Below are 50031 nucleotides of genomic sequence, written 5' to 3'. Positions count from 1 at the left end.
CCCGTCCGCCGCTAAGATTCAAAAGCAAGCTTTTAAATCTTCGCTCGACTTGCATGTATTAGGCACGCCGCCAGCGTTCGTCCTGAGCCAGGATCAAACTCTCCAATAAAGAGTAAGATTAGCTCTTGTTTAAAACAATTTTAAAACTTACGTTGACGTATGATTTGTTTAGTTTTCAAAGAACAATTTATTTCGTTTGTCGCTCAAGGCGACTTTTTAATATTAACAGATTGTCATCTAGGCGTCAATAACTTTTTTAATTTATTTTCTCGTTATGTCAGCTCGTTTCGGACAACGAATAATAATATATCATCTTAAAAGATATCTAGCAATACCTTTTTTAAAAGAAATTTTTTCTATTTTTCATGATACAAAAAAAGCAAAGCCTTAGCTTTGCTTCTTTCTCTTATTATCTATGTCTCATTAACGGGAATAATAGGACGTCTCTAATGGAAGGTGAGTTTGTAAGTAACATGACAAGTCTATCAATACCGATTCCTAACCCACCTGTTGGAGGCATACCGTATTCTAGTGCTTCAATGAAGTCATCGTCCATCATATGTGCTTCATCGTTTCCTTGCTCACGCTCTTTTAACTGAGCTTCGAAACGCTCGCGCTGATCAATTGGGTCATTTAGCTCCGTAAATGCATTTGCGTGTTCACGAGCAACGATAAATAATTCAAAACGATCAGTAAAGCGTGGATCCTCATCATTTTTCTTAGCTAAAGGAGAAATCTCCACTGGATGCCCATATATGAATGTTGGTTGTATAAGTTTTTCTTCTACTTTTTGCTCAAAGAATTCATTAACAATATGGCCGTAAAGCATGCTGTCCTTAATTTCTACACCATGTTCTTTCGCTAGAGCTTGAGCTTCTTCCGTGCTCATCTCTTTCCAGAAGTCCACACCCGTGTATTCTTTAATCGCGTCTACCATATGAAGTCTCGTCCACTCTGGTTTTAGGTTAACTTCGTATTCTCCGTATTGTACAGTTGTTGTACCTAATACCTCTTGCGCAATATGAGCAATTAGATTTTCTGTAAGGCTCATGATATCACGATAGTCAGCGTAAGCTTCATATAATTCAATCATCGTAAATTCAGGGTTATGTCGAGTAGAAACACCTTCATTACGGAATACTCGTCCAATTTCATATACTTTTTCTAAGCCACCGACGATTAAACGTTTTAAATGAAGTTCGATTGCAATACGCATATATAATTGCATATCTAGTGCGTTATGGTGAGTAATAAATGGTCGAGCAGAAGCTCCACCTGCGATTGAGTGCATCATCGGAGTTTCAACTTCTAGGTACCCATGATTATCTAAGTAACGTCGCATTGATTGAATAATACGGCTGCGCGCGATAAATGTATTCTTACTCTCTTGGCTTGTAATTAAATCTAAATAACGCTGACGATAACGTTGTTCAACGTCTTTAAGACCGTGAAATTTTTCTGGAAGCGGACGAAGTGCTTTAGTCAGTAGTTCAAAATTTTGAACTTTTACAGAAAGCTCTCCTACTTTTGTTTTGAAAAGCGTTCCACTTATTCCAACTAAATCACCAAGGTCGGCACTATCAAAAATTTCGTACTGCTCTTCGCCAACAGCATCTGTTCTGATATAAATTTGGATTTGACCTGATAAATCTTGGATATGAGCAAATCCCGCTTTCCCTTTTCCACGCTTCGTCATAATACGCCCTGCAAGGGTAACAGGTACTTCTTTTGAATCTACTTCTTCTTTTTCAAGATTACCGTACTCATTCATTAACTCCTGCGCTTGGTGAGTACGTTCAAAACGTTTCCCAAACGGATCTAATCCTTTTTCGCGCATCGCATGCATTTTTTCTCTTCTGACTCTTAGCTGGTCATTTAATTCTTCATGACTCATTTTTATCAACTCCATTTTATTTGAATCGTTTATGTAAGTTCCTTTGCATGTGAAAATAAATGTAATTTTATCTCATTTTTAGTCATACTATATTATTTTACACAAAGTACTGAAATCAGACATCAAAAAAACAATAAATAAATACATATAGAATAAAAACTGCCAGTAGATACTGGCAGCTTTCTTTTATAACAAGGGTATTATATTGAAAGAATCATCGGAAGTCAAACCTTATCCTACTTGTGATTGGCTTTGTTCCTTTTCTTCAGCTTCAATAACAATTTCTTGCAGAAGGGTGACAAGGTCTTCTCTTGTATTAGATTCATTCACAGCATTACGGGCCTTAGCATTACCTCTGATACCTTTTAGATACCAGGCAGCATGCTTCCTCATTTCACGCACTGCGACATTTTCGCCCTTTAATGCAATCAGGCGGTCAAGATGTAAAATACACACATCAATCTTCTCACGTACTGAAGGTTCTCCCATTAGTTCACCGTTTTCTAAGAACTTAACTGTACGGTAAATCATCCATGGGTTACCTAGTGCAGCACGACCAATCATGACACCATCGCAACCTGTTTCATCAAGCATACGTTTCGCATCTTGTGGAGTTTGCACGTCACCATTTCCGATTAGAGGAATGTTAATGGATTGCTTCACTTCACGAATAATATCCCAGTTAGCCGTACCTTCGTACATTTGCACACGCGTTCTACCGTGAAGAGCTACTGCTTTTCCGCCAGCACGTTCTACTGCTTGTGCATTTTTAACAGCAAAGATATGATCTTCATCCCAGCCCATACGCATCTTAACTGTAACAGGCTTATCAACTGCATCCACAACAGCCGCTACCATTTCATAGATCTTGTCTGGGTCTAGTAACCACTTTGCCCCAGCGTCACATTTTATAATTTTCGGAACAGGGCATCCCATATTAATATCAATAATATCCGCATTGGAGTTCTTATCAACGAACTTAGCCGCTTCTACTAAAGTTTCTTTTTCTCCACCAAAGATTTGCAAGCTAAGTGGTTTTTCACGTTCATCGATATATAACATGTTCATGGTTTTTACGTTTTTTAAAACAATCCCTTTGTCACTAACCATTTCCGCACAAACCAAACCCGCACCAAATTCTTTAACCGTTAAACGGAAAGCAGAATTACAAACTCCCGCCATTGGTGCTAGGACAACACGGTTCTTAATTTCAATATCTCCAATTTTAAACATGGGTTTACCCTCCTTCTCTATGCTAGATAAAATAATTTATGTTTATATAAACCTACTCTTCAGGTGTAATGTCTTTTACACTTACATTTAGTGCTTCTGCAACACTATTTATAAATTCTTCGGATGGCATTCGGTTGCCTCTCTCTACTTCTCCTAATATAGACACTGATACACCAAGCTCCTTCGCAAAGCTTTCTTGAGTAAAACCTTTTAGTTTGCGAAAAGCGCGAATACGTCTTCCCCATTTTTCAGCTTCCATATTCGTACTCCTTCTTTATCAGGTATCTCTTCCAAGTATGACTTTAAAGGTTGCTCCATCAACGGAATTTTGATGTCTGGACTAATCTCTATTAGAGGAATGGTAACAAAAGCTCTTTCTTGAATCCGAGGATGGGGAATAATAAGTTTCTCTGTTTCAATATTTTCTTGATTATAGAGGAGAATGTCAAGGTCTATTATTCGAGGGCCCCATTTTATTTCCCGTTTTCTTCCTAATTCACTCTCTACAGATAAGCAAAAATCTAATAATTCGAACGGTTTCAGCTCAGTCTCAACAAGAACCACCATATTTAAAAATTGATCTTGATCAACAAAACCAACCGGATCTGTTTCGTAGATGGAGGATACATTTAACAAATTAATTCTTAAGTGACTTCTCAATTGGTCTATCGCATTTTTTAAATGTTCTGATCGGTTACCGATGTTTGAGCCTAGGGCGATATATGCTTGATTGTTCAAAAACTATCGACTCCTTCTGATTTCAACGGCTACAGAATCATAATGTCCTGGAATCGGAGGATCTGGCTTAATAACCTTCACCGTAATGGCTTGTGCTTTAGGATATTGGACTAAACACTCAGATGCTATGTTTTCTGCAACACTTTCCACCAGCTTATAAGGTTTTCCTTCAACAATTTCTTTACAAGTTTTGTATAGTTCCCCGTAATTTATAGACTGTTCCAAATCATCACTTTGGCCCGCCGGACGTAAATCCGCTTCGACTACAAGATCGACTAAAAAACGTTGCCCTAATTTTGTCTCTTCAGGGAACACTCCATGATAACCATAAAAAGCCATCTTATTTACATAGATTTTATCCACCGAATTCTCCCCTTCCCATTAAAGCATCCATCATTTTTGCCATTCTACTCATTTCCTTTACGTCATGAACCCTGACGATTTGACATCCTTTTTGAATTCCGTAACAAACCGTTGCCCCTGTTCCTTCTAAACGTTCTTCCACTGGTAGATCTAAGACTGTTCCAATCATTGATTTTCTTGAAGTTCCTAGTAGAACAGGGTAACCAACAGCCACTAATTTGTCCAACTCTCTCATCATTTCAAGATTTCCGGATAACCCTTTAGCAAAACCTATCCCTGGATCCAGAATAATTCTTTCGTCCTTTAACCCAGCATTTTTAACCAAGTTAATACTTTCAAACAGGTCATTTAGTACATCTCGAAAAAACACTTTATAGTCACGATTATGTCGATTGTGCATTAATATTATCGGCACATCATACTTCGCAGCAACAATCGCCATGTCAGGATCCGCTTTCGCTCCCCATACATCATTAATGATATGAGCTCCCGCTTCAAGCGCTTGTTTTGCTACTTCTGCTTTATATGTATCTATTGAGATTGGCACATGCACTCGCTTTGAAATGGCTTCTATAATAGGGACCACTCTAGTTAATTCTTCTTCAAGTGAGACAGCATCCGCTCCGGGCCTAGTTGATTCGCCCCCAACATCGATGATATCCGCGCCTTCTTCTACTAATCTGACAGCATGTTCCACTGCCTTTTCCACTTGAGCGTATTTTCCCCCATCAGAAAATGAATCAGGGGTTGTATTTAAAATCCCCATCACCAGTGTCTTTTTTCCATAGTCCAATGAGTACGGTCCACATTCAATAATCATACCATTACCTCCAAACTTAAATCTGGTGCCTACTCCATAGACTACCGGAGTAGTGTCGATATTGGTGATAAAGACGTTGAACAACTTCTCCCTTATTTCCTGGGAATTTTATCCCATTAAAGTCTATCACCGGGACAATCTCCTGGATAGAATTAGTGACAAATATTTCATCCGCATCAAAGCCTTCCGTTGAAAAAAGGCCCTCTTTGATTTCGAAACCATTTTTCTTACCAAGTTTTAATATAAACCTTCTAGTAATTCCGTTTAGAATTCCAGTATCAATAGAGGGAGTGTACAACGTATTCCCTTTCGTCCAAAAAATATTGGAGACTACGCCTTCTGCAATAAAACCTTCCCTGGTTAGAAAGATGCCTTCAACCGACTGATCGTCCCCAATTTCTCTTTTTGCCAGTATATTATTTAAGTAGTGATGTGACTTGAGCCTTTCATCACCTTCAGGGGTATTACGGTTTAATTTTAACAACTTCGCTTTCTTTTCAGACATAGAAACGACCTCAGGGAGAGGCTTTGAAAAAATAATCAGGTTCGGCTCTACGTATTCAGCTGTTTGGAGTCCAATTTCTCCATTTCCCGCTGATACGTTCAAACGAATATAAGCATTATCATAACCATTTTTCCCAAGTAGATCTCCTAGATAGGAAACGACATCATCCCTAGTTAGTTGTTTCTTTATATTTAAAATTTCCAAACCACTGTTAAGTCGTGCAAGATGGTCATCTAAAAGAAAAGGATGCCCATTGTATACGCGGAAAGTTTCAAATAAACCAAGTCCATAAAGAAACCCATGCTCAAAAGGCGAAATCATCGCATCTTCTTTTTTAATCACCTGACCGTTTAGAAAAATATACATAACTTATTGTCCCTCTGTACTAGATGTTACTTTACTTTCAACTCCATAATGAGCAATAAAATTCTTTAATAGATCCTTACCAGCTGTTGTCATGATAGATTCAGGGTGAAATTGAACTCCTTCAATCGGTAGTTCTTTATGACGGATAGCCATGATTTCTCCTTCTTCTGTCCAAGCAGAAATTTCAAAGCAGTCCGGTAACGTTTCTTTTTTCACAATTAAAGAATGGTATCTCGTTGCAGGAAACGGGTTAGGGAGATCTTTAAATATTGTTTTACCATCATGGAACATTTGAGAAGTCTTCCCGTGCATAAGTCGCTCAGCTCGAACTACATCCCCATCAAAAGCTTGAGCGATGGCCTGGTGTCCAAGACAGACCCCCAAAATAGGTACCTTACCCGCAAACGCTTGGATAGCCTCTAAGCTAATACCCGCTTCATTTGGGCTACAAGGTCCTGGAGATACCATTAAAAACTTGGGATCCAAAGATCTAATTTCATCAATTGTGGTCTTGTCATTTCTTTTCACGACTAACTCTTCCCCTAGTTCACCTAAATACTGAACTAAGTTAAAGGTAAACGAGTCGTAGTTATCAATCATAAAAATCATAGTCGATCACCTTCTGCCATTTCTTTTGCTTTCCATAATGCGATGGCCTTTTTAAGGGACTCTTTATACTCGTGCTTTGGATTAGAGTCAATGACAATTCCAGCCCCTGCTTGCACATGTGCCAATCCTTCTTTTACAAGCATCGTGCGAATAATAATATTTAATTCCAAATCACCATTAAAGCCAATCCAACCTAGCGAGCCCGTATATGGAGCTCGCTGAACTGGCTCAAGCTCTTCGATAATCTCCATTGTTCTCACCTTAGGAGCACCCGTAATGGTTCCCCCAGGAAACACCGCATCTATTAAGTCAACTGAAGTTTTCCCTTCCGCCAACTGCCCTTTTACGTTTGAAACAATATGCATCACATGTGAGTATTTTTCAATGACCATGAACTCATCAACATTCACAGTTCCATATTTACAAACTCTACCGAGATCATTTCTTTCCAAATCTACGAGCATGACGTGTTCCGCTCGCTCTTTTTCGTTCTCAATCAATTCGTTGGCTAGTTTTAAATCTTCTTCTTCGTCTTTCCCTCTAGAGCGCGTACCCGCTATCGGACGTGTACTAACTTCCTCACCGTTTTTCTTAATTAATAACTCCGGCGATCCACTGACTAACTGGAACTCAGGTGTATGGAAATAACCCATGTAAGGAGACGGATTTAAAATACGGAGTTGCTCGTAAACTTCAATAGCCTTTACAGCAATTGGTTTTGACTGCCTGACAGATAGATTTACTTGGAATACATCTCCTTGTGAAATATACTCCTGTATTGACTTCACAGCATCCATAAACTCTGACTCGCTCATTGAAACTTCTAGCTCTGAATTAGCAGTCTTAGCTTTTGTATAAGTATTTTCTTTTACTGGCTCCGTCCACTCTTTCTCCCAATGTAATGCCTTTTCTTCAATATTGTCTCCCTGTTCATAAAGGAATAACAGCCATAAGATTCCCTCTTTATGGTCAAATACAAACCACTCTTTAAAAAGTAAGAAATAAATCTCCGGTATTTCTAAATCATCCTTTGCGATTTCCGGGAGCTTTTCAATATACCGTGCATAGTCATAGCTTATATATCCAATTGCCCCACCTTGAAAATCTGGGAGCTCGTCCATTTTTTCTAGCTTATACTGACTCATATATTCGTTCAATAAATGAAGTGGGTTCCCTTCTAAGATTTTCACTTCATTTTGTGTATGAATAGTTAAATTATTATTCTTTCCCTTTATGATTGCTTCAGGATTAAAAGCAGCCATACTGTAGCGTCCACCCCTGCCACTTTCTAGTAGGACATGGTAAGTGTTATCTTCTGATATATTGCGATATTTTGCAAAGAAGTTATCAAGTGAAAAAGTAAGTTTTTTACTGTAAATATGAAGCTGTTCCAATGAAAGTCACTCCTAAACAATTTCTCTTATCATCATACATGAAGTTATGTCCGCTTTCATTTATTAAGTGAATTAATTTTATATTAAAGGATAAAAACGAATAGCACTTCCACTTATCTTCTGCAAAAAAAGAAGCTGTAGTCTATGTGACTACAACTCCTAAGATCCTTACTCCGTTTCAAATTGGTATAGCGGAGTGCTTAAGTAACGCTCTCCATTACTTGGAATAATAGCAAGAACCTTCTTGCCTTTACCTAATTCTTTAGCAACCTTTAATGCAGCTGAGATGGCAGCTCCTGAAGAGATACCTCCAAGGATTCCTTCTTCACGAGCAGCACGACGAGCAAATTCGAAAGCTTCATCATTGGTAATTTGAATCACTTCATCGTAAATTTTTGTATCTAGGATGTCTGGTACGAAGCCCGCACCAATCCCTTGTATTTTATGTGGACCTGGCTTTCCACCAGATAAAACTGGTGAATCAGCAGGCTCAACAGCATAAATTTTTACTGAAGGGAATTTCCCCTTAATCACTTCGCCTGCACCCGTGATCGTTCCACCTGTACCAATTCCTGAAACAAAAGCATCTAATTGATCCATTTGTTCAACGATTTCTTTCCCTGTTGTTCTACGGTGGATTTCAGGATTAGCAAGGTTTTTAAACTGTTGTGGCATAAAATAGCCGTGTTCTTTCGCTAATTCTTCCGCTTTACGGATAGCTCCGCCCATTCCTTCAGGCCCTGGTGTTAACACTAATTCAGCACCGTAAGCACGAAGAAGATTACGACGCTCCATACTCATCGTTTCAGGCATGACAAGAATGGTTTTGTACCCTTTAGCTGCAGCAATCATCGCAAGCCCGATTCCTGTGTTTCCACTAGTTGGTTCAATAATTGTATCGTCAGATTTTAAAGCTCCACTCTCTTCAGCAGCCTCAATCATCGCAAGAGCAATACGATCTTTAACACTACTTCCAGGGTTCATGTATTCTAATTTCAGATAAACGTCTGCGCTATTTTCATCAACTAAACGGTTTAATTTCACAATTGGCGTTTGTCCAACCAATTCTGAAATTGAATTTGCTACACGTACCATTTGATCCACCTCTTATTCCGAGTATTTTTATTGGTTTAATTAAAACTTATCAATCCGACTCTTAGATGTCAATTGTTTTGCCTATATTTTCTAGAAAATTCACACTTTTGCCTAATTTATTTTATTCACATAAAGGAAACTTATTCAATTGAATTCCCAATAGGTTTTTTTGAGAAAAAAAACACGATCGACTGACCGTGCTTTCTACTCCGCTGATTTCTTTCCATAAAACCAATCAACATCTAGTTCATCCCAAAAGGCGCTCGCAGAAACGGCAACATCCATTTGTTCAAGTGCTATTTGTCTTCGAACTTGGTTTTTAACCTCATTATAGGGGAACTCTTTCCCGTTTATTCGCTCATGAAGCATGACGATGGAATATCCATCCTCCGTTAGAATTGCATCCGACCATTTGCCTGGTTTTAACTGTTCCACTACCTTTAGATAATTTCTAGAGAAATGATCAGCTTCTTCTGTAATATATCCAAGGTCTCCACCCTGATTTGCACTGAATTCGTCAATGGATCTTTCCATCGCTAATGTCGCAAAATTAGAACCCTGGTTGAGCTCCTTTAGGGTTTGTTCAGCTTCTTCTTCTGTTTTGACTACAATATGAGAAAGATGATAAGAAGTTGGAATATGATAATAACTACTATTTTGTTCGTAGTATGCTTTCATTTCTTCTTCCGAAACGACCACATCTTTTGTAAGAAGTTCTTCTAACAACAAATTATTCTTAATTTGCTCTTTCCATTCTTCCTCATTAGCTGAGTCATCACCATAAGACCCGTACATGGTTTTTACCATTAATAACTCCTGCTCAATCTCTTTATCCGAAATATCGATATTATACTTTTCCGCCATAGATTTTATGACGATTCCATCTATGATATCTTGCAAAACATCTTGCCCGTACCGAGTCTCAATTTCATTAAGCCAATCTTCCCTTGTAATTGTATCCTTGCCTACCGTTGCAACGACTTCCTCATTACCAGTAGCTAGCTGCCCTTGATTTGTTAGAAAAAAAGCAACTGTAAGGCAATTTAACAATATCAGACCAGCTATTATCACCCATAGCTGCTTTTTCTCCAACTGTTTCTCCTCCAGTTACTATCCTTATATGGTTAAATTATAAAATGCTGTTAAAGTGTCGTCCAAATTTCCGTTAAGAGGTTGCTTCCTCCTTCATTTCCTCTAGCTCCTGTTTGGAAAAATGATATTTTTCGTTACAGAAATGACATTGAGCCTCAGCCGCTTCTTCTGTTTCAATCATATCTTGGATTTCTTCTTTCCCTAAGCTAATAATCGTATTACCGAAACGCTCTTTAGAACATGTGCATTTAAATTCTACTGGCATTTTTTCAAGTATCTTTACATTACCTTTACCAAGTAGCTCTTCTAATATCTCTTCTGGAGATAGACCTTTTTCAATTAGTTTTGAAATAGGTGGAATCTCCTTTAACCGCTGTTCGATTTTTCCAATTGTCTCATCGTCCGTCCCAGGTAAAAGTTGAATAATAAATCCACCTGCAGCAAGGATACTATTGTCAGGATTTACAAGAACACCAACCCCAACCGAAGATGGAACTTGTTCAGAAGAAGCAAAATAATAAGTAAAGTCATCCCCTAGTTCACCAGAAACAATCGGTATTTGTCCTGTAAAGTTCTCTCTCATTCCGATATCCTTAACAACAGTTAGAAATCCTGTTGTACCAACAGCTCTTCGAACATCAAGTTTCCCGTGTTCATTTAAGTCGAAATGAGTTTGAGGGTTTGTAACATATCCCCTTACTTGGCCCTTAGAGTTTGTGTCTACAAGAATTGCACCAATTGGGCCACCGCCCTCGATCTTGATGGTAATCTTTTCTTCACCTTTAAGCATGGCCCCCATCATCACACCGGCTGTCATTGCTCTACCTAATGCAGCAGATGCTGTTGGCCAAGTATAGTGGCGTCGTTGCCCCTCTCCAACAGTCTCCGTACTATTTACCGCATAGGCACGGACCTGTCCATTATAAGCCAAAGCCTTCACTAAATAATCATTCATGAAACATACTAACCCCTTTCATACCGTTAGAACTCTAGAGGGCTGTAATATCTTAATTAAATACCATATCTGGATATTCAATTTTCAGCCGTATACTATTTTTTTATATTATCCATATTTCGTTTATAAATTAGCTGTAAACCTTTTAAAGTTAAAAATGGATCTACAATATCAATAATATCTGATTCTGCTGCAATTAAGTTTGCAAGCCCACCCGTTGCCAGAATGGTTGGTACCTCCTGGCTTTGGTCTTTCATTCGTTTCACAATTCCTTCTACTTGACCAACATAGCCATATAAAATGCCAGCCTGCATCGCAGCTACTGTATTTTTGCCTACAACTCCTTCAGGTCTAGCAATTTCAATACGAGGTAACTTTGCAGCTTTTGAATAAAGCGCCTCAGTCGAGATTCCTATACCAGGCGCAATAGCTCCACCCATGTATTGCTTATGCTCATTTATATAACAATAAGTTGTAGCTGTTCCAAAATCGACAATAATGAGAGGACTTCCATATTCATGAATAGCTGCAACAGCATTTACAATTCGATCTGCTCCAACCTCTCTAGGATTTTCGTATTTGATATTTAGTCCTGTTTTTATTCCAGGCCCAACCACGAGTGGTTTAATATTAAAATACTTTTGACACATTCTTTCTAACGAAAACATAATCGGTGGCACAACAGAAGAGATAATGATTCCGTCAACTGAAGAAAATGTTAAGCCTACATGGTCAAATAGATTCTTAATCATCATCCCATATTCATCTTCAGTTTTATTACGATTGGTTTCAATTCTCCAATGATGCTTTAACTCATCTTTATCATATACACCTAGAACGATATTCGTATTTCCTACGTCAAAAACAAAAATCAACCATCTCACCACTTTATTATATTAGTTTCATCATAGCGTTTGACACACTTGCCAACATCATAACACAAGTATCTATAATTTGCGTAATAAAGAAGCTTTCTATAGGATTTCCCTTCATATGGTGTAGCTCGAAATAAGTTTAAATCATTAGGAATTATGTATAAGTAAAAAGGATGCCCTCATCGAGAGCATCCTTTTGATCAATTATTTATTTTCTTCACCGTCAGTTTTTGAATCGGTTGTTGTTGTTTCTGTTTTAGTTTCTGTTGTTGCTTCTTCTTTAGACTCAGTAGTTTCTTCATCTTTCTTTGAGCTGATGTTTACTTTCACATCGTCTTTAGATGCTTCAACATTGTCAGAAATCGCAACTGGTCGATCTGGTAGCTTCCCATTTTCTACTAAATGCTTAATTTGATCTGCATCTAACGTTTCTACTTCTAGTAACGTGTTTGCAATTAAATCAAGCTTATCACGGTTTTCTGTTAAAAGTGTTCTTGCTCTTTCATAACTTTCTTTGATAATACGTTGGATTTCCATATCGATTTCATACGCAATTTTATCTGAGTAGTTTTGCTCGTTATGAAGGTCGCGTCCTAAGAACACTTGACCACCAGATGTTGATCCGAATTGTAATGGTCCGAGCTTGTCACTCATCCCAAATTCAGTCACCATTCTACGAGCTATTCCTGTAGCACGTTGGAAGTCATTATGTGCTCCCGTACTAACTTCACCGAATACAATCTCCTCAGCAACACGACCACCTAGAAGGCCAACAATTTTATCTAAAAGCTCTGGCTTTGTCATAAAATAACGGTCTTCCTTCGGTAGCATAACTGCGTATCCACCAGCTTGACCACGTGGCACGATGGTTACCTTGTGAACCATTTCTGCTTCATCTAGAACAACCCCAATAACCGTGTGACCTGCTTCGTGGAAAGCAACGATATTTCTTTCCTTTTTAGAAATGACGCGACTCTTTTTAGCTGGACCAGCAATAACGCGGTCAGTCGCTTCATCAATATCAGTCATATCAATTTTCTTTTTATTACGACGAGCTGCTACTAGAGCGGCTTCGTTCAGAAGGTTTTCTAGGTCAGCACCAGAGAACCCTGGCGTACGTGCTGCGATCGCCTTAAGGTTGATTGAATCATCTAATGGCTTGTTGCGTGCATGTACTTTAAGAACTGCTTCACGTCCTGTTACATCTGGACGATCAACCGTAATTTGTCGGTCAAAACGACCTGGACGTAATAATGCTGGATCAAGAATATCTGGGCGGTTTGTTGCAGCAACGATGATAATTCCTTCATTCGCACCGAAACCATCCATTTCAACTAGTAATTGGTTAAGAGTTTGTTCACGCTCATCGTGACCCCCACCTAAACCAGCACCACGCTGACGTCCTACTGCATCAATCTCATCTATAAAGATAATACATGGAGCGTTCTTTTTTGCATTTTCGAATAGGTCACGTACACGAGACGCCCCTACCCCAACAAACATTTCTACGAAATCAGAACCACTGATCGAGAAGAACGGTACTCCTGCTTCACCTGCAGCAGCCCTAGCAAGTAATGTTTTACCAGTACCTGGAGGTCCCACAAGTAGAACCCCTTTAGGGATTCTCGCACCTAGTTCAGCAAATTTACGTGGATCTTTTAAGAATTCTACTACCTCTACAAGTTCCTGCTTTTCTTCATCAGCACCAGCTACATCTTTAAAACGAACCTTTTTCTTATCATCGTTATAAAGCTTAGCTTTACTTTTACCAAAATTCATGACTCGGCTTCCGCCGCCTTGAGCTTGGTTTAAAAGGAAGAAGAACAAGATAAAGATAATGACAAATGGAATGATTGACGTAAAGAACGTTACCCATCCGCTTGTTTCTTTAGCCGGCATTACATTTACTTCTGAAACTCCTGCGGCTTCATCCACCTTCGATAATAATTGTTCACTGTTCCACACATATGTTAGGAAGAACTTATCCTCAGCATAACCTTTTAGCTGTCCACGAACCTCATAGACACCTCTCTCAGGCTGAATGGAAAGTGACGTTACTTCGCCATTTTCTAAGTGGGTAATAAACTCATCGTAAGTTATATTTTCTGTTGGTTCATTGTTGCCATTAAAGAAACTGACAACACCAATAATGACTAGAAAAATTAGTAAATAAAAGATCGTATTTCGAAAAATCCTATTCATCCCTAACCTCCTCCCACGGTCAACAAACTACATTAAATAGTATCATAGAAAAATGTACCAGTACAAGAAATAGCCTTGCTAATTTTCACGTATGGCAATTTGTCACCATTATCATTCTTAAATCAATTTGATTCTACACAAATCATTCCTGTTTAAAAAACTTGGAAATAACTTATTATTATCATTAACTTAATCGTTATTACTGTATACCTCTGGTTTAAGAACACCTATATATGGAAGGTTACGATACTTTTCAGCATAATCTAACCCATATCCTACTACAAACGCATCTGGTACAACAAATCCAACATAATCTGCTTCTATATCAGCCTTACGACCTGTTGGCTTATCTAAAAGAGTAACAATTTTAATGGATTTTGCTTTTCGATAGCGAAATAGCTCAACTAAATAGCTTAACGTTAGTCCACTATCAATGATATCTTCAATAATTAATATGTCTCTTCCCTCTACAGAAGTATCTAGATCCTTTAGGATTTTTACTTCTCCTGAAGAAACGGTAGAGTTTCCATAGCTAGAAACATCCATAAAATCCATTTCTAAATATGTATCGATTCGTTTTAAAAGGTCTCCCATAAATGGCATTGCACCTTTTAGAACCCCAATTGCCAAAGGAAAACGATCTTGATAATCCTCCGTTAATCGAGCAGATAACTCCCTTATCTTTCCTTGAATTTCTTCTTCCGTAATCAGTACCTTTTCAATATCATTTTTCATGTTTCTTTGTGCCCCCTAGAAGATCAATGCTTTTTATAACTTATACATATGTAGCGACGGTCATCATTTTCTTCCGTAGGATAAAGATTTGATTTCTTTATTCCCGGTACCCAAATGATGTTATCAAAAGAATCCGTAATAATGGGCCAGCTATCCCTTTCATATTTGGGGATTTTGGCGTCAATAAAAATATCTTTTATCTTTTTGGTTCCATTCATTCCTTTAATGGTCATTCTGTCGCCATTTTTCCTAGTTCGTATCTTGATCGGCAAATGAACGTTATCGGATGGTAAAAGCAAAGTGTCCTTTTGACTAAACTCATTTCTTTCTTTTCCATATTCAAACGTTATTATGTCTCCTGATGGTAAGATTATCACTTCCGGTTGATTGATTTCATAATAATAGGTCTCCGCTTCCTTAATAGAGAATTGGAAGTGACATTCTGTATAAGAACGTACAACTTTTAGACCGTTTGGGAAATCAAGAGTTCCGGATGGCTGAGGATTGTTCATTAAAGAAAATAGTTGATCAATATGTATGGCGGATAAAGATGTAGGATTTTCTTGATAAAGATATTTTAATATTAGTTGAATACCTCTCCTTTGTAAAGGCATTGGCATTCCCCTAAAGCCTTCTATATCAATTGTTATACTACCATCTTTTTTCCTTTTCATAACTCTATTCATTTTTTCGACGGTTAATTCCTGAAGATACGATTCATCACTATCAATATCCTCGCTAAATCTCTGAAAATGTTCGTGTACTTGAGGGTTTTCTTTTGACAAAAATGGTAACACTAGATGACGGAAACGATTTCTACTATAAACATCCTTTTCATTACTTGGATCATATCTCGGCTCTAGTTGATGTTGCCCGCAGTAATCCTCAATCTCTCTTTTACTAACACAAAGAAATGGACGAACGATTTCCCCACTTTCAAAAGGCCTAGAAAATGGAATACCAGCTCTAGCTTTCCCTGTACTCCCTCTAGTTAACCGCATTAAAACCGTTTCGATCTGATCATCTCCATGATGACCTAAAGCTAAATAATTCAGTTGGTACTTGTTCAGTACCTTGGAAAAGAAACGATAACGGCAGTCCCTTGCTGCAACCTGGGAGCTTAATCCTGTCATTTCAATATACTCAGGAACATTTACTTGCTCAACCTCTACAGGAATATTTCTGTTTTGACAGAACTCCTTAACAAACTCAGCTTCTTGAAACGATTCGTTCCCACGAAACATGTGATCTAGATGAGCAACAACCACCTTTATGTTCCATTTTTCTCTCCGACTCCAAAGAAAATGTACAAGAGCGAGGGAATCAGGTCCACCTGATACCCCTACTAAAAAAGATGAATTCTCTATTTCAAATTGTTTTCGGCGAAGAAATGCTTCGACCTTTCTATCTAGCATAGTTCTCTTCCTTATGAACATATTTCTTACTTTATCTCTTCATTTTTAGCTTACCATTTTGAATTTAAACCTTCAAAAGCTAGCTATTAAAAATTGAGAGAATTCTGCAATGAATTTTACCTTCTCTAACATACGAGTAACTCGCCAATAAGTTTCAAAAAATTATCATTGAAAAGGGGTATTCTCTATAACATACCTTGAAAACTACTCTTGCACTTTCTTTATGCATCGAGTATTCCTCGAAGAAGCCATTCAACTTTACAAGTCCTAACTAGGGGCTCTTTTCATAACTTTGTTGCTATTTAAATACTTTAAACTGCTTTTGAACAGACTTTGGTGCTGTTTTCTTTATATGAGAGAAAAGAGACACGAAACAGCTTTTATCCGTGCTAGAGCCCATATACGAATAGCAACAATCTATGCGAAAACAGCCTTACTAAAAGACTTGACTATAAATATATAAGAAATATAGAAAAGATATAACCATAACAATCAAAATGGTCTCTAGTGCGCTGCCTCTTTTTCTCTTTTTCTTATAGGTTTGACGATTCACTTGTGTCGTATGAGAACTGCTTTTCTTTACTACCTGTTGTTGAGAGCGCGTACTTTTGCTAGTTTGAGTTTGTGTATTCATCATCTCTAACAAGTCTATTCTCATCTCTTTAGCAGTATTATATTTTCCCTGTAAAGCATTCAAGAGGACACTCTCGTATTTCAGCAATTCCTTCTTTTGCCTAATCATTTGCCTTAATTGGTTTATACCACCAGACGTTTTATTAAAACGCTTTGGATAAGCTGTATTTATAATAATCATTCCTACAGCAAATAAATCATAGGTAGGCTCTGCTTTCCGACTGCCTAGCCCCCAGTATCCTCTATCATAAAACTCTGTAAATTCCTTTATCGCTCTACCCTGAATCGTGGTTCCCCCTACATCGATACAACGGATCTTTGGAGGAGGCCCAGTTACGATTAAGTTTTCAGGCTTCAAATCACCAAATACCCAACCCTTTTCATGGAGAGTATTTAAATCGTTTAAGAGCTGCAGTAGTAAAACTTCAATCCACCCTTGATCTTTTTGTTTAATAAATTCTAGTAAGTCCGGACCTTTTATATACTCCATTACATAAAAAGAGATGTTTTTCTGCCTTCTTTCCCAATCATCTACATCAATTAAAGAAGGCCCGAGGGTAGACCCTTGGACCTTTGCAAAGGATTTGAGGACATTTACCTCAGAAGTAACAGACATGCCATTATCACTCATTTTAAGTGCAACATGTTGGTTTCTGAACTGTGCTAAGTACACCGTTCCATTGGCCCCAAAACCAAGTTCCTTAAGAATCGTATACCGATTTTTATGCCATTTTCCTTCTATAATAGTCCCTGGATTTACTTTAAATTGACTCTTCAAAGTATTGTTCATCATCACGAGACAGCAGACTCCTTAACGAACGTTTTTTCTTGAAATACGATAGTGCTTCGCGAATAGCAGGGCCTGTCGGGGTAATTCCACCAGTCGTAAGCTTCGAAAAGATACTTGTCAGTGACTCTAACTTCGGAGTCCAATCTAATAACTTTTCGACATCTTTCTTTTTCCCGGGAAATACAAAGACAGAAAATCGATTATCACCTGTACGAGCATTTAAGCTTAAAGAAAGGTCTAGTAAGGCTTCTTTCACCGTAGGAAGTTTATGTTTCATACTTGCACTTGTATCGACAAGAATCAACACTTCCAACTCAACGGTTTCTCCTAATTCATCAACCACTTCCATCACTTCGCCTCGTTGTTCAGGTGGTAAATCTTCAACTGTTTTCGACCCGCCTAGAATTTGCTGAAGCTCCTTATTCACTACTCCTTGTAACGTCTGTGTCATTGCTTTTCTCGTCACCATTTGAACAGTCTGGGAGAGCTGTTGTGCATAAACAACTTGACTCACTCCACCACCGGACATAGCAATTCCTTCAATTTCTTTCATTCCTTGGTCATCAATTACATCATGTTCCATCACACCAATTACGTTCACGGTAATCCCTTGCTCTTTAGCTAGGGCTGCCATTGCAATTGGATCTTCCCCTTGATTGGAACAACCATCTGTAATAAGCAAAATTTGTTTTAACGTACCTGTTTTCATAATCTCCCCTCCAGATTTGAGTTGTTACCATTTTCGACTGATTAGAGGGGATTTATACATAAATGCGGTTTAATTGAACAAAATATATTAGTTAGCCTTTTGTCGATATTTTTGCATTGGGATTGTTGACCATCTAGGTGTATTGTGCTTTACCTTTGTTACCACTACAGTCATATCGTCTTCAATAAATCCTGACCGAGATCGAATCACCTCTTCCATAATTAAATCTGCTACCTGTTGAGGATCATCTGTTGCAAGCTCTCCTATCTTTCTTTTCATCCATAAATCATAATTCTCCACATGCTTTGGTCCTTCAAATACACCATCACTCATCATAATGAGTAAATCACCTGCTTTTAACTGGTCACTCACTACATCCACATCAAATTCTTGTATAATTCCCATAGGTAAATTACTAGCTTGAATCTTAATGACTTTATTTCCTCTTTTGATAAAACTCGGTGTGGAGCCGATTTTTAGGAATCGGACGGAAGCATTCTGTAAATCAATCATCGCCAAGTCTAATGTTGAGAAGATCTCATCTGTTGTTCTTAACGACAAGACGGAATTAACGGATTTAATCGCTACTTTTTCCTCGATTCCGGATTGTAGAATCTTTTGTAAAAGTTCAAGTGTTTCTTTACTTTCGATATGCGCTCTCTCTCCATTTCCCATTCCATCACTTATAGCCACTGCATATTTTCCACAACCTAACTCAATGGTTGAGTAACTATCTCCTGAAATAAATCCTCCATCTTTCGCAGCATGGGCCACACCCGTATCAACCGCATACGCTTTTGCTGAACGGAACGTCACATGGCAAAAGCCATTCGGATAGGTTGAGCATTCTTCAGAGTTTACAATGATGGTTTCACCAAGGATATCCGAGAGCATTGGAGCAATCAGTTTCTCACATTCTCCATGTCCGTTGCAGAAAGGAATCGTCATGTCGATGTCAACGTTCCCTTGCTCCAAACTATATATTTCAACTTGCTCGATATGAATACCAAATTCCTGTAAAGCTTCTAAAATTAATTCCTCTTGCTTATGATGGTTATCTCGCTCCCTTTGGATTTCTTTTGCGAAATCTCCCATTACGGTAGATACACCTAATAATTGATCGGCAACAAGCTTCCTGCTTTCCTGTACTTGCTTCTTCAACTTCTGATTTGCTTGATATAGCGATAACTCTTGATAGACTGCATCGATTACTTTTTTCGACTTTGTACAATGCTTGTCCCATTCTCTTGAGAGCTTAGGGGAAACAGCTCCATTATTTTGATCCATTTCAGTCATAATATCTTTCATATAGTCATAGGTTGTATTAAAGTTCCTTGTCCAACAATGCTCTTTCTTAAAACAAGTTTGACAGGTCTTTTCAGTCACATTACTTAAAAAGAAATCTAGCTCACGTTCTTTATCGTCCCATTCATTTTGTTCGTCATAGGATGAAAAACTATTAGAGAGAGCTTGAAAAACGGATGAAAACTGCTCAACCCTTTGAGCCGTCACATCGCGCATTTTTCTCATATATTGCTGTTGTTCAGCTGTATATTCAGGTGTACCAGGTATATATTTTGCAAGTTTAGAAGTTAGGGCTTGTGGGGTAAGTAGGAATAAAACAACTGCTGCTGCAGTTTCTAAAAAAGTATTAAGAAGGTTTCCGCTTCCTTCGCCATACATTCCAATTAAGAGTGTTGCAATAAATAAGCCGATTGCAACGCCAATTTTCTTCCCTTCTTTTAATAAACCACCCAATAATCCTGAAAACGCTAACAAACTCATATGGTAGAAACTTGATACATTGGCAAGACTAAAGATAAGTCCTGTTACAACACCAACGGTTGACCCGACCGTAGCTCCTGCTACAAATGCAAATACTAAAACCAAATATCTCGACATGATATGCTCAACCGATAAGTCATAGACAGACCAACCAATCGTACCTGTCATAATGGATGCGAGCATGATGATTAAACAAACAATTTCTTCCGTTTTAAGTGACTGTCTTCTTTTATTAACTGAAATTAAAGGAATACTTTGTAAAAAAATAAGCGTTAAAATAAAGCCTAAACTCGCTTCTACTCCCGCCATCATTCCATCGTATAGAGAAACTTGATTGGTTAAAATATAACTTTTCCCTAACTTTCCTAATAACAATGTACCAAATACATAAAAAGGCAGAGCTCTTATTTCACTCTGAAGGAGTTTCTTTGACACCCGGAGGAGAAATAAGAATAAAAATGTAACAATAAATGTATAAGCTGCATCTATAACCGACAACGTTGCTGCTCCAGCAACAAGTCCTATTAATGCCAAAGGGGCTTTTTCTCTTCTAACCATGTAAACTGCTGCAAAAAATGGTAGAGCAAAAGGAGTCAATTTAGATAATATTAAAGCTCGTCCTAGCAAAAAGCCTATGATTAATAGAATATAGCCTTTTTTCACAAAGAAAGTTTCCGTTTTCAGTTGGAATTTGTTTAGACCGTTAGAAATACCTAATTTAGATCCGTTAAAGCTTACTTCCCCGATAGGTTCTCCTATATTCCTTTCTACATTTTCCATGTAAAACTCCACTCCCCACTTTAATATCGTTGATGACTATTATAAGAGGGCGAATTTTAAAAGTTTGTCAAAATGGAGGACAAGCATTCATATTTCGTTCGACTGATTTCACCTTAATACACGAAAAGCAAACAAATTATCAGGTGTTTTTGCTTGATGGAACTTTGTCCTTTAACCTTGTTAACTCAGTAAAGATGGCTCTATATATGCATTTGATAGGATAATAACTGAAAACGACAATTTTCTATAAAAATGTTATTGACTTAAAAGTAAAACGTTTGTAATATATTATTTGTGCTTTAACACATGGCGGCGTAGCTCAGCTGGCTAGAGCGTACGGTTCATACCCGTGAGGTCGTGGGTTCGACTCCCTCCGCCGCTATACAGAAATGCGGAAGTGCCTTGTTCAGCCCCGAAAAACACTGGAGGGCTAGAGAAACGAACTCGGTTTTTGAGTTCTTTCTCTAGACCGAAGTGTCTCGAGGGTCTAGGCACTGGAGCTGGACAAAGAAAAGCGGGAGCGCCTTGGTTAGCCCCGACAAGCAAATGTTTTTCGGACGTAAAAGTCCAATTAATCCCTATCACGGCCCATTGGTCAAGCGGTTAAGACACCGCCCTTTCACGGCGGTAACACGGGTTCGAATCCCGTATGGGTCATAATAAAAAACGACAGTTGTTCACTCAACTGTCGTTTTTTTTATATTTATAAGAGCGGTCATGTAATCAAATAAAAAAAAGCAAGTCATCAAAGACTCACTTTTTAAAGTTTATTTATAATTCAGCAGCAAGTTAACCTCTTCTAGCGCCTCTGCCACCTCGTTTAGATTCTGTGTTGCGCTTTAACGAAGATAAACGGTCTTCACTATCTTTTAAGAAACGTGCCATTTTTGATTCAAAGTTCTCTCTTGGAGCACGGTTATCGTTGGCTCTACCTTGACGTGGACGTTGACCGCCACCTCTAGAATCTCCACCTCTTGGTCCTCTGTCTGGTCTGTCAGATCTTTCAGGTCTAGCGGGTCTTTCAGGTCTATCTACAGCTTTCTTGATGGATAAACCAATCTTGCCATCCTTTTCAACATTAATGACTTTTACCTCGACTTCGTCACCAACTTTAAGATGGTCATTTATATCTTTAACATAATTATCCGCGACCTCACTAATGTGAACAAGACCTGTTGAGCCTTCTGGTAACTCCACAAACGCTCCAAAATTAGTGATGCCTGTTACCTTACCTTGTAACTTGCTGCCTACTTCGATTGACATAAAAAGATTTTTCCTCCTTAAAAATTTAAAAGAATCATACTTGAATATATTCCACATGGCTTTGAACAGTAAACATTACTAAAAAAAATATAATTCAAAAAGAACATAGTGTTCATTATAAAAGCTTCACTTTTCAAAAATTGAATGCCTGTGAAATTCATTCATTTACTCTATATTATACAGAAATGAAAAAAAGCGTGTCAATACGATGACTTGTCGGATGATTTTTCCTTTTTTTCATCTGGCAAATTAAAGATGATTTCATTCTTATCAGATAGAAAGTATTCTGACCTTGCATACTTCGCAATATAGTCATCATCGTTTAATTTGACGATCTCTTCTTGAAGAATGGTTTCTTCCTTCTTAAGGGCACCAAGCTCTTCGTGAAGTTTCTTTTTCTCCGCATTCATTTCATCAAGAGTCGAGGCCTGCGAAATGAGTGTATTAATAATAAAGTAAGTTGAAACAGCAGCAAAGATCAGAAAAACAGCTAGTCTTCGAAAAAGTAGCGTTCTTTTTCTAGATAGATTAGCTTCAGATATCTCATGTTGTTTCGTATAGCTAGTTTCGATTTTTGCAACGTTGCGCTTCTTTATGGCACTCATTAATCGCTTTCCCTCCTTATTTATTCTTGTTCTTCCACTTTAAAAACCATGTATTAAAGGTATTCTTTATTTTGTTATAATATCCTGCTAATTTATTATATAACTTCTCGACGTAATTTTTAATATATTTCGGCAATAATTTCCAAATTAATAGGAAAATCCACTTAATCGGACTAAATAGTACTTTCGTTATAAATAATAAGACCTTAAAGAGCAGTGAAACAAGTGCCAAAAGACCCTTGCCTAGCATTATTATAATCGATAATAGAGCAAAAAGTAATGATTGTACCGGTCTATATATAAGTACCATAAACACTTTCACTAAAAACTGATAAATAGAGATTATCATTGAAATGACAATCTCTAATAATCGTAGGTAAACCTGCTTAAAAAGAGCTTGGTAGGCAGCAAATCCACATAGAAGAGCTACAAATATATAAAACCTGAGCTCACCTTGATTCACGACAAAGAGAGTATAGAAAATCGAAAGACCTTGTAATAACCAAAATAAAATGTCATTACAAAAAACAATCCAGCTTTTTCTTTCTGAACGTTTTAAAAAGCGATTATACGTATCGAGGGAAGCACCAAAGTAACTTCCCATACCAATCATCGCAATCATAGTAAGAAATTGTGTAGACAGCGTCATCGGAACAACTTGCTAAAGAAACCTTTAGCTTTTTCCCCTTGATGTTCATCTAAGTACACCAGTTCAAATACTTTTCCTTTTATCGACACAATCCCTTTATCGACATCTAGATTTTTCATCTGTAGATTCTGCCCTTTAATAGCTAGGAAGCCCATGACGGTCTCAAGTAGAAATTCTTCATTATCAAAGCTTTCAACCTGCTTAACCCCTGTAATATCTAATAGCTTTCTTCCCCGCATAATCACATCGTGCTCTTGTACTGTCCCTTTTGAAACATTCGTCTCATAATATTGACTCATTATTCATCCCTCACAATCACATAGTACAACCTTTTGTACATGTGTATGTTAAAGGGGCTGATAATAGAACAAGCCATCTCTTACATTTTGGACATGTGTACCTTTACTCTACTTCTTGATTTACCTTTTCCTCTTTTATAATGGTGTACATTTCAGCTGCTTCTTCTTTACGTGAAGTTTCCTGAATTTGATCCACTCTTACCGTTACTAATTTCTGCCCAAAACGAATCGACAGCTCATCCCCCACTTTAACAATCGAGCCTGCCTTCGCTTGAAGACCATTTATGGAAATTCTTCCTTGATCGCTAACTTCTTTTGCCAGCGTTCTTCTTTTTATTAATCTGGATACCTTTAAGAATTTATCTAAACGCATAATTTTCATCTCCCTGAAAAATGTTTGATCACAAAGACTTCACTATCTATTTAAAGTCCTTTATCTTTTGCTTGATTCCAAAGTTGATCTAATTCTTCTAAGCTAAATTCTTCAAACTTCTTACCACTCTCTTGTACTTGTTCCTCAATAAATGAAAATCTACGGATAAACTTCTGGTTTGTACTGAATAATGCTTCTTCCGGATTAAAATCATAGAACCGAGCCACATTCACCAACGCAAATAGAACATCACCAAATTCTTTCTGCAGGTTTTCATTTTGTTCGGAAGTTTTCATTTCATCTTCAAATTCCACTATTTCTTCCTTCACTTTTTCCCATGCTTGATTTACATGGTCCCAATCAAAGCCTACTTTTCCAGCCTTTTTTTGAAGTTCATATGCTCTCATCAAATTAGGTAAATGCGTTCCGACATCGTCTAAAAGTGACTCAGCTTCCGCACCTTTTTCTTCTTTCTTAATCTCTTGCCAATTTCTCAAGACCGTCTCTTCTGTATCTGCTTGGACATCCCCAAAAACATGAGGATGTCTCCTAATCATCTTTTTAGATAACGATTCTATAACCTCATCTATCGTAAAATACCCATCATCTTCGCCAATTTGCGCATGAAGCACAACTTGAAGAAGAACATCGCCAAGTTCTTCGATCATGTGATCAATATCTTCTGAATCAATCGCCTCAATTAATTCATAAGCCTCTTCTATTAGGTATTTTTTCAAGGATTGATGGGTTTGCTTTAAGTCCCATGGACATCCATTTGGTCCGCGGAGTTCAGCAATAATGCCTCTTAGCTTTGAGAAATCCTTTAGGAGCAGAGACTCTTCCGATACTGGAGGAACATACAATGATGTTAGATTGTTTAGCTTAACTTCTCTATCTAGCTCATATAGTTGAACTTTGCGAATCTCTTCCAGACTACTTCCTGCTGCCGTAACAATATATACTTCATAATCAAAAGGGAGCTTTTCCATTAGAGTTAATTTCACTTCAGAAGCCATGAACGTATCATATAGCTGACCGATGATCATATGCTGGCGGATTTGTATTTCATCTCGTTTTAATGAAGTTGCATCGAGTAACTGAAACCCCTCAATTGGATCAATTCTTAAAGACTGAAATAAAGGGTCTAAGAAACTTTGCCCTCCATTAATTTCAAGCTCAATATTTTTTTCTGAAGATTGATCTATTAATATTTGTACCGTTCTTTCAGCCACTAACGGATGACCTGGAACTCCGTAGACAATGGGCTTTCCTTGAGCAAGACTAAATAGACGTTCACATATTTCATTGTATACAGCTTCAAATGTTTCATGTTTTTCGTAAATATCATCAAACGATGTGAAAGTTAGCCCTTCATTTTCCAGTTCTTTTACAACTGGATGTTCCTTTGTACGAAGAAATATATCTTTTGACTGTTTTAATAAGCGGTAAATCCCTAATGGTAGCTGGTTTATATCTCCTGCTCCTAGGCCCACTACAACAATTTTATTCAAACAGCTTTCATCTCCTATTTTTTCTTGGTAATAACATCATAAGTTTACTTCCGAATGGGAGTAGAACTAATTCTTCTTCTTTAAAAACATTACTTTTTATCATCATAAACAGATAGATGAATCCTCCAATTATTACCGCACTCACAGCTTGTAAGGAGGCCAGGATCCTATCATTACCTAGATGAAAGATCATATTGGTCGTAAACAGGAAACCTTTTACCCCTATGAACATGGTTATAGAAGCAGCTAAAACGATTAAGAGAAATTTTATATGTACAATTCTTTTACGCACGATTGCTCTCAACTTCATATATATAACCGCTAAAATGAATAGTAAAGAGACAATGGATGCTAGCGCCGCTCCTAAAGTAGAAAAATTAGGAACTAAAATGATATTTAGAATATATTTTATCCCAAATCCAAATAAAATCACAATCGCTGGAAAAAGAGTGTTTCCTAATCCTTGTAGAACAGCAGTAACTGTAATGATGATTGAACTAAGTACGATGATAAAACATAATAATGATAATACTTCATTCCCATTCGTATTTTTGAATAGCATGATATTGGTAGGTTTTATGATAGCAAGTAGACCTACCGTTGCGCCTACACCAATCATAATGCTAATCCTTAGGGCGATATTAATCTTTTCATGTAATAATACTGAATTATTAATGACCCTTCTACTTGAAATCAGTGGAACTAAAGATAATGCTATGGATGTAGCTACGACTGTTCCAAGTTGGATTAATGGTTGGCCTCTGTCATATATCCCCTTTAACTCTTTAGCATCCTCACTATTTAACCCTTCTGAAATGAGCAAAGAATAAAGATTTAGTGAATCTGCTAACTGCAAAAATATTAACAAGAGGCTGCTGACACAAATAGCGAACCCTTGGACGACTAACGCTTTAACAATCACCTTACAATCCTTTATATCCATATATTTACGTAAGGGTAAAAAGCCTTTCTTTCTCCTCCAGATCCAGAAGAAAGTAATAAGAATGAAAGTAGAAACTAGCCCTCCTGTAACGGACCCCAATACAGCACCCGCTCCGACTATATAAAGATTGTACCCTTCTCTCATTAATAGTGTTGCAGCTATTAAGATCGTTCCAACTCGGACTGCTTGCTCTCCAACTTGCGAAACAGCCGTTGGTACCATTTCTCCTAGCCCCTGAAAGTAGCCCCTTATGACGGAGACTATGGGGAAAATTAAAAAAACAATGGCAATTACCTTTAAAAGCATAGATAATTCAGGGTCCCCCATATAATTCGCTAACCATGTAGAACCCATATAAAGGGCAATAAAAGAGAGTACCCCTATAGATGATATAAAAAGGGTTGAGACGATAAGTAATCTTTCTTTTGCCAATTGGTCGTTTTGGCTTTCTCTTTCAGCATACAGCTTAGAAATGATAAGTGGAAATCCATATGTAGATAAAACAAGTGCAATCCCGTAAAATGGATATACTTGCTGATATATATAAAAACCAACATCTCCGACAATGTTTTGAAATGGTACTCGATAAACAGCACTTAAAATTTTCGTTATTATAGCAGCAATGGATAATATAAATGCGCCTTTTAATAAATCTTTAGAATGATGTTCGGGCTTCATCGCCCAGCTCCTTCCAAATGAATTCTAAAGGATATTATAGCACATTCCATTCACAGGACCCGTGGTTAATTCTTTATGATCCCTCATATGTAGATTTGATTTTCACAGTACATTCATCCTTAAGATCTTCGTAAATGAGTACATAGAAAAAAGGCAGCTTATCTCTAGCCACCTCTTTCAATGTTCCTGATATTAAGATTCCATTTGTCTTGCTAAGAAACCAGCAGCTGTTTCAACTGCTTTTTGCTCTACGTCTCCTAAGGATCCTTCTTTAGAGAAAATGATTACGGCACCGATAGGATCTCCATTTGCAATAATTGGTCCTACCGTGTAGGAAGAAACCTCTTCTTGGTTTCCATCTACTAAAGAAATCTCACCTTGTTGATTCATTAGTACAGAAGTACGCTCTTCCATTGTTTTCTCGACAAGATCACTGATGTTCTTATTTAGATAATCCTTTTTAGATCCACCAGCAAGAGCAATATAAGAATCTCGGTCACATATTAAAACGGGATTTCCCAAACTGTCATATAGAGCTTCTGCATACTCCTTAGCAAAATCGCTTAACTCACTGATTGGAGAATATTTCTTTAAAATTACTTCTCCATCGCGGTCTACGAAAATTTCAAGTGGGTCTCCCTCACGAATTCGAAGGGTTCTTCGAATTTCTTTAGGAATTACAACACGACCCAAATCATCGATTCGACGAACAATACCAGTTGCTTTCATCCAACGTTGCCTCACTTTCATCTGATGATTTTTTTCATTAACAATTACCTCACTTGATGTGAAATCATTGCCATGTTTGAACTTAGTATCTTACATATGGAAAGTTCTATACACATTCAAACATTTTTTCTAGGAATTGAATGTATTTCATCTGAGTCTTCATACAAAATCTTAAGTTTACTCAACTGCAAAATCCTTAGGTAGCGCCGAGAGAAAGCTTTTGTCAACCCCAAAAGGAACCGGAATCATAACTTTAAAGGACTATCTCTTTCGTTCATGTAAATACTACCAATTGCTGGTTATATCAATGAAATACCCTTGTCCTAGAATATCTAAACCTGTATTTTGAAATTTTTTCCTCAATAAAATAAGCTCCAGCGCCTTGCTAGGCGCTGGAGCTAGACACCAGTCCAGCCAGCTTGAAAAAGTTATTCTTTCTTAACCAAAATTCTTAAGATACTGATTGTTCTTCATCATGTTTGGCTAACTGGAGACCTTGAATCATCTTATAAGCAACTTGAAGCCATTTATCCGTTTCAATCCCTCTTACATGTAATACAATCTTTAGTTTCTTTCCTTCCATACCGAGTCCAACCATTCGGCCGAATTGTGTACTAAGCTCAAATATTTTCTGACCATTTATATTTTCGCTTCCTTTTTCTGATAAAAGAATGACTACTTCATGTTTCGCTTGCTTGATGGACTCGATACCAATAACTTTTGCATAAGCTTTCATCTCTGCTACTTGGAACAAATAGGAGACCTCATCTGGATATTCACCAAAACGGTCAAGCATTTCTTCTTGAAGCTCTTCAACATCTTCAAGGGAAGATGCACCCCTAAACCTCTTATACATCTCAATTTTTTGATTTCCATCAGAAATATAAGCATCTGGTATATACGCATCTACTTCTAAATCAATTTCAATAGGAGCGAGGAGTTCTTTGTCAACATCTCCTTTGCGCTCTTCAATAGCTTCCTTAAGCATTTGCGAATACAAATCAAAACCTACTGAATCAATAAATCCATGCTGCTGAGCACCAAGTAAATTTCCTGCTCCTCTGATCGATAAATCGCGCATCGCAATCTTAAATCCAGAGCCAAGCTCAGTGAACTCTTTAATGGCCTGAAGTCTTTTTTCTGCTACTTCTGTTAGTACTTTATCTTTTCTATAGGTAAAGTAAGCATAGGCTACTCGATTAGATCTACCTACACGACCTCTAAGCTGATAAAGCTGTGATAAGCCCATTTTGTCTGCATCAAATACAATGAGTGTATTTGTATTTGGAATATCTACACCCGTTTCAATAATGGTTGTGCTTACTAATACGTCAAACTCTCCTTCTAGAAAGCTCAACATGACCGATTCTAGTTCATTTTCACTCATTTGGCCGTGTGCATACGTCACTCGAGCATCAGGAACGAGCATAGAAATTTCTTCCGCTTTTCTCTCAATATCTTCTACGCGGTTATATAGGAAGAATACTTGACCGTCTCTAGCTAGCTCCCTTTCAATCGCTTCACGTACCAAACCACCGTTATACTCCATTACATAGGTTTGTACAGGGAAACGATTTTCTGGTGGTGTCTCTATAACCGATAAGTCTCGGACCCCAAGCATAGACATGTGAAGGGTTCTTGGGATAGGTGTCGCCGTTAGAGTAAGCACATCAACATTTGTTTTCAGTTGTTTAATCTTTTCCTTATGTGTAACTCCAAAACGTTGTTCTTCATCAATAATGAGTAGTCCTAATTCACGGTATGTAATATCTTTCGATAACAACCGGTGAGTACCCACTACGATATCAACAGTGCCATTTTTCAAGCCACTAATGGTCTCTGTTTGTTGCTTTCTCGTTCTGAAGCGACTTAGCAAACCAATATTTATTGGGTAATCTTGAAATCTTTCACGAATGGTTTCAAAATGTTGCTGAGCTAGAATTGTAGTTGGGACAAGAAAGGCAACTTGCTTTCCATCAGCGATGGCTTTAAAGGCAGCACGAATAGCCACTTCTGTTTTCCCGTATCCTACGTCTCCACATAGTAGACGGTCCATTGGTCGTTCTCGTTCCATGTCCTTTTTAATTTCATGAATAGAGCGAAGCTGATCTTCGGTTTCTTGATATGGGAAAGACGTTTCAAATTCTCTTTGCATATCCCCATCCGGAGAGAACGCATATCCTCTTGCAGCTTCACGTTCTGCATATAACTTAATTAGATCATCTGCAATATCCTGAACAGATGATTCAACTTTTTTCTTAACCTTCTTCCAGTCATTTCCGCCCAGCTTATAAATCTTTGGCTCTTTTCCTTCTGAGCCAACATATTTCTGAACAAGGTCAATTTGTTCGACTGGCACAAATAGCTTATCAGTACCTTGATAACGAATATGCAAATAATCTTTATGAACCCCATTAATAACTAGCGTTTCAATCCCTAAATACTTTCCAATCCCATGGTTAACATGGACTACATAATCGCCAACCTTTAATTCTGAATAGCTTTTAATCCGTTCAGCATTTGATAGCTTTTGACGACGAGGAGATTTTTTCGGCTTCTTATTGAATAACTCCTCTTCTGTGATCACAGCTAATTTCTGAATGGGTAACTCAAACCCTGTATTTAAACTCCCCTTCATAATTTGGACTTTCCCTGGTAATAAATCCTGCTTATCTATTATAAAAGTAGCATCTATTTCATAGTCCTCTAACACTCTTTCAAGCTTCTTGACTCTTTCTTCATCATTTCCTAAAAATAGAATCGCATATTTCCCTTTTTTCCAGCGATCAATTTCACCCTTTAAAACATTCATTTGACCATGGAAATTTTGCATTTGCTTACATGATACATTAATAATATTTTGCGGATTTGTATTAGGAACATGACGCAAAAATAAGGATAAATAGACGATAGGTTTACCCGATTTCTGCACCATATTTTGCAACTGGTGTGAAATGTCTACATCTTGAACGATTTTCCCCTCACTCAAAAGGCTTGTGTACCATTCAGCCTCTTCTCTCTCTAGTGAGTCATTCATTTCCTGCACTCTGCTTATTTCATCAATAATCAGCAAACCATCCTTTGGAAGATAGTCTACCAAACTATTAGAGTTTTCATAGGCATATGATAGATACTTATATATTTGCTCGGGCTTTTGATTGTTTCTTAGTTGTTCTAGTTCATAGCCAATATTTTGTGTGAGCTGTGCTTTTGCTTTGTCGTCCTTCATTTTTTTGAGACTTTTTGCAAGGCCTGCCTCAAGCTTTTCAATGACTTTATCAAAATGCTCCTGCTGAAACGGAATTTCTGTAGCAGGGCCTATAAGAACCTCTTTTAACTTCTCAATTGAACGTTGGTTGTCTAAAGAAAAAGAACGAATAGAATCTATTTCTGTATCAAATAACTCAATTCGAATCGGATCTGACTCTGTTAGAGGATAAATATCAATGATACCGCCTCTTACACTGAATTCACCTGGGGAAGCAACCATTTCAGATCGAACATATCCCATTTCAACAAACTTAAGTAACTGTTTTTCTACATCAACATCTTCTCCAACCTTTAAGGTTAGTTGTTGACTCTTCCAAAAATTAATAGGAGGAAGAATTTTTCTTAGTCCTGCAATAGGAACAATGATCATTCCATTTTTATGTCCACTTAAGTAGTTGAGCGCTTCTATACGTTGTGCCTTTAGCTCTGGGCTAGCGACACTCATTTCAGCAACGATAAGCTCATTCGTTGGATAGAGATAAACTTCTTGCTCATCTACTAATTGAGTCATATCTTCATATAACTTTTGAGCTTGTAAGAGGTTATATGTCACGATTAACATCGGCTTTTTTGACTGGTTGTACATAGATGCTAAAAATACTGTTCGTGCTGAACCTGATAATCCTGCTATTAATTGCTCCTTTATTCCTTCTTCTACACCAGACAACACAGAGCGTGTATCATCCAATCCCTCAAATAACTTTCTCAAGCTTAACATTCTAACCCCTCCCTTCAGAAAAAAGCTGTTACCCACTTCTCTTTTCTGTTTAAAATCCTATATAAATTCAAATTCACTTTTTAGCCTGACCGTAAAAATAACGAACAGAAAAACGCTTTGGATTACTAGTCCAAAGCTTAATGAATGAGATAATCGTATTGATGATAGTCTGGATTTCTTTCAAGTGATTCCTGACAATCTTCACAAATAGATTTAATGTTAATATCACCAGAGGATTCAAAAGACACCATATCTAAACGCTCCTCGTCTGTGAGTTTATGAAATCCCAATTGTTCGGAATGTAGAGACATCTGGTCAATGGATCCCATCTTAACCCCACAGTGTCGGCATTGGTAATGTATTGCCATGCCTGTCCCTCCCTATACAGTCGATAATGTTATTATTGACCGTCCGAAGGGGACTTTATTCAATAAGTTATGCTACAAAACTTAATTTATGAGGATTATTGGTTAAAGTCATTCATAACTTGTAAAAATGGTTGTTGTAGCCAAGCTTCACACGCCTTGGTGCAACGATTAATAACCTCATCCATTACCTCTTGTTCTTCTTTCGTGAAGCGACCTAGTACATAATCAGTGACCTTCATTCCATTTGATGGTCGATCTACTCCTACACGTATTCTATTGAATTCTTGGCTCCCTACATGGGCAATGGTAGATTTTATTCCATTATGCCCCCCAGCACTTCCTTTTTGGCGAAGACGTATCTTCCCAACTGGAAGGTCCAGATCATCATAGATGACGACAATATCTTTTAGATCAATATCATAGTAGTCCATGACAGCTCGAATAGACTCCCCTGATAAATTCATGTATGTAAGTGGCTTTAATAGGAACACTTTTTCTCCATTAACATGACCCATCCCATAAAGACCTTTTAGTTTGGAGTTATCTAAAGGGATATTTAATCGTTCGGATAGTGCATCGATTATATCAAAGCCGATATTATGTCTTGTTTTATCATATTGTTTCCCAGGATTACCTAATCCAATGATTAATTTCATATGTATCTCCACCCCCAAAAAAAGGAAATAAAATATTCCCTTGTAAAAACATTCTATACTATTTTTTGGCTTTATTAAACTTACATGGTTTTAGGATGCCGAGAAATGCCCACATTAACACATGCACCTAGATAATTGAGGCTTTCAATATATGTTTAACAACCTTAACTTTCTCCTTATTTAAACTCGAAAAAGGGCTGACTAGTTTAATAATTAGTCAGTCCCTTGATCTTAGCTTTTTTATTATTCCTCAGTAGCTTCTGTTTCTCTACCTTCTTCGTTTTCAGGAATGCCTGGCTCTTGTTCTTCCCCAGTGTCAATTTCCTCTTCTTGTCTTGGTGCTAGAATCGAAACAATCGTTTCTTCCTCATCATGATTGATATGGAAGTTTTGGCTGACTTTAATATCCCCAATGGAAATGGTTTCTCCAACCTGGAGGTTAGTTACATCAACATCGATTGTTTGTGGGATATTTGCTGGAGTTGCTGTAACAGAAACTGTATGGAGTGGTTGTTGAAGTACCCCACCGTCTTTTACACCCGCAGCGTCACCTACTAGATTCACACGAACCTCAGCTGTAATTTCTTTTGACATGTCAACAGCTAAGAAATCTGCATGGATAACTTCATTTTTGATAGGGTCAAACTGATAATCACTTAAAACGACATTATGCTTTGACCCATCCACATCTAACGAAATGACACCATTTCTTCCTACGTCACGCATGATCTTAATAAATTCCGTCCCATTCAGATAAATGGACTTACTTTCCACGTTTGTCCCATATACGACCGCAGGAATATTCCCTTCACTTCGGATACTTGTCAAAGCTGAATTACGAAATTCCTTACGTTCTTTTGCCTGAAGTAGATTACTCAATGATAAAGTCCCCTTCCTAATTTAAGGTATTTCAGCTGTCTATTTTTTATAATTTGTGGATAATCATCCATATGTTCAGGAAGCACCTAAGCCAGTTAATGCCCAAGATCTACATGATTAGGTGCTTGTACTAGACAGTAATTAGTAATTCTCCTACTATAAAAAATACCCTAAAACAGGAAGGTCTAAACATTCATTATGAAAGATGGGCTGATTTCTAATAGATTTTAACATTCAGAAAAAACATGAACTTGCCTTCTTGTTGAAGGCTTTTATCTCATCGTTTTTTCAGTATAGTGGTTTGTTACGCAATTACTTTATAGCCTCTGTCCATCTCGAATTTTTAAAAAGCATCCGTATGAAAAGAGATTTTTTGAAAGCATAAAAAGGCTCGCTAATTTAGCAAGCCGATTTATCGTAATATTAATCAAATAAAGTACTTACAGATTGATCTTCGTGAACACGGATAATCGCTTCACCGATAAGAGCAGCAACTGTTAGTTGTTTGATTTTACCTGTTCTTTTCTCTTCTGGAAGAGCAATTGAGTTTGTGACAACTAATTCTTTAATCTTAGAATTTTCGATTCTTTCAATAGCTGGTCCTGATAAAACTGGATGAGTACAGCAAGCATAAACCTCAGATGCACCATTCTCAATCAAGGCATTAGCTGCAAGTGTAATCGTTCCAGCTGTATCGATGATATCATCGATTAGGATGGCAACTTTCCCTTCAATGTTACCAACGATGTTCATAACTTCAGCCACATTTGGCTTTGGTCGGCGCTTATCAATAATCGCAATTGGAGCTTTCAGACGCTCTGCCATTTTACGAGTACGTGTAACACCACCGTGGTCTGGAGAAACAATAACAATATCGTTATCAAATTCTTTTTTACCGAAGTATTCCGCTAGGATAGGTACACCCATTAAGTGGTCAATCGGAATATCAAAGAAACCTTGAATTTGTGGTGCATGTAAATCTAGTGTAATAACGCGTGTTGCGCCAGCAGTTTCAAGTAGGTTTGCTGCTAATTTAGCTGTAATCGGTTCACGCGCTCTCGCTTTACGGTCCTGACGAGCATACCCGTAATAAGGCATAACAATATTAATCGTTTTAGCAGAAGCACGCTTAAGAGCATCAATCATAATTAATAGTTCCATCAAATGTTCATTTACAGGTGAACTAGTCGACTGAATGACGAACACGTCACAACCACGAATGCTTTCTTCAATATTAATTTGAATTTCACCATCGCTGAAACGAGTTACATCACATTTTCCTAATTCTACTCCAATTACCTTTGCAATTTCTTCAGCTAATTCTCTGTTTGAATTCAACGTAAAAACCTTTAAATTTGGATCTAAATACTGGTTCGACATGATGGACCTCCGATTGCTATTTCTTTAAATTTAGTTTAGAAACATAGTTTTCTTTATTCGTTTGACGCGCTCGTGCAATGGACAATGCTTCACCTGGAACATCTTCTGTAATGGTTGATCCCGCAGCTACATACGCACCTTTTCCAATCGTGACTGGAGCTACTAAGTTAGAATTACAGCCGATAAACACACCATCTTCAATTTTCGTTAAATATTTATTTTTCCCGTCATAGTTAACGGTAATAGAACCACATCCGATATTTACGTCACTACCTACCTCAGCATCACCAATATAACTTAAATGAGAGGCTTTACTTGCTTTACCGAAAACAGCTTTCTTAATTTCTACAAAGTTGCCTATTTTCACTTCGTCATGAATAACAGACTGTGGACGAATATGAGCAAAAGGTCCGATATTTACGTCTTTCCCGATCTCACTATCATGCGCAACAGATTGACGGATTGTTGTACCTTCTCCAATCGAGCAATCTTTAACTTCAGTATTTGGACCAAGCTGGCAATTTGAGCCTATCTTGGTTTTGCCTGAAAGGATGGTACCCGGATACAGCACTGTATCTTGTTCAATTTCAACATCAACGCCAATATATGTGTTTGCTGGATCGATAATCGTTACGCCATTACGCATATGTTGCTCATTAATTCTTCTCTTTAAAATGATTTCCGCCTGTGAAAGAGCCACACGATCGTTAACCCCTAATGTTTCCTCGAAGTCATCCGTCTCAAAAGCAGTGACAATTTCCCCCGCATTTTTTAGAATCTCAATAACATCCGGTAAATAGTACTCACCTTGGACATTTTCATTTGAAACATTTTCTAGCGCTGCAAAAAGTGCGTTATTGTCAAAACAATACGTACCAGTATTAATTTCCTTAATTGCACGTTCTTCTTCAGTAGCATCTTTGTGCTCTACAATTTTTTTTACAAGCCCGTTCTCATTGCGAACAATTCGTCCATAACCAGTAGGGTTTTCTGTGCGTGCAGTTAAAACCGTTGCTTTTGCTGAAGTTTCTTCATGATGTTTAAAAAGCGCTTCCATTGTCTCAGCTTTTATAAGTGGTGTATCACCACAAACGACAATGGTAACACCTTCTTTCGTTTTAAGCATTTCACTAGCCTGCATAACAGCATGTGCCGTCCCTAGTTGCTGTTCTTGTAGGGCATAGTTACTTTGATCTCCTAATTGAGCCTTAACTAGTTCAGCTCCGTGTCCAATGATGGTTACGATTTGGTCTATATGAAGCTTTGAAACTTGATCTACGACATGTTGAACCATTGGTTTGCCACAAACAGGATGAAGAACTTTATAAAGTTTCGACTTCATTCTTGTGCCTTGACCTGCGGCTAAGATTACCGCATAACGATTAGACATTGACAGTCCTCCAATTTACCTTTTTATCCATTAAGAATATATCTTAAAAACATATTAATTTCAAGGAATCATCTTAAAGTACATGAGATTGTCAATGTATTTAAACGCTCCCGGAGCCTAGAAAATCATGTTTATAAATAAATTTTGTAAAAGAAATATTTTTTAGTGGCTAACGTACCTGGGATTTTATATTAATTTTATGGCTGTTTTCGCCTTGATTGATGCTATTCGTATACGGGCTCTTACACGGATTCTATGCCGTTTCGTGGCATCTTTTCTCGCAAAATAAAGGAAACAGCACCATAATTCGTTCAAAAGCAGTTTAAGGTATTTAAATAGCAACAAAGTTTACGAAAAGAGGCATTTTTAAAGAGAAGAGAGGTTTTACTTGTTGAATATTTGGGAATAAAAGAAGAGTGGATCAGAAAGTGGCTATGGCGAGTAGTTCTTCAACCTAAATAGTATAATCGTTATTAGATAGCATAAAAAAGAGCCTTACCGTGAAGTAGGCCCTTGTTGTTTATTTATTCTTAGCTAGCTCCGGCTTCTTCAAACTCTACTTCTAATTCACCAAGACGGTGGTACTCAGCCAAAACAGCTTCTTGGATTTTACCGCGTGTTCCTGAATTGATTGGGTGAGCGATATCGCGAAACTCACCATCTGGCGTACGTTTGCTTGGCATTGCAACAAATAAACCGTTGTTACCATCGATTACACGAATATCGTGAACAACAAATTCATTGTCTAATGTAATTGAAGCAATAGCTCTCATACGACCATCAGTATTAACGCGGCGTAGTCTTACGTCAGTTACTTCCATTTTGTTCACCACCTTTTCAAGTAGATAAAAACCTAGTTAACTAATTCAACAAATTTTTCCTATCTCCTTCTTTTTTGGAAAAATTTTTCGCAAAAATTAACAAATTCATAAACTTCTAGCATAAAACGCTAAATCATTGCTTCTAGGAAGTTTGTTACATAAAATAAGCTAACTAATTTCACTAAATAAACATATTGTCCTATTTTTAATCTTTTTAGACCTTATTTTGAAAAAATATTTTAATGATATTCAACTTCACCATTGTTAGTTGATTATAGAGGTACATAAACAGGTCTTTGCATCCATAAAAAAAACACCCGTTAAATTACTTAACGAGTGCTACTACTTCGATTTCTACTAAAGCATCTTTAGGTAATCTTGCTACCTCAACACACGAACGTGCTGGTTTGTGCTCAGAAAAATACTCACCATAAACTTCGTTGATGGACGCAAAGTCATTCATATCTTTAATAAATACAGTTGCTTTTACTACTGTATTTAGAGACGCTCCTGCTTCACTTAAAACAGCCTGAAGATTCTTAAATACTTGATGGGTTTGTTCCTTTACATCCCCTTGGATCATTTCCCCTGCTGCCGTTAAAGGGATTTGCCCTGAGCTATAAAACATGTTATTTACAACAATCCCTTGTGAATAAGGACCAATTGCTGCTGGTGCTTCATTTGTTTGCACGACTTTCATAGATTACTTCCTCCTTCTAAAATAGTTCCCTTCGCTTACTTTAATCTTCTTATCTCTAACATCAACATCTGAAAGTTTAATGAGAGATAAATATTCATCAACCAAACGCTCTTCAATTTTTTCAGCTTCAACTAGGACTGCTATTCCGGCCACATTTGCTTTGAATTCTTCAAGCATGCTAATCATTCCGTTAACGGTTCCGCCAGCTTTCATAAAGTCATCAACAATTAATACATTACTTCCCTCTTCTAAACTTCGCTTGGAAAGAACCATCGTTTGAATTCTTTTCGTAGATCCTGATACATAATTGATGCTAACGGTCGAGCCTTCCGTAACCTTGCTGTCTCGGCGTACAATGACAACAGGAACATTAAGCTGACTGGCAACTGCGTAAGCGAGAGGAATCCCTTTTGTTGCTACCGTCATAACGACATCAATTTTGGCATCTGAGTAAGCTGAAGCCAATATACGACCTACTTTTTGAACGATAGAAGGGTCTCCTAGTATATCCGTCATGTATAGGTATCCACCTGGTAGAAGTCTGTCTGGATTCGCAATAAGACCACATAAATCATCAATAATTGGACGTGCCTCTTCATCAGACACCTTAACGTGAAACTTTACTCCACCAGCAGCACCAGGAACTGTTTGTAATGTCCCTATTCCTCTTTGTTCAAACGTTTCTTTAATAATAGCAAGATCTTCACTTATTGAAGATTTTGCTGAACCATAACGCTCTGCGAAAAAAGTAAGAGAAATAAGCTGTCGTGGATGCTCTAGTATATAATTCGTCATATCAATTAGTCTCTCACTACGACGAAACTTCATATTTGCGACCCCCAGGAATCCGAATGTTTTAACGATAATATATCATTAATATACGGATTTAATCAAGGGTATGTCGAGTACCTAACATCCTTACAGCAAAAACTTGATCACAAAACCCTCTTAACCCGTTATAAATTCGGTGCATTCTAGAATCATGTTGTACTAATGCAAAGACAGTAGGTCCACTCCCACTCATAAGAACAGCGTCAGCTCCAAAGCGAATCATCTGATCTTTAATCTGAGCGACTTCTGGATATAACTTTAACGTTACATCCTCAAGAACATTCCCAACATTTTTACACATTCCATTAAAATCATCTTCTTCAATAGCCTTAATCATGTCTGCTGTATTAGGATGTACAATATGGTCCAGTTCTAAGCGACGATATACATCTGCGGTTGAAACCCCTATGAAAGGCTTCGCTAGCACAACCCAACACGTGGGAGGCGCTGGGAGTTGTGTAATAACCTCTCCTCTACCTTTTGCTAAAGCCGTTCCTCCATACACACAAAACGAAACATCTGAACCGATCTCTGCACCTAATTCTGCGAGCTCATCTAGGGACAATCCAAGATCCCATAACTTATTTAAACCTCTTAGTGTAGCCGCTGCATCACTACTTCCTCCTGCTAGACCTGCAGCAACAGGAATTGTTTTCTCAATAGCAATCTGTACTCCCTTAGTAACCTTGTATCTTTCCTTAAGAAGCTTCGCTGCTTGGTAAGCTAAGTTCCTTTGATCATCTGGTACAAAGCGGCTTTGTGAGTTAATCCGAATCGAATCAGAATCCAATAGCATTAACTCTATCCGATCAGCTAGGTCGATGGTTGTCATGATCATTTCAACCTCATGATACCCATCTTGCCTTTTATGTAGAACATCTAAGGATAAATTAATTTTAGCTGGTGCTTTTATTAAAAGCTTCAACATTTCCACCTACTCGAGTAAATATCATTGTATCTATTAGGTAGCCAACAGGAGGATCTCCAAGTTAGCTGCATAATTTCATAAACACTAAGACTCGTCCTATTTTTGTCCTATTTTACCACAAAAAGACCAAAGTCAGACGTATAGTTCTTGACAATCTTTACAAATTAATAATTTTAGCATTTTCCTTATTAGATATAAAGGGGTTTTCGCTTGTTTTTCTGCTTTTTTAATCTAGGTTCTTTTCATAAACTTTGTTGCTATTTAAATACTTTAAGCTACTTTTTAACGGATAATGGTGCTGTTTTCTTTATTTTGAGAGAAAAGATGCCCAGAAACAGGATAGAATCCGTGGATCGCTATACGAATTGGATTGGGAAACAGACTTAATCAAAAAAAGTCGGAGAAAATATCTCCGACTTTACCGTGTTGAATCCATTTTTGTTAATATTGGTTTTCTAAGTTTTGGAAGGTTAACGCTTGTTAACTAATTGTTGCTCCGCAATTTCAATGGCTCGCTTTACCATGTTCCCTGCATCTTTCGCTCGAATGCCACCCCAACCCTCTTTTTGGACGACATCGTAAAATCCTAATTCTTTAGCGATTTCCTCTTTAAAACGTTCTGACATCATTCCTCTTCTTCTGCCCAAAATTAACATCCCCTTTCTTCAACACGGTATGATTAGTATCAATCAGGGAACTATATTTCATGTAAGTCTAATGGATGTAGTTTTTTAAACAGCAAAAAAGCAGTAAACTTTTGTTCACTGCTTCCTTAGGAATATAGACTAGCTTAACGCTACCTGTCCTGTTGTATCTTCATAGAATGTAATTTCTACTGTTTCTGTTAAAACATCTGCGTAGCTGTACGATACACGTTCAAATGCATTCTCTTCTTGGTCGAGTTCAATTACGAACACGGAAGGGTATGTCTCTGCAAGTACTCCAGAACGCTCAATCGTTTTTCTGCGACCACCGTTGGCCTTAAGTAAAAGCCTTTTTCCTAAATTTGAATCAAGAGCTTTTTTAATATCAATTAACGTTTTTGCCATTCGGTCCACCTCACTATGTAAAGTATATCACTCTAACGCACAAAAGTCAAGCAAAATAATAAATTATAACAGTGTTTAAAAATAAATGTCAATGTTTTTTATTCCACATTTTTTTCTATTTTTCAACAATTTTATTATTACCATAACATCTATGATTATGTGTTTTTTTTATTTATATTGTGAATTTAATAAAAGGGACTAATGGAAAGTGGCCTTGTCAGTATCTATTTATAAAGGGATTATGGTTATCTTATTTTCCAGTTTTTTATCACTTTCCAAAAGGGAAGATTTTAATAAAATATAGAGTGTAGGGTGGTTCGATAAGAAATATGTCAAAAGATGTAAAACAAAAAGCCGTTATGGAAACGGCTTAGCTTTGTTCGTTTTTGATTGGATTAAAAGGCATACCTGTTCTGAGTACTCCTTTTGTTTCGATCCCGCCAAGGCCTTTCTCACCTGTAAGTGTATTTCTTAGAACATCCCATACATTAATTCTCTCCATAAAAGGAGTAAAGCTTATTTTGGCGACAATATAAACTGGATCAAGTGCATGAATATTGACTCTAGAAGGTGAACTAGCAAAATTAGCACCTGCATGTATTAAGGATTCGAAATGAGACTGGCAGGCACCAGCAAATATGACTAACTGATCTAAATGAGGGAATTTCTTTCTAGCTTCTCTCACGGTCTGTACAAAATGCTTGGAATGTCGATAGGCATTAATGTCATTCATGGTTCCTTTTGATTTCGAATACGCATCATGGCCAGTTATAACTAATATATCTGGGCGGTAATAGTCAATCAGCTGCCCCACTTTATTCGGCATCTCTTTCTCATTACAATGAACACCTGTTACAGGAACTCCGATTCTCTCGTAAAGACTTAGACACTTTTTCAAATAGGAAGGATCTCCATCAATATGGAGAACACGACCTGGAACTTGAAAATAATTATATGCTTTTTTGTATCCATTTGTTGTGTCATATTCTTGCTTTTGCTTCAATAGATCAATATCTTGCCTAAACAACTTAAATGATTGCTCCTCTAAGGAACGATATTCCCGAGATACTTTCATTCTTTCATTTTGATCCATGACGATTAAATCTTCATATGGAGCATCAGCAATCAGTCTTACGTCTTCACCGTACAACACAGCTATTTTACGACCTTGGTCTTCCCTTATATCTATAACACGGAACATAATATCACAGTTGTATGAAATTCTTCCGACAACATCCATCATATTTATAGTCACAACAGTCACTCCAGTTAGCCCATACAAAGAGCCATTCTAATCTCTAGACGTTTATGTCATAAAATATGCACCCACCCATAAACATGTGATTAGAAAAGCGGAGGCGACTGGTTAGCCCCGACAAGCAAATGTTCTTCGGACGGAAAAGTCCTCTTTTGACTTTTTTGGCCGAAGGTTATTTGACCTCGAGGGGCTAGGAGCCGGAGCTGGACAATGAAAAGCAGAAGTGGCTTACTTAGGACCTTACTTCCGGTTTTTTCAAAAATATCAACATTTTATGATGGTTTCAAAAGTTTAATGGTCGGAAAAATGAGGTTTACTAGCAGATTCTAAGATTTATGCGGCACTTCACACATCTTATGCGGCATTCTTAAAACTTTATGCGGCGTTTTACAACTTTTATGCGGCAAATCCAGAGCTTTATGCGTATTTGATGTCTTATCCACCCATCAATATTGAAGCAGCCCATTTAGCCACCTGTACAGTCTTATCAGTATTCGGGAGGTACCCAAGTATCTCCGTAGCGAATAAATGAAATAAGACCCCATAGAAGGGATCTTATTGAAAGTGTGGATATAGCGCATCACTCAATTGAGCGTATTCTTGTATGGAGAGTGTTTCCCCTCTTCTACCAGGGTCTACATTTGCTTCATTTAAAGCAGCTAGGATTTGTTCCTTTTTTTCCTTTCCACCTGGTAACTGGCTTGTTAAATTGTTTAGTATCGTTTTTCTTCTCTGTGCAAAGCTACTTTTTGTCACTTGGAAGAAAAATTCTTCACTCTTCACTTTCACCGGAGGTTCTTTTCTAACCGTCAGTCTAATCACAGCTGAGTCAACATTCGGTTGAGGTACAAAAACCGTTCTTGGAACGTTCATGACAGTCTCAGCCTCAGTGTAATATTGAACAGCAATGGAAAGGGATCCATAATCTTTCGTTCCAGGTTTAGCTGAGATGCGGTCTGCCACTTCCGCTTGGAGCATACACACAATTCCTCGTATTGGAAGCTTTTCCTCTAATAACTTCATAATAATTGGAGTTGTCACATAATAAGGTAGATTTGCAACTACCATTATATCGTCCATACCTTCAAACTCTGCTTGAATCACCTCAGCCACATCCGCTTTAAGGACATCTTGGTGGATAACCTTTGTGTTCGAATACGGTGCTAATGTTTCAGCTAATATCGGTAAAAGCCTCTGGTCAATTTCAAAGGCAACTACTTTCTTGCTTCTTCTCGCAAGCTGTTCAGTTAGAGCTCCTATCCCTGGACCAATCTCAATTGCACCTGAGCTTTCTGTCAGATGAGCATGGTCCACAATTCGATTTAATATATTCGTATCAATTAAAAAGTTTTGTCCTAAGCTTTTCTTAAAAGAAAACCCGTACTTTTCTAAAATCGTACGTGTCCTTATAGGGGTTGCTATATCTTTATCCATTTTGCTCCTCCTGATATATTTCCTTTATAGCATTTGAAAAATCTTCTCTGCTTATGTCAAACATCATAAGCCTCTTATGCAGTTGCTTTCCGTTTGTATAACCAATTTTAAGTATCTTTCCTAAAAGCTCACGCCGCTCTTTCGAACCTGGTCCGCCAATGAGTCCAGCTAGGATTAAATCCTCCTGGGTAATTTGTTCAACAGCCGTTGAATTCATTAACTGTGCGTCCTTTAGTGCTTTTCTAATCGTATCTGGGGTAGCGTGTTCAACTCCAACCCCTTTTCCACGCTTATGTAGTGCCTCTTCCTTTGGTATAAAAGCATGCTTACAATCCGGGACATGCTCCTGTATCGTTTGCCTAATTTTTTGTCCAGGGAAATCTGGATCTGTGAAAATAATGACTCCTCTTTTTTGTTGTGCAAGTTTAATTTTTTCTATCGTTTCTAAGCTCACTGCCGATCCATTCGTTTCAATTGTATCTGCATCTACAGCTCTTTTAATAGCTGTCGTGTCATCTTTACCCTCGACCACAATAATCTCTTTTATTTTCATGCTTCCTCCAGCTTTTGGGCTTATTATTCTCAAGAAAACTAATTTCCCTTTTAGATTTTTAAATTCTTTTTATATAATTGAAAAAAACTTGAAACATTTCTGTAATGTTATTCGTCTATATATATGAACTGTGAAATTTGAGGCAATATGATTATTTTATAGAAAAAAGGGTAAAAACACAAAAAAAGCAGAGGGCAGACCCCCTGCATGAATGAACCTATTCTAAGATTTTAATTTTTACAGTTTTTCTTCCCCAACGATATGCTTCTGCTTTCGTTGCAAAGAAGACATCGATTTTGTTCCCTCTTATGGCAGAACCGGTATCACCCGCAACGGCATAACCATATCCTTCTACATACACTTTTGTCCCTAAAGGAATAACACTCGGGTCAACAGCAATAACCTTAAGGTTAGGGTTTGCACGTAAATTAATTCCTGTAGAAGTAATACCTGAACAACCGTTACAATGTGCAGTAAATGCAGTTGAGCTTACATAAAATTCTTTACTCACATTTCCTGTTCCACGTGATACAGTTTGAGAACTCACTTTAGTACCTACGGCTACAACTTTATCTATTTTCTCTTTGACAGTATTCTCTTTTAAGAGTTTTCTAGATACTTCTTTACCGTTCTCAAGAATTACTTCGTATTCCTTTGAAACGAGTCCTTCTTGTCCCGTGGTAATTGTCTTCTCAGTTCCCTTTGAGAGATTATGATCTTTCTTTGTTACAACAGCAAAATTAATTGGTTCTTCCACTACATCGGTGACTTTTTCAACTCGAATGACGTTAACAACGGCATTTTCCTTTAATGTCTCTTCTAACTTTGGTTCAACACGGTCTAATTCATTTAGTGTGATTCCTTGGTGTAATAAAAAGTCAGCGACCGTAGTCGAAGTGGACCATACTTGTTGTTCTTTTCCACCATTAACTAGTGTCAAAGAGAAAGCTTTATCTACTTGTATTTGTAATTCGCTTTTAATTTCTGTGTCTAATTCTGGCTGAACCTTATCATGTTCGTTCAAAGAAATCTTTTGTTCCTTCAAAAACTCCTCAACCGTATCGGCTGTAGTCCAGACTGTTTTCTTCTCGTTGCCTTCTACCATTTGAACCTGTTTAGCTGGTTTCCATTCAACCTTTAAGTTATCTTTCACTTTTGTATCTATTGAAGGAAACACATAGTCCTCTGAGCGGAGGGAAATATCTAGATCATTAAGTATATCTTCAATCGTAGCTGCGTGTGTTTTAATGATTTTTTCCTGCCCGTCGATCGTAACTGCAACTGTTTTTTTCGTAGTTTCATAAATTAGAAACCCGGTTGCAGCTAGAAAAACTATCAAACTAGCAGAGAAAATAGCTAATTTCTTTTTACTCAAAGTCTTTGAAAACAGGCTTTTCATGTTTTGGATTACGATGAAAAACGCCTCCTTTTCTCTCGGAGTGATTATATACTGCTTTTTTTGCGACTGTCAACCCCAAACATTTTCCTTGAACGTATTCCCTATTATGCTAGAAGTTCAAGAGAAAAGAAAGAGAGATTTATCGACATGGTTATCCTATGAAGAAAAGGAGACATGTAGAACTTTTTAGAATAAGAAAAAATAGGGACAAACTTTCCTTTAAATCGACAAAATGCCGTATCAGTTTATGCCGAATAATTTCTTTGCATTTCGGGTGGTAATCTCCGCTACTTCCTCATATGTAACTCCCTTTAACTCAGCAATTTGCTCTGCTACTAATTTTACGTAGCTAGGTTCATTTCTTTTCCCTCTGTTAGGATGTGGAGCTAAATATGGGCAATCTGTTTCAATTAATAATTTATCCAACGGAACCTCAACGGCTACTTCTTTTGGCTTTTTAGCATTTTTGAATGTCACAGGACCGCCAAGGGAGATCAAGAAATTCATGTCTATACATTCTTTAGCAGTCTCAACGCTCCCACCATAACAATGCATAATCCCACCAACTTCTTTTGCGTCTTCTTCTTTTAAAATTTCCACAACATCTGCTGTCGCATCTCTATTATGAATTACGATAGGCAACTTTACTTTCTTAGCCAACCTAATTTGCTTGCGAAAAACCTCTTTTTGTATGTCTTTAGGAGACTTATCCCAGTAATAATCTAAACCCATTTCTCCTATGGCTACAACCTTCGGATGACTAGCTAATTCCTCAATCCAGTCTAAATCCTCGTCTGTCATGTCAATTGCATCTACCGGGTGCCAGCCGACACAAGCATAGATAAACTCGTATTTTTCAGTAAGCTCCATAGCTTTATTAATAGTTGGGCGATCAAATCCTACCACTACAATATTCGATACCCCTTCATCTTTTGCGCGGGTAATGACTTCTACTAGATCTTCTTCAAATTGTTCAGCATTCAAATGTGCATGTGTGTCGAAAAGCATCAATAATGACTCCTTTTTTAAAATATTATTTTTTGGTTACATTTCTTTCAGGCTTGTTTCATATTTTTAATTCCAGATTTTTAACTGGAAAAACTTTTCTTACCTTCCTATTCTAAGAGAATAATTAGGGGAAATATGTATGTTTCTCAATAATATTTTAGAAAAACAAAAAAACAGCAATTTTCATGAAAATAAAAGAAAAAACATAGGAATGTCGGACGCAAATTGTTACACGTGAAACATTTCTATGTTCTTTTATTCTACATTTTTATCTATAAAACATTATTTTACCCTTGCACCAAGTGGAAGAGATTCAGCTACGGTTGCTAACGACAAGATTCCATATTTTGAACCTGCTAATATCATCCCTTGAGATAATTCTCCTCTTAACTTAACCGGCTTAAGGTTTGTCACACAGATCACTCTTTGTCCAACAAGTTCTTCTGGTTTATAGTGCTGTGCAATTCCTGATACTACTTGACGCTTTTCATACCCAAGATCAAGTTGTAATTTTAGAAGCTTATCTGCCTTTTTAACAGGCTCAGCACTAATGACTTGAGCAACCCGTAAATCCACCTTCATAAAGTCATCGATCGTGATTTCTTCTGAATCTGGTTTTTCTTCTTCCTTCTTTTCTTCAGCTGGTGCAGGGGTAGCTGTCCCTTGCATCTTTTCTTTTATAAAAGCAACTTCTTCTTCTATTTCAAGTCTTGGGAAGATAGGCGCATCTTTCACGACTTTTGTTCCTTCAGGAATGACACTAAAATTCTCTAAGCTTTCCCATGAAATATGAGAAGGGCTTGAAATATTCAATTGCTTAAAGATTTCATTTGGTGTTCTTGTTAAGAAAGGTTGTAATAATACAGCGATTCTACGTAGCGATTCTGCTAAATGAACCATTACACTTCCAAGTTCTTCTTTTTTATCCTCATCCTTAGCTAATGCCCAAGGTTGAGTTTCATCAATATATTTATTGGTTCTACTCACTAGTTGCCATACAGTTGTAAGAGCTACTGAAAACTCCATATTCTCCATAGCCTCTTCGTACTTTTTCACCGTTTGAAGGTTCGCTTCTAGAAGCTGTTTATCGAATTCACCTTCAGATCCTTGGTAGGAAGGAATCATTCCATCAAAATATTTATCAATCATGGCAACCGTACGATTTAGCAAGTTTCCTAAATCATTGGCTAAATCAAAATTGATACGTTCCACAAATCCTTCAGGAGTGAATACACCATCCGATCCAAATGGAACTTCTCTTAATAAGTAGTAGCGCAATGCATCCAAACCATAGCGATCAATTAATGTGACAGGATCTACTACATTCCCTTTTGATTTAGACATCTTTCCATCTTTCATTAATAGCCATCCATGAGCAAATACTTTTTTAGGAAGCGGCAAATCTAAAGCCATTAACATAATTGGCCAGTAGATGGTATGGAATCGCACAATTTCTTTCCCTACTAGATGAACATCCGCAGGCCAGTAATTCTTATACTTTGAATCATCATCTGTTCCATATCCTAACGCTGTAATATAGTTAGATAAAGCGTCAATCCAAACATAGATTACATGTTTAGGGTTTCCTGGAACTTTTACTCCCCAGTCAAATGTAGTACGAGAAACTGCCAAATCCTCAAGACCTGGCTTAATGAAGTTATTGATCATCTCATTCTTGCGTGATTCAGGTTGAATAAAAGTAGGATTATCCTCATAATACTTTAATAGTCGATCCGCATACTTACTTACTTTAAAGAAGTAAGATTCCTCTTTCACCTTTTCAACAGGTCTCCCACAATCAGGACAGTTTCCTTCATTGATTTGTCTTTCCGTAAAGAATGACTCACACGGAGTACAATACATTCCCTCATATTCATCTAAGTAAATGTCACCTTGCTCTAATAGCTGTGCAAATATCTTCTCTACGACTACTTTATGTCTGTCTTCTGTAGTACGAATAAAATCATTATAAGTAATATCTAGCTTCTTCCAAAGATCCTGGATGCCTTCTACGATCTCATCCACATATTGCTGTGGCGTAACACCTTTTTCTTGGGCTTTCTGTTGAATTTTTTGCCCATGCTCATCAGTACCTGTTAAGTACATAACATCATATCCACGTAAGCGCTTGTAGCGAGCCATTGCATCACCAGCGACCGTCGTGTAAGCATGTCCAATATGTAGATTTCCACTCGGGTAATATATAGGTGTTGTTAAATAAAACGTCTTTTTGTTTTCCGACACAAAATTCCCTCCTTATAAAGAAACCATCTAATCGTTTTGACCTTAAAAAAATCCCGCCCAATAGAACGAGGATTAACGAGTGATCGTGCCATGAAATTGGGCTTTTTTATTTAGTTAAGGCTCTTTTCGTAACTCAGTTGCTTATTTAAATACTTCAAACTGCCTTTATACGGATTGTGGTGCTGTTTTCTTTATTGGAAAGAAAAGATTCCACGAAGTAGCTTATAATCCGTGTTGCGACAATTTCCGAAGAGCAACAATCTATGCGAAAACAGACTTAGTTATATACTCGTCATCATAACCTCTTATATCAACAAAATATACCTAAAAACTAGAAAAAGTGCAACTGAATCCCCTGCAACATTTAAGGTACATCCATTTACATACATTTTTGTCGAATGTGTCGACGACATCCACCGATTTTGTCGAATAATGTTAACAATATGTTCACAATTTTTAACCCTCTTTTTGGTAGGGAATTTATCCTTTTCCCATGTTAAAAACCCTAAAAACCTTGTTGTATCAACGTTTTAATAAAATCCAAAATTTTCTAAAGGAATTTATTACAAAATTATTGACGTATATGGCAATGGCTGGTATTATTAAATCAACAAAGAAATTTGTCGAATAATGACGAAAATAGATAAATAATAATCATAAAATGGGGATTTGAGAGGAGTTATAATAATATGAAGTCTACAGGTATTGTTCGTAAAGTTGATGAGCTAGGTCGCGTGGTGATTCCAATTGAATTAAGACGTACACTTGGGATTGCAGAAAAGGACGCTTTAGAAATCTACGTTGATGATGAGCGCATCATCCTAAAAAAATACAAGCCAAACATGACTTGCCAAGTTACTGGTGAAGTGTCAGAAGATAACATTACACTAGCTGGTGGAAAATTAATTCTTAGCCGCGATGGCGCAGAGCAATTATTAAAAGAAATTCAAAACACATTTGAAACTGCAAAGTAATTGTAAGAGGCTGGGACAAAACTAGCTTCAAATAGTGAATTAGGAGAAATTGAGTAAACTCAATTTCTCCTTTGTCTTTTTTTTGCTATTAATTCTTATTAAATTTTATCTGTTGGCCGTGAATTTACGTAAA

General features: G+C 37.4%; 46 protein-coding genes, 2 tRNA genes and 1 rRNA gene. 3 read left to right on the top strand and 46 right to left on the bottom strand.

The annotated features are described in order from the left end of the window. From ACFYKX_RS26200 to spoIIE, 20 genes are all read right to left on the bottom strand, one after another. Positions 1-109 (bottom strand): 16S ribosomal RNA (locus tag ACFYKX_RS26200); the annotation flags it as partial. Positions 110-409: 300 nt separating this feature from the next. Next, the gene (gene lysS / locus ACFYKX_RS26195; RefSeq protein WP_389365116.1) at positions 410-1894 is read right to left on the bottom strand and encodes a lysine--tRNA ligase; all 1485 of its coding nucleotides are present in this window, start codon (positions 1892-1894) and stop codon (positions 410-412) included. Positions 1895-2125: 231 nt separating this feature from the next. Beyond that, positions 2126-3127 carry a tRNA dihydrouridine synthase DusB gene (gene dusB / locus ACFYKX_RS26190; protein WP_389365114.1) on the bottom strand — a complete coding sequence of 334 codons (1002 nt, stop codon included), beginning with the start codon at positions 3125-3127 and terminating at the stop codon, positions 2126-2128. 52 nt (positions 3128-3179) lie between these two features. After that, positions 3180-3386 carry a helix-turn-helix domain-containing protein gene (locus ACFYKX_RS26185; RefSeq protein ID WP_389365112.1) on the bottom strand — a complete coding sequence of 69 codons (207 nt, stop codon included), beginning with the start codon at positions 3384-3386 and terminating at the stop codon, positions 3180-3182. Continuing rightward, complete coding sequence (gene folK, locus ACFYKX_RS26180; RefSeq protein ID WP_389365110.1) at positions 3338-3865, bottom strand: 2-amino-4-hydroxy-6-hydroxymethyldihydropteridine diphosphokinase; 528 nt, start codon at positions 3863-3865, stop codon at positions 3338-3340. Before folK ends, ACFYKX_RS26185 begins: the two co-directional genes overlap by 49 nt. Positions 3866-3868: 3 nt before the next feature. Continuing rightward, positions 3869-4228 (bottom strand): dihydroneopterin aldolase, encoded by a 360-nt coding sequence (gene folB / locus ACFYKX_RS26175; RefSeq protein ID WP_389365108.1) that lies wholly within the window; start codon positions 4226-4228, stop codon positions 3869-3871. Next, positions 4221-5048, bottom strand: a complete 828-nt coding sequence (gene folP, locus ACFYKX_RS26170) for a dihydropteroate synthase (RefSeq protein ID WP_389365106.1) — start codon at positions 5046-5048, stop codon at positions 4221-4223. Before folP ends, folB begins: the two co-directional genes overlap by 8 nt. A gap of 16 nt (positions 5049-5064) precedes the next feature. Then, entirely contained in the window at positions 5065-5919 is an 855-nt protein-coding gene (pabC, locus tag ACFYKX_RS26165; protein ID WP_389365104.1) for an aminodeoxychorismate lyase, read from the bottom strand. A 3-nt stretch (positions 5920-5922) separates the two neighbouring features. Then, positions 5923-6528, bottom strand: a complete 606-nt coding sequence (gene pabA, locus ACFYKX_RS26160) for an aminodeoxychorismate/anthranilate synthase component II (protein ID WP_389365103.1) — start codon at positions 6526-6528, stop codon at positions 5923-5925. Beyond that, positions 6525-7922, bottom strand: coding sequence for an anthranilate synthase component I family protein (locus ACFYKX_RS26155; protein WP_389365101.1), 1398 nt, complete (start codon positions 7920-7922; stop codon positions 6525-6527). The genes pabA and ACFYKX_RS26155 overlap by 4 nt, the downstream gene beginning before the upstream one ends. Before the next feature lie 168 nt (positions 7923-8090). Continuing rightward, positions 8091-9017, bottom strand: a complete 927-nt coding sequence (gene cysK / locus ACFYKX_RS26150) for a cysteine synthase A (RefSeq protein WP_389365099.1) — start codon at positions 9015-9017, stop codon at positions 8091-8093. Positions 9018-9221: 204 nt separating this feature from the next. Next, a complete protein-coding gene (locus ACFYKX_RS26145) occupies positions 9222-10109 on the bottom strand; it encodes a peptidyl-prolyl cis-trans isomerase (RefSeq protein WP_389365097.1) in 888 nt (295 codons plus the stop codon). 73 nt (positions 10110-10182) lie between these two features. After that, positions 10183-11064: an Hsp33 family molecular chaperone HslO gene (gene hslO, locus ACFYKX_RS26140; protein ID WP_389365095.1), complete on the bottom strand. Its 882-nt coding sequence runs from the start codon at positions 11062-11064 to the stop codon at positions 10183-10185. 95 nt (positions 11065-11159) lie between these two features. Further along, positions 11160-11939 carry a type III pantothenate kinase gene (locus tag ACFYKX_RS26135; RefSeq protein ID WP_389365093.1) on the bottom strand — a complete coding sequence of 260 codons (780 nt, stop codon included), beginning with the start codon at positions 11937-11939 and terminating at the stop codon, positions 11160-11162. 204 nt (positions 11940-12143) lie between these two features. Beyond that, on the bottom strand, positions 12144-14141 hold the full coding sequence (ftsH, locus tag ACFYKX_RS26130; protein WP_389365091.1) for an ATP-dependent zinc metalloprotease FtsH: 1998 nt from the start codon (positions 14139-14141) through the stop codon (positions 12144-12146). Between the two features lie 189 nt (positions 14142-14330). Beyond that, on the bottom strand, positions 14331-14876 hold the full coding sequence (gene hpt / locus ACFYKX_RS26125) for a hypoxanthine phosphoribosyltransferase (protein ID WP_389365089.1): 546 nt from the start codon (positions 14874-14876) through the stop codon (positions 14331-14333). Between the two features lie 23 nt (positions 14877-14899). Next, the gene (gene tilS, locus ACFYKX_RS26120) at positions 14900-16291 is read right to left on the bottom strand and encodes a tRNA lysidine(34) synthetase TilS (protein WP_389365088.1); all 1392 of its coding nucleotides are present in this window, start codon (positions 16289-16291) and stop codon (positions 14900-14902) included. Positions 16292-16727: 436 nt separating this feature from the next. Beyond that, entirely contained in the window at positions 16728-17717 is a 990-nt protein-coding gene (locus ACFYKX_RS26115) for a protein kinase domain-containing protein (RefSeq protein ID WP_389365086.1), read from the bottom strand. Beyond that, the gene (locus ACFYKX_RS26110) at positions 17686-18423 is read right to left on the bottom strand and encodes a vWA domain-containing protein (RefSeq protein WP_389365084.1); all 738 of its coding nucleotides are present in this window, start codon (positions 18421-18423) and stop codon (positions 17686-17688) included. Before ACFYKX_RS26110 ends, ACFYKX_RS26115 begins: the two co-directional genes overlap by 32 nt. 87 nt (positions 18424-18510) lie before the next feature. After that, on the bottom strand, positions 18511-20988 hold the full coding sequence (gene spoIIE, locus ACFYKX_RS26105; RefSeq protein ID WP_389365082.1) for a stage II sporulation protein E: 2478 nt from the start codon (positions 20986-20988) through the stop codon (positions 18511-18513). Between the two features lie 308 nt (positions 20989-21296). Between spoIIE and ACFYKX_RS26100 the strand changes: the two genes are divergently transcribed. Together ACFYKX_RS26100 and ACFYKX_RS26095 are read left to right on the top strand one after the other, a co-directional pair. Beyond that, positions 21297-21370, top strand: a tRNA-Met gene (locus tag ACFYKX_RS26100). Positions 21371-21573: 203 nt separating this feature from the next. Then, positions 21574-21645, top strand: a tRNA-Glu gene (locus tag ACFYKX_RS26095). A gap of 132 nt (positions 21646-21777) precedes the next feature. Here ACFYKX_RS26095 and ACFYKX_RS26090 read toward each other — a convergent pair. The 26 genes from ACFYKX_RS26090 to metG form a co-directional block, all read right to left on the bottom strand. Next, positions 21778-22251 carry a S1 domain-containing RNA-binding protein gene (locus tag ACFYKX_RS26090; RefSeq protein ID WP_389365081.1) on the bottom strand — a complete coding sequence of 158 codons (474 nt, stop codon included), beginning with the start codon at positions 22249-22251 and terminating at the stop codon, positions 21778-21780. Between the two features lie 200 nt (positions 22252-22451). Next, a complete protein-coding gene (locus ACFYKX_RS26085) occupies positions 22452-22856 on the bottom strand; it encodes an FtsB family cell division protein (protein WP_389365079.1) in 405 nt (134 codons plus the stop codon). A 16-nt stretch (positions 22857-22872) separates the two neighbouring features. Next, positions 22873-23505 (bottom strand): spore cortex biosynthesis protein YabQ, encoded by a 633-nt coding sequence (yabQ, locus tag ACFYKX_RS26080; RefSeq protein ID WP_389365077.1) that lies wholly within the window; start codon positions 23503-23505, stop codon positions 22873-22875. After that, complete coding sequence (gene yabP / locus ACFYKX_RS26075) at positions 23502-23804, bottom strand: sporulation protein YabP (protein WP_389365075.1); 303 nt, start codon at positions 23802-23804, stop codon at positions 23502-23504. Before yabP ends, yabQ begins: the two co-directional genes overlap by 4 nt. A 103-nt stretch (positions 23805-23907) precedes the next feature. Beyond that, positions 23908-24177, bottom strand: a complete 270-nt coding sequence (locus tag ACFYKX_RS26070; protein ID WP_389365073.1) for an RNA-binding S4 domain-containing protein — start codon at positions 24175-24177, stop codon at positions 23908-23910. A 50-nt stretch (positions 24178-24227) separates the two neighbouring features. Next, a complete protein-coding gene (locus tag ACFYKX_RS26065; protein ID WP_389365071.1) occupies positions 24228-25688 on the bottom strand; it encodes a bifunctional methyltransferase/pyrophosphohydrolase YabN in 1461 nt (486 codons plus the stop codon). Positions 25689-25695: 7 nt separating this feature from the next. Further along, a complete protein-coding gene (locus tag ACFYKX_RS26060) occupies positions 25696-27309 on the bottom strand; it encodes a putative polysaccharide biosynthesis protein (protein WP_389365069.1) in 1614 nt (537 codons plus the stop codon). Positions 27310-27501: 192 nt separating this feature from the next. Further along, positions 27502-28038, bottom strand: a complete 537-nt coding sequence (gene spoVT, locus ACFYKX_RS26055) for a stage V sporulation protein T (protein WP_389365068.1) — start codon at positions 28036-28038, stop codon at positions 27502-27504. 451 nt (positions 28039-28489) lie between these two features. Beyond that, complete coding sequence (gene mfd, locus ACFYKX_RS26050) at positions 28490-32026, bottom strand: transcription-repair coupling factor (RefSeq protein ID WP_389365066.1); 3537 nt, start codon at positions 32024-32026, stop codon at positions 28490-28492. Between the two features lie 137 nt (positions 32027-32163). Next, positions 32164-32394, bottom strand: coding sequence for an anti-sigma-F factor Fin family protein (locus tag ACFYKX_RS26045; protein WP_389365064.1), 231 nt, complete (start codon positions 32392-32394; stop codon positions 32164-32166). A gap of 95 nt (positions 32395-32489) precedes the next feature. After that, positions 32490-33050 carry an aminoacyl-tRNA hydrolase gene (gene pth / locus ACFYKX_RS26040; RefSeq protein WP_389365062.1) on the bottom strand — a complete coding sequence of 187 codons (561 nt, stop codon included), beginning with the start codon at positions 33048-33050 and terminating at the stop codon, positions 32490-32492. A gap of 243 nt (positions 33051-33293) precedes the next feature. After that, on the bottom strand, positions 33294-33929 hold the full coding sequence (locus ACFYKX_RS26035; protein WP_389365060.1) for a 50S ribosomal protein L25/general stress protein Ctc: 636 nt from the start codon (positions 33927-33929) through the stop codon (positions 33294-33296). 423 nt (positions 33930-34352) lie between these two features. Beyond that, positions 34353-35309 carry a ribose-phosphate diphosphokinase gene (locus ACFYKX_RS26030; protein ID WP_389365058.1) on the bottom strand — a complete coding sequence of 319 codons (957 nt, stop codon included), beginning with the start codon at positions 35307-35309 and terminating at the stop codon, positions 34353-34355. Between the two features lie 16 nt (positions 35310-35325). Beyond that, entirely contained in the window at positions 35326-36699 is a 1374-nt protein-coding gene (gene glmU, locus ACFYKX_RS26025; protein ID WP_389365056.1) for a bifunctional UDP-N-acetylglucosamine diphosphorylase/glucosamine-1-phosphate N-acetyltransferase GlmU, read from the bottom strand. A gap of 530 nt (positions 36700-37229) precedes the next feature. After that, positions 37230-37520: a septation regulator SpoVG gene (gene spoVG, locus ACFYKX_RS26020; protein WP_003347151.1), complete on the bottom strand. Its 291-nt coding sequence runs from the start codon at positions 37518-37520 to the stop codon at positions 37230-37232. A gap of 325 nt (positions 37521-37845) precedes the next feature. After that, on the bottom strand, positions 37846-38220 hold the full coding sequence (gene ridA / locus ACFYKX_RS26015) for a 2-iminobutanoate/2-iminopropanoate deaminase (RefSeq protein ID WP_389365054.1): 375 nt from the start codon (positions 38218-38220) through the stop codon (positions 37846-37848). A 3-nt stretch (positions 38221-38223) separates the two neighbouring features. Beyond that, entirely contained in the window at positions 38224-39048 is an 825-nt protein-coding gene (gene purR, locus ACFYKX_RS26010; RefSeq protein ID WP_389365052.1) for a pur operon repressor, read from the bottom strand. Positions 39049-39106: 58 nt separating this feature from the next. Continuing rightward, entirely contained in the window at positions 39107-39976 is an 870-nt protein-coding gene (ispE, locus tag ACFYKX_RS26005; protein ID WP_389365118.1) for a 4-(cytidine 5'-diphospho)-2-C-methyl-D-erythritol kinase, read from the bottom strand. Positions 39977-40449: 473 nt separating this feature from the next. Then, positions 40450-40626: a small, acid-soluble spore protein, alpha/beta type gene (locus ACFYKX_RS26000; protein WP_389365050.1), complete on the bottom strand. Its 177-nt coding sequence runs from the start codon at positions 40624-40626 to the stop codon at positions 40450-40452. Positions 40627-40764: 138 nt separating this feature from the next. Then, on the bottom strand, positions 40765-41028 hold the full coding sequence (gene veg, locus ACFYKX_RS25995; protein WP_389365048.1) for a biofilm formation stimulator Veg: 264 nt from the start codon (positions 41026-41028) through the stop codon (positions 40765-40767). A gap of 370 nt (positions 41029-41398) precedes the next feature. After that, positions 41399-42283, bottom strand: a complete 885-nt coding sequence (yabG, locus tag ACFYKX_RS25990) for a sporulation peptidase YabG (protein WP_389365046.1) — start codon at positions 42281-42283, stop codon at positions 41399-41401. Positions 42284-42841: 558 nt separating this feature from the next. Further along, complete coding sequence (rsmA, locus tag ACFYKX_RS25985; RefSeq protein WP_389365044.1) at positions 42842-43720, bottom strand: 16S rRNA (adenine(1518)-N(6)/adenine(1519)-N(6))-dimethyltransferase RsmA; 879 nt, start codon at positions 43718-43720, stop codon at positions 42842-42844. After that, positions 43713-44273 carry a ribonuclease M5 gene (rnmV, locus tag ACFYKX_RS25980; RefSeq protein ID WP_389365042.1) on the bottom strand — a complete coding sequence of 187 codons (561 nt, stop codon included), beginning with the start codon at positions 44271-44273 and terminating at the stop codon, positions 43713-43715. The genes rsmA and rnmV overlap by 8 nt, the downstream gene beginning before the upstream one ends. A gap of 217 nt (positions 44274-44490) precedes the next feature. After that, on the bottom strand, positions 44491-45672 hold the full coding sequence (locus ACFYKX_RS25975) for a ubiquitin-like domain-containing protein (protein ID WP_389365040.1): 1182 nt from the start codon (positions 45670-45672) through the stop codon (positions 44491-44493). Between the two features lie 240 nt (positions 45673-45912). Beyond that, complete coding sequence (locus ACFYKX_RS25970) at positions 45913-46680, bottom strand: TatD family hydrolase (RefSeq protein ID WP_389365039.1); 768 nt, start codon at positions 46678-46680, stop codon at positions 45913-45915. Between the two features lie 282 nt (positions 46681-46962). Then, the gene (gene metG, locus ACFYKX_RS25965) at positions 46963-48924 is read right to left on the bottom strand and encodes a methionine--tRNA ligase (protein ID WP_389365037.1); all 1962 of its coding nucleotides are present in this window, start codon (positions 48922-48924) and stop codon (positions 46963-46965) included. Positions 48925-49613: 689 nt separating this feature from the next. Between metG and ACFYKX_RS25960 the strand changes: the two genes are divergently transcribed. Continuing rightward, on the top strand, positions 49614-49898 hold the full coding sequence (locus ACFYKX_RS25960; RefSeq protein WP_389365035.1) for an AbrB/MazE/SpoVT family DNA-binding domain-containing protein: 285 nt from the start codon (positions 49614-49616) through the stop codon (positions 49896-49898). Positions 49899-50031: the final 133 nt, after the last annotated feature.

It is taken from the genome of Cytobacillus spartinae, from assembly GCF_042865285.1.
Lineage (GTDB): Bacteria > Bacillota > Bacilli > Bacillales > Cytobacillaceae > Robertmurraya_A > Robertmurraya_A spartinae.
The sequence above is the reverse complement of the archived record's forward strand: the minus strand, read 5'-3'. Positions and strand labels throughout refer to the sequence as shown.

Excerpts from the sequence above, each read along its gene's own strand:
- yabQ (WP_389365077.1), bottom strand. The coding sequence starts at position 23,505 with ATGACGCTGTCTACACAATTTCTTACTATGATTGCGATGATTGGTATG.
- ACFYKX_RS26070 (WP_389365073.1), bottom strand. The coding sequence starts at position 24,177 with ATGCGTTTAGATAAATTCTTAAAGGTATCCAGATTAATAAAAAGAAGA.
- ACFYKX_RS25960 (WP_389365035.1), top strand. The coding sequence starts at position 49,614 with ATGAAGTCTACAGGTATTGTTCGTAAAGTTGATGAGCTAGGTCGCGTG.
- rnmV (WP_389365042.1), bottom strand. The coding sequence starts at position 44,273 with ATGAAAATAAAAGAGATTATTGTGGTCGAGGGTAAAGATGACACGACA.
- ACFYKX_RS25970 (WP_389365039.1), bottom strand. The coding sequence starts at position 46,680 with ATGCTTTTCGACACACATGCACATTTGAATGCTGAACAATTTGAAGAA.
- ACFYKX_RS26110 (WP_389365084.1), bottom strand. The coding sequence starts at position 18,423 with ATGAAAACAGGTACGTTAAAACAAATTTTGCTTATTACAGATGGTTGT.
- ACFYKX_RS26085 (WP_389365079.1), bottom strand. The coding sequence starts at position 22,856 with ATGAGTGCCATAAAGAAGCGCAACGTTGCAAAAATCGAAACTAGCTAT.
- ACFYKX_RS26045 (WP_389365064.1), bottom strand. The coding sequence starts at position 32,394 with ATGGCAATACATTACCAATGCCGACACTGTGGGGTTAAGATGGGATCC.
- spoIIE (WP_389365082.1), bottom strand. The coding sequence starts at position 20,988 with ATGGAAAATGTAGAAAGGAATATAGGAGAACCTATCGGGGAAGTAAGC.
- veg (WP_389365048.1), bottom strand. The coding sequence starts at position 41,028 with ATGGCAAAAACGTTAATTGATATTAAAAAAGCTCTTGATTCAAATTTA.
- ACFYKX_RS26060 (WP_389365069.1), bottom strand. The coding sequence starts at position 27,309 with ATGAAGCCCGAACATCATTCTAAAGATTTATTAAAAGGCGCATTTATA.
- ACFYKX_RS26030 (WP_389365058.1), bottom strand. The coding sequence starts at position 35,309 with ATGTCGAACCAGTATTTAGATCCAAATTTAAAGGTTTTTACGTTGAAT.
- spoVG (WP_003347151.1), bottom strand. The coding sequence starts at position 37,520 with ATGGAAGTAACTGACGTAAGACTACGCCGCGTTAATACTGATGGTCGT.
- yabP (WP_389365075.1), bottom strand. The coding sequence starts at position 23,804 with ATGAGTCAATATTATGAGACGAATGTTTCAAAAGGGACAGTACAAGAG.
- ridA (WP_389365054.1), bottom strand. The coding sequence starts at position 38,220 with ATGAAAGTCGTGCAAACAAATGAAGCACCAGCAGCAATTGGTCCTTAT.
- ACFYKX_RS26185 (WP_389365112.1), bottom strand. The coding sequence starts at position 3,386 with ATGGAAGCTGAAAAATGGGGAAGACGTATTCGCGCTTTTCGCAAACTA.
- pabA (WP_389365103.1), bottom strand. The coding sequence starts at position 6,528 with ATGATTTTTATGATTGATAACTACGACTCGTTTACCTTTAACTTAGTT.
- glmU (WP_389365056.1), bottom strand. The coding sequence starts at position 36,699 with ATGTCTAATCGTTATGCGGTAATCTTAGCCGCAGGTCAAGGCACAAGA.
- hpt (WP_389365089.1), bottom strand. The coding sequence starts at position 14,876 with ATGAAAAATGATATTGAAAAGGTACTGATTACGGAAGAAGAAATTCAA.
- rsmA (WP_389365044.1), bottom strand. The coding sequence starts at position 43,720 with ATGGATAAAGATATAGCAACCCCTATAAGGACACGTACGATTTTAGAA.
- tilS (WP_389365088.1), bottom strand. The coding sequence starts at position 16,291 with ATGCTAGATAGAAAGGTCGAAGCATTTCTTCGCCGAAAACAATTTGAA.
- mfd (WP_389365066.1), bottom strand. The coding sequence starts at position 32,026 with ATGTTAAGCTTGAGAAAGTTATTTGAGGGATTGGATGATACACGCTCT.
- dusB (WP_389365114.1), bottom strand. The coding sequence starts at position 3,127 with ATGTTTAAAATTGGAGATATTGAAATTAAGAACCGTGTTGTCCTAGCA.
- cysK (WP_389365099.1), bottom strand. The coding sequence starts at position 9,017 with ATGGTACGTGTAGCAAATTCAATTTCAGAATTGGTTGGACAAACGCCA.
- lysS (WP_389365116.1), bottom strand. The coding sequence starts at position 1,894 with ATGAGTCATGAAGAATTAAATGACCAGCTAAGAGTCAGAAGAGAAAAA.
- folP (WP_389365106.1), bottom strand. The coding sequence starts at position 5,048 with ATGATTATTGAATGTGGACCGTACTCATTGGACTATGGAAAAAAGACA.
- hslO (WP_389365095.1), bottom strand. The coding sequence starts at position 11,064 with ATGAATGATTATTTAGTGAAGGCTTTGGCTTATAATGGACAGGTCCGT.
- ACFYKX_RS26090 (WP_389365081.1), bottom strand. The coding sequence starts at position 22,251 with ATGTCAATCGAAGTAGGCAGCAAGTTACAAGGTAAGGTAACAGGCATC.
- spoVT (WP_389365068.1), bottom strand. The coding sequence starts at position 28,038 with ATGAAAGCAACTGGTATTGTTCGTCGAATCGATGATTTGGGTCGTGTT.
- ACFYKX_RS25975 (WP_389365040.1), bottom strand. The coding sequence starts at position 45,672 with ATGAAAAGCCTGTTTTCAAAGACTTTGAGTAAAAAGAAATTAGCTATT.
- pabC (WP_389365104.1), bottom strand. The coding sequence starts at position 5,919 with ATGTATATTTTTCTAAACGGTCAGGTGATTAAAAAAGAAGATGCGATG.
- ftsH (WP_389365091.1), bottom strand. The coding sequence starts at position 14,141 with ATGAATAGGATTTTTCGAAATACGATCTTTTATTTACTAATTTTTCTA.
- purR (WP_389365052.1), bottom strand. The coding sequence starts at position 39,048 with ATGAAGTTTCGTCGTAGTGAGAGACTAATTGATATGACGAATTATATA.
- ACFYKX_RS26115 (WP_389365086.1), bottom strand. The coding sequence starts at position 17,717 with ATGATGAACAATACTTTGAAGAGTCAATTTAAAGTAAATCCAGGGACT.
- pth (WP_389365062.1), bottom strand. The coding sequence starts at position 33,050 with ATGAAATTAATCATTGGATTAGGTAATCCTGGGAAACAATATGATAAA.